We start from the raw sequence: 56,319 nt of genomic DNA, 5'->3' as shown, positions 1-56,319 counted from the left end.
CTGCTGCTGGTGGATCACCATGAGGCGTCGCTGATCGTCACCGTCGGCCAGGCCGCGTCGATCGACGAGTTCTTCGATCGCGGGCGCCGCGACACCAACCCGTCGACCTTCCTGACCCGGCTCAAGGTCGGATCCAAGATCGTCGACGCGAAAGCCGTTGCGACGCTGTACCGCAGCCGGGTGTCGGGCACCGCCATCGCGCTGCTGATCCTCGCGGCACTGGTGGCCGTCATTGTCGCCGTGCTGCTCACGAACACCGGCACCGACCTCACCGACTGGGTCACGACGCAGTGGGATCACGCCTACCGCTGGTTGCACAACGTCTGGAACAAGTAGCGGCGTGAGCTGGCTGCGACGACATACGGTCGCCATCGCGATCGTCCTGATCGCCGCTGCGCTGGGCGTCGCGGCCGGGTCAGGATTCATCGGAAACCACTTCGGCAGCTCGAACTCGGAGCGGCGTAAGAACGATCAGCTGACCGATCAGGTCAAGGACCTGAAAACCCAACTGCGCCAGCGCGACGACTTCATCGGCGTGCTCGGCGGCCGCGCGCTCGCCGGATCGTTCAAGGGCCGCTCGGTGCTGGTCATCACCACGCCGGAGGCGAGCGCCGCGGACGTGGCCGCGGTGTCCGACCGCATCGCGGAGACGGGGGCGAAGGTCACCGGACGGCTGCAGCTGACCGATGCGCTCCTCACCGACCAGCAGTCCGCCAAGCTGGACACGATCGTCGACCAGTCGATACCGCCGGGCGCCGCACTGCGCACCGAACTCACGGACTCGGGCGGCAGGCTGGGCGACCTTCTCGGTCTGCTGCTGCAGACGCCGCAGGCGCCGCAGGCGGCACGGGATGCCGCGCTGCAGACGCTGCAACAGGGCGGCTTCGTCGCGTACTCCGGGCCCACCGTGGAGCCGGCACAGTTCGCGGTGATGGTGACCGGCGGGCGCTACGCGGACGATTCGGGTGCTCGTGGGCAGGTCGCGGCTCGATTCGCGGCCGGGCTCGCCGGCCGCAGCGCCGGTACCGTGCTCGCCGGTCGGACCGGCTCGGCCGACGGCGGCTCGCCGGTCGCAGTGGCGCGCCGGGACCTGGCGGCGACCCCGCATCTGTCGACGGTTGATGACGTGGACCAGCTGCCCGGCCAGATCACGGTCCCGTTGGCGCTGGTCGCGGAGTCGACCGGGACGACGGGCGACTACGGCACCGGGACCGGAGCGAGCGCTCCGGCACCACGCTGAACGCCACGGAGAGTTCCGTCACGTGCCCGTGTGTCGATAGGAGCGCCCGCTTTCCGGTGTTATTGTGAAGTCCCGTAGGTGAGGCCGGATCTGAGCCGACGGGAGAAGCGTGCGTCCACTGCGCAAGGTGTCAACGGGCACAAAACATATCTTCGTTTCTGGGGGCGTCGCATCGTCTCTCGGAAAAGGACTGACGGCCTCGAGCCTGGGGCAGTTGCTCACAGCCCGCGGCCTTCGAGTCACCATGCAGAAGCTGGATCCGTATCTGAACGTCGATCCGGGCACCATGAACCCCTTCCAGCACGGTGAGGTCTTCGTCACCGAGGACGGCGCCGAGACCGACCTGGACGTCGGACACTACGAACGATTCCTCGACCGGAACCTCTCCGGTTCGGCGAATGTGACTACAGGACAGGTGTATTCGTCCGTCATCGCCAAGGAACGGCGCGGCGAATACCTGGGTGACACCGTTCAGGTGATCCCGCATATCACCGACGAGATCAAGTCGCGTGTGCTCGACATGGCGCTCCCGGATGCCGACGGGAACGTGCCCGACGTGGTGATCACCGAGATCGGTGGCACCGTGGGCGATATCGAGTCGCAGCCCTTCCTGGAGGCGGCCCGGCAGGTCCGGCACGACGTCGGCCGGGACAACGTCTTCTTCCTGCACGTGTCGCTGGTGCCGTATCTGGCGCCGTCCGGGGAGCTGAAGTCGAAGCCGACCCAGCATTCGGTGGCCGCGCTGCGCAGCATCGGCATTGCGCCCGATGCGCTGATCCTGCGCTGCGACCGGGACATCCCGGAGTCGGTGAAGAACAAGATCGCGCTGATGTGCGACGTCGAGATCGATGGCGTGATCTCCACGCCCGATGCGCCGTCGATCTACGACATCCCCAAGGTCCTGCATCGTGAACAGCTCGACGCCTACGTCGTGCGCAAGCTCGGGCTGCCGTTCCGCGACGTCGACTGGACCGTGTGGGGCGATCTGCTCAAGCGGGTGCACGAGCCGCGCGAGACCGTGCGAATCGCGTTGGTGGGCAAGTACGTTGAGCTGCCGGACGCCTATCTGTCGGTCACCGAGGCGATCCGTGCCGGCGGCTTCGGCCAGCGCGCCCGCGCCGAGATCAAGTGGGTGCCGTCCGACGAATGCGAGACGCCGGCCGGTGCGGCGGCGGCGCTCGCGGACGTCGACGGCGTGCTGATTCCCGGCGGCTTCGGCATCCGCGGCATCGAGGGCAAGGTCGGCGCCATCCGATACGCCCGCACCCGCGGCATCCCGCTGCTGGGCCTGTGCCTGGGCCTGCAGTGCGTGGTGATCGAAGCCGCGCGAGAGGCCGGCCTGGACGAAGCCAGCTCCACCGAATTCGACCCGGACACCCCGCATCCGGTCATCTCGACGATGGCCGAGCAGGAGGCCGCGGTCGCCGGCGACGCCGACCTGGGCGGCACGATGCGGCTCGGCGCGTACCCCGCGACCCTGCTGCGCGGCAGCCAGGTGGCGAACGCCTATGGCGAGACCGAGCTCTCCGAGCGGCACCGGCACAGGTTCGAGGTGAACAACAGCTACCGCGACAAGATCGCGGCCAGTGGGCTGGTGTTCTCCGGGACCTCGCCCGACGGTTCGCTCGTCGAGTTCGTCGAGTACCCGAAGGACGTGCACCCGTTCCTGGTCGCCACCCAGGCGCATCCGGAGCTCAAGAGCCGGCCCACGCGGCCACATCCGCTGTTCAGCGCGCTGATCTCGGCGGCGCTGCAGTACAAGGCCGCCGAACGGCTGCCCGTCGAGGTGCACAGTGAGTCGGCCGAGGAAGAGGATTGAGCGACCACCGTTTCGAGGTCCAGGCCAGCGAAACCATCTACAGCGGAGCGATTCTCGCGCTTCGTGTCGACCAGGTGCGCATGCCTGGCGGGTCCGTTGCGCGGCGCGAGGTGGTCGAGCATGACGGCGCGGTCGCGATCCTCGCGGTGGACGATGCCGATCGCATCGGCCTGATCCGGCAATACCGACACCCGGTCGGCGTTCGGATGCTGGAGCTGCCGGCCGGACTTCTCGACGGCCCGCCGGAGGAGTCCCCGGTGGCGGCCGCCGGGCGAGAGTTGTTCGAGGAGACCGGCTTTCGCGCCGACGACTGGTTGTTGCTGATCGATATCGCCGCCTCGCCGGGGATGACCGATGAAGTGATCCGGGTGTTCGTCGCCCGCGGGCTCACCGAGGTGGGGCGGCCGGTCGGGGCGGACGACGAGGAGGCCGATCTCACCGTGGAGTGGATCGATTCGGCGGAGGCGGCCCGGCTGGTCCTGGCCGGCGAGATCACCAATGCCACCAGTGCGGCGGCGATCCTGGCCTATCGGCAGGTGAGTACCGCGGGGCTGCAGTTGCGTCCGGCGGATGCGCCCTGGCCGATGCGTCCGACCGCATTCGCCGCTCGTCAGGGATAGCCATGGCGGTCGCCGAGCAGGTACAGCTCTATCTGGATCACCTTGTGGTGGAACGGGGTTCGGCGACCAACACGGTCAACTCGTACCGGCGCGACCTGGAGCGCTACTGCGGCTACCTCGACAGCCGGGGGACCGGCGAGCTGGCCGCCGTCACCGAGACTGACGTTCGCGAATTCCTGGTGGCGCTGCGTCGGGACAACCTCGCCGACAGCTCGATCGCACGGGCGTTGGTGGCGGTTCGTGGGTTCCACAAGTTCGCCGCCGCCGATGGGATCACGCCGACCGACGTCGCGCATGCGGTGCGCCCGCCACGGCCCGCACGACGGCTGCCGAAGGCGCTGCCGCTCGACGAAGTGCTGGCGATCCTCGAGGCCGCGGGCGGTGATTCGGAGGCGGATGGCCCGCGCAGCCTGCGGGACCGGGCACTGGTCGAGCTGCTCTACAGCTGCGGGGCGCGCATCTCCGAGGCGGTCGCGGTCGACCTGGACGACATCGACATCGAGGCGCGGTCGGTGCTGCTGCGCGGCAAGGGCGGCAAGGAGCGGCTGGTGCCGATCGGTCGCCCGGCGGTCGCAGCGATCGACGCGTACCTGGTGCGCGGTCGGCCGGCGCTCGCGGCGGCGGCCAGACGATCGGTGCCGCCGGCGGTTTTCTTGAACGTGCGCGGCGGCCGATTGTCCCGACAGAGCGCGTGGCAGATCCTGTCCGATTCGGCCGCCCGGGCCGGGCTGGACAAGTCGGTGTCGCCGCACACGATGCGGCACAGCTTCGCGACGCATCTGCTCGAGGGCGGCGCCGACGTTCGCGTGGTGCAGGAACTGCTCGGCCACGCGTCGGTGACAACGACCCAGGTGTACACGTTGGTGACGGTGTCGGCGCTGCGCGAGGTCTATGCCACTGCCCATCCGCGAGCCCGGTAGCAACAATTCGGGCGAGGCGTCCAGGACCACGGGCGCGTTGCCATTAGGCTGAGTCCGAACCTGTGCACAGGACCGTCGAAGGGAGCTGGCGTTGACACACTTTCAGCCGTTTCTGCCTGCACCCGAGCTGGAAGTGACGCAGTCCGGCGGCGGCCTGTCGATGTCCGTGCCGGATCGAGTCGACGACCACGACGAGCATCATCCGGAACCCAAGGACGGTGCCCTCGGGCCGACCGGTCGTCCGGTGCGACCGGTGCCGAAGCCCGAGCCGCTGGACCATCACGGCCCCGCGATGATCATCGCGATGTGCAACCAGAAGGGCGGCGTCGGCAAGACCACGTCGACCATCAACCTGGGCGCTGCGCTGGCCGAATGCGGACGACGCGTGCTGCTGGTCGACCTGGATCCGCAGGGTGCGCTGTCCGCGGGGCTCGGCGTCGCCCATCACGAGCTCGAGAAGACCGTGCACAACATGCTCGTGGCGCCGCAGGCATCCGTGGACGACGTGCTGATGCGGACCCGGGTCGACGGATTGGATCTGCTGCCGTCGAACATCGACCTGTCGGCCGCCGAGATCCAGCTGGTCAACGAGGTCGGCCGGGAACAGACGCTGGGTCGGGCTCTGCATCCGGTGCTCGACCGCTACGACTACGTGCTGATCGACTGCCAGCCGTCACTCGGCCTGCTCACCGTCAACGCGCTGGCCTGCGCGGACACCGTCATCATTCCGATGGAATGCGAGTACTTCAGCCTGCGTGGCCTGGCGCTGCTCACCGACACCATCGACAAAGTGCACGACCGGCTGAATCCGAAGCTCGCGCTCGGCGGCATCCTCGTGACCATGTTCGATGCCCGCACCCTGCATTCGCGGGAGGTGATGGCGCGGGTCGTCGAGGTGTTCGGCGACCGCGTGTACGACACCGTGATCAGCCGGACCGTGCGCTTCCCGGAGACCAGCGTGGCCGGCGAACCGATCACCTCGTGGGCGCCGAAGTCGGCGGGCGCCAAGGCATACCGCGCGTTGGCCTGGGAGGTCATCGCGCGCACCGGTCGCAGCTAGATGGAAACGGTGGAACAAGGTTTCCAGGTCAAGCTCACCAACTTCGAGGGCCCGTTCGACCTGCTGCTCGGGCTGATCAGCCAGCGCCAGCTGGACGTCACCGAGCTGGCGCTGCATCAGGTCACCGACGATTTCATCGCGTACACCAAGCAGCTCGGCGCCGACATGGAGCTCGAGCAGACCACGCAGTTCCTGGTCGTCGCGGCGACGCTGCTGGATCTGAAGGCGGCGCGGCTGCTGCCGTCGGGCGAGGTGGAGAACGCCGAGGATCTCGCGCTGCTGGAGGCTCGCGACCTGCTGTTCGCGCGGTTGCTGCAGTACCGCGCCTACAAGCAGGTGGCCGCACTCTTCGCCGAGCTGGAAGCCGCTGCGCTGCAACGCTATCCGCGGGCGGTCGGGCTCGAACCGCGATACGAGGCGCTGCTGCCGGAAGTGTCGATCGGCGTGGACGCGGCGCGATTCGCCGAGGTCGCCGTCGCCGCGATGACGCCCAAGCCGAAGCCGACTGTCGGGCTGGGCCATATCCACGCCCCGAAGGTGTCGGTGCCCGAGCAGGCCAAGCGGGTCAGCCAGCTGCTGCGGGAGGCCGGCAAGGACAACTGGCTCGACTTCGGCACGCTGGTGTCCGAATGCGAGAACGGGCTCGAAGTGGTGGCGCGCTTCTTGGCGCTGCTGGAGCTGTTCCGTGAACGTGCGGTGCTGTTCGAGCAGCCGGAGGCGCTCGGCGTGCTGCGGGTGGCGTGGAGCGGCGATCGCGATGCCGAGGCACTGACCCTGGACAAGGCGGAAGACTATGGCTGAAACTGAATTCGACGACGCCGATCCCATGGACGACGACACGCTGCGGTCCGCTTTGGAGGCGGTCCTGCTCGTCGTCGACACCCCGGCCACCGAGGAGCAGCTGGCATCGGCGCTCGATCAGCCGGAGGCCCGCGTGGCGGCGGCGTTGCGGTCGATGAGCGCCGACCTGACCGAACGCGGCAGCGGCATGGACCTAAGGATCGCCGGTGGTGCTGACGGAGTCGGGGGCTGGCGGTACTACACCCGCAACGAATTCGCGCCGTATGTGGAGCGACTGCTGCTGGACGGTGCGCGGTCGAAACTGACCCGGGCGGCGCTGGAGACTCTGGCCGTGGTGGCCTATCGCCAGCCGGTCAGCCGGGCCCGTGTGAGCGCAGTCCGCGGGGTGAATGTCGACGGTGTGATGCGCACGCTGCTGGCCCGCGGATTGATCAACGAGTCCGGTACCGACTCCGAGACGGGTGCTGTCACGTACGTCACCACGGAGCTGTTCCTGGAACGTCTGGGACTGGCCTCGCTCGGTGAACTGCCTGATCTGGCGCCGCTGCTGCCGGATGTGGACGTGATCGACGATCTCGATGACGAGCTGCTCGGCGATCCGCGATTCGCCAAACTGGGTGGTAAACCGTCAGACTCGGAAGCGACTATTTCTACCGAAGTGGATTGAGAAGAGCATGACTCCCGCTAGCCGAGATGGCAGACCGGACCGAAAACGACAGCCGAGCAAGTCGCGTGGCCAGGCCAAGAAGCCGACCCAGCTGTCGAAGAAGCCGCACCGCAAGGGCTCGCGGCCGAATGCGCAGACCGGCGCTGTCCGGCTGAACAACGCCAAGCCGTCGCGGCATGTCGCGCCGCCCGTCGAGAACGACGGCGCCGCGCATCACGTCGAGGACGGCGTCCGGTTGCAGAAGGTGCTCGCCCAGGCGGGCGTGGCATCACGGCGCGGCGCCGAAGAGCTGATCGCCGCCGGACGCGTCGACGTCAACGGCGAGATCGTCACCAGCCAGGGGCTGCGCATCGATCCGAACACCGCGATCGTCCGGGTCGACGGCGCACGCGTGACCATCGACGAGGACATGCAGTACCTGGCGCTGAACAAGCCCAAGGGCTGGCAGTCGACCATGTCGGACGAGCATGACCGGCCCTGCATCGGCGACATTATCGGCGAGCGCGTGATGGCCGGCCAGCGGCTGTTCCATGTCGGCCGGCTCGATGCCGATACCGAGGGACTGCTGCTGCTGACCAACGACGGCGAGCTGGCACATCGCCTGACGCATCCGTCGTTCGAGGTGCCCAAGACGTATCTGGTGTCGGTCCGCGGCGAGGTCAAGCGTCAGCTCGGTCGCACGCTGAAGGACGGCGTCGAGCTCGAGGACGGGCCGGTGAAGGTCGACTCGTTCAGCGTTCTTGAGGTGCACGAGGGACGCTCGGTGCTGCGAATCACGTTGCACGAGGGCCGAAATCGGATCGTGCGCCGGCTGATGGACCAGGTCGGTCACCCGGTGACCAGGCTGGTGCGCACCGATGTCGGCGCCGTGAGCCTGGGTGATCAGCGCCCCGGCAGCCTGCGCGTGCTGAACTCGAAAGAGATCGGCCAGCTGTACAAGGCGGTGGGAATGTGAGCGCGGCGATCATCGCCATCGACGGCCCGTCGGGTACCGGCAAGTCGAGCGTATCTCGCAAGGTCGCAATGGAATTGGGTGCGCGCTATATCGATACCGGCGCCACCTACCGGGTCGCGACGCTGCAGGCGTTGCGGGCCGGCGTGGACCTGACCGATCCGGCGGCGATCGATGCCGCCACCCAGGTGGTGCCGATGACCGTCGGTAACGATCCGACCGTGCCGACCGTGCTGCTGGACGGTGAAGACGTCACCGCGGAGATCCGCGGCGACGCGGTGACGCAGGCGGTGTCGGCGGTGTCGGCCGTGCCGGAGTTGCGCGTGCGCGTCGTCGAGCTGCAGCGTTCGCTCGCCGACGTCGACGGAATCGCCGTGGTCGAGGGGCGGGATATCGGGACTGCGGTCTTCCCGCAGGCCGCGGTGAAGATCTACCTGACCGCCTCGCCGGAGGCGCGCGCCACGCGGCGGCACAAACAAAACCTTTCCGCCGGAATGGATTCCGACTATGCGGCGGTATTGGCGGACGTGATCCGCCGGGATGATCTGGACTCGACCCGCGCGGCGTCGCCGCTGCGTCCGGCCGACGACGCGCAGATCGTCGATACGAGCGACATGACCTTCGAGCAGGTCGTCGCCGACCTGGTCGGCCGTGCGCAGGCTGCCGTGGAGGTGACCCGATGACCGACATCATTGACGGCGACGGGGTCTGGAGCGACGAATCCGATTGGGATGCGGTCGACTTCGATGAACTGGCCGATGACGAAGAATCGATTGCGGTCCCGACGGTGGCCATCGTCGGTCGGCCGAATGTCGGCAAATCGACTCTGGTGAACCGCATTCTCGGCCGCCGCGAGGCGGTCGTCGAGGATCTGCCGGGCGTCACCCGGGATCGGGTGTCGTACGAGGCCAATTGGGCCGGTCGACGCTTCAAGGTGCAGGACACCGGCGGCTGGGAGCCGGACGCCAAGGGACTGCAGCAGGCGGTCGCCGCGCAGGCTGAGTTCGCGATGAAGACCGCGGATGTGGTCGTGGTGGTGGTCGATGCCACCGTCGGCGCGACCGCGACCGAAGAGGCGGTCGCACGGGTGCTGCGGCGTGCCGAGACCCCGGTGGTCCTGGCGGCGAACAAGGTCGACGACGAACGCGGCGAGTCGGAGGCGGCGGCGCTGTGGTCGCTGGGGCTGGGTGAGCCGTACGCGATTTCGGCGGCGCACGGTCGGGGGACCGGTGATCTGCTGGACGCGATTCTGGCGGCACTGCCGGAGACTCCGCGCGAGGGCACCGGATCGGGTGGTCCCCGGCGCGTGGCGCTGGTCGGCAAGCCGAATGTCGGCAAGAGCTCGCTGCTGAACAAGCTGTCGGGCGGCGATCGCGCGGTCGTGGATTCCGTGGCCGGGACGACCGTCGACCCGGTCGACGAGCTGGTCGAGCTGGGCGGCAAGATCTGGAACTTTGTCGACACCGCCGGCCTGCGCAAGAAGGTGCACTTCGCCAGCGGGCACGAGTACTACGCGTCACTGCGTACCAAGGGCGCCATCGAGGCGGCGGAAGTAGTTGTGCTGCTCATCGATTCGTCGCAGCCGGTGACCGAGCAGGATCTGCGGGTGCTGTCGATGGTGATCGATGCCGGCCGGGCGCTGGTGATCGCGTTCAACAAGTGGGACCTGATGGACGAAGACCGTCGGTACCAGTTGGACAAGGAGATCGACCGCGAACTGGCGCGGGTGCCGTGGGCGCGGCGGGTGAATATCTCGGCGAAGACCGGTCGGGCGGTGCAGAAGCTGGTGCCGGCGTTGGAGTCGTCGTTGGAGTCATGGGATCAGCGCATCACGACCGGCCAGCTGAACAACTGGCTCAAGGAAGTCGTGGCCGCGACGCCGCCGCCGATGCGCGGTGGCCGGCTGCCGCGCGTGCTGTTCGCGACCCAGGCCGCGACCCGGCCGCCGACGTTCGTGCTGTTCACGACGGGCTTCCTGGAGGCCGGCTACCGGCGATTCCTGGAGCGCAAGCTGCGGGAGACGTTCGGCTTCGAGGGGTCGCCGGTGCGGATCAACGTCCGGGTCCGGGAGAAGCGGAAAAAGTAAGCGTCGGACCGGGATCGCCGGTCTTCGCGAACTGCACCCAGGCGCCATGCATGTCATCGGCGATGCTCTGCGGCGGATTCGGTCCGGTGAAGGACTCGTTGCTGCCGAGCGTGTCGAAGACGAACGCGAGCTCCATGGCGTGGCAGGCGCCGAGCCCATCGACCGGAGATTCCCAGGCGAACTCGTAGACGAACACGGGCGCATCCGCGGATCGGTGTGCATCGGCGAACCGCTCGATTGGCTTACGGAATGCCTGATCCGAGGCGACTATGTCGAAGATGTCTGCGGCGGTCGAGTCCGGCCGTTCGGCACGAAGTCTCGCGAGGGTCTCGGCGTCGGCGCCGAACCGGGCAGCGGCGATCGGCAGTACTTCGTCGGTGATGGCGTCGCGAGTGCCGGAGCTCAGGCTGAACAGAGTGAATTCGCTTGCCGTGCAGCCGATGAGCAACGGGGTGCTGCCGCCGGCACCGGACTTCGCTGCGACGTCGGGGAACTCGGGAATCAGGTCGTCGAATACCGGCATGAACGCGGTGATCCCCATACCGCCCTTGATGGTCGATACGCCCCAGCGGGCCGGGTCCGGATCATCGCGGATAGCGATGCCGAGCTTGTTCTGTGCGTCGATCAGGATGTCGGGGGGGACCTTCGAGAACGCGGCGGCGGTCGCTGGGATTCCGAGGATCTGCGCCATCTCGGCCGTCACCATCGTCGAATCTTCCTTCGTGAAGATCGCGTGGCCGTGACCGCTCTGGATGATCGCTTTACCGAATAGCCCGCGCGCGCCGGGCGAGGTCAGCAGATTGGCGATGCTCATGCCGCCGGCCGACTCGCCGAAGACGGTGACGTCGTCCGGGTTGCCGCCGAATGCCGCGGCGTTCTCGCGCACCCACTGCAGGGCGGCGATCTGATCGCGCATCCCGAGGTTCGTCGGAGCATCGTCGAAGACGCTGTAGCCGAACACGCCGAGGCGGTAATTGATCGACACCAGCACTACGCCGTCGCGCGCGAAGGCTGTCCCGTCGTAGGTGGGTGAGGCGTTGGAGCCGCGGACGAACGCACCGCCGTGGATCCACACCATGACCGGAAGGCCGTCGGCCTGCACATCCGGGGTCCAGACATTGACGTTGAGGCATTCGCCGCCGAGCTCGGTGGCCGTCACCTTTGAGAACCAGGTGCGGACGGGCTGCGGGTACGGCGACTGCCAGCACGACGGCCCCTCGCTCCGAGCATCACGACTGCCGCTCCACGGTGCCACGGGCTGCGGCGCGGCGAACGCAAATGCGCCGATGGGCGCGGCGGCGTACGGCACGCCCAGAAATGCTGTGACGCCGTCTGATTCGGTACCGACGATGTCGCCGCCGGTGACATTGACCGCGATGTCCATGCTGGTCACGCTACGCGCAGATCGGGGGAGCAGTGCTGTTATGCGCATGCCCCGTCGGTGTCACGATCTCGATCCGGTGCCGTTCACGGCGACCTCCCCGGACGACGGTCGCGGTCCAACCGTCGGCTTCCTTGGCCTGGTTGCAGCGTGCGCAACGGCCGGCGCCGTTGTCGGCGTCGGTGGGCCCGCCCGCGTGATGCGGGACCGTGTGATCGGCATGTCGGACCGGCGCGCCACAGTACGGCGTGCGGCAGACCCCGGCGTCGCGTCTGGTGAGGAAACGTCTCAGCCCGTCCGGGAAGCAGCGGGCGCGGGACTCCATCGCCACCAGGCTGCCGGTTTCCGCGTCCGCAAACAGGCGGCGTAGCGAGACGTCCGCGGCATCGTCGAGGGCGTCGGCGATGACCCGTCGAGCCGTCTCGGCCGGTACTGTGCGGCCGCCGATGTCCGCCGCAGTGTCTGCGCCGTCGACGAGCGCCGCCACCGGAACGACAACCTCCACGGCGACGGGGATGGTCGCGGCGGAGTCGCCACCCGACAGTCGTGCGCTCATCAAGTCGGCCATGATCTGGCCCTGGGTTCGCTCATCACCTTGGGTAGCAGCGGATTTCGCGTCGCGGAGGAGAGTGGCATACGCGGCGATGCCGTCTTTCAGCGGCAGCTGCGCGGACAGTTGCACCAATGCGCCGGGCAGCGGCTTGGTCCAGACTCGGCGATCGGTGAGCCGCTTCTCGTTGTGGTCGACGACGGCGCGCGGGTCGAGTCGATACACCTCGGCCTTGGCGACGCGGTCGATCTCCTTGTCGCCTTTGCCGATCAGTGCCGCTTGATCGGCGCAGAGATTGTGGTCGGCGATCGCGGCGTCGCCCGGGTCGAGGATCGCGGTTTCGCGGGCGATCGTCTCGGCCCGCGGCTCGGTCAGGACACCGGCCTGCAGCGCATCGAACGTACGTGGGAGGTCCATGGTCAGGCGTCGCGCGACAGAAAGCAGTTGTGCCGCCTTATGCGGCGATTGTTTGATCGCTAGCCCGATCTCGGCGGCGATGCCCTCGCCGATCTTGCGTTCGCGAACGCCGGCGGCACGGCGAGCGGCTTTACGTTCTTGCTCCAGGCGGACCATCAGCCGCATCTTGGTTGCCGCGGTGGCCGCCTCCAGCTCGACCAGCGTTGTCAGCGCATCGACGCAGTCCCGGTCGGTTACGTCAGTGGGCATCGTTCGCAGCCGATCGACGAGCGTTCTCAACCCACCCGCAGCGAACATGCTCGGTGGTGTTGTAGCGGTGTCCATGTTCCCCCTATGGCCATCGGCTCGAACGTATGTTCTAGTACAAATGTACGCGGCAAATCGGACATTCGCAAGGGGGGGGAATCAGCCAGTGATCTCGAATCGTTTGTGGCGAGACGTGGCGCCGCCGGTCAAGTGCACTGAACTTCGCGGGACGCCGAAATGCTTTGCCAGCAGGGCGATCGCGCCCTTGTTGGCCTTGCCGTCGATCGCGGGCTCGCGCACGAACAGTGTGAGCGAACCGTCGTCGGCGACTTCGACGAGCGGCCCCTTACGGCTGTTCGGCTTGATTACGGCATGCACGATCATCGCGTCAATTCTGGAACATGTTCCACTTCGACGTGTGACCCGGTATAGGTAATCGAGTGGGTTTCAAAACTGCCGAGATGATGCCGATTGCTCCTGACGCGTGGCGGGGGTTCTCGCGGTCACGCCGCATCCGCGAGGCGGTGACCTTCTGGGGTGAGAACGGCGGCGGCATCCCGACGATCGTGCTGCTGATGTACGTGGTCAAGATGGTCCTGTTCGCTGGCGTCGGCCTGGTTCTCATCGGGCTCATCACGCCGGCCGCCGGTGGGCTGGGCAGTTTCGACGAATGGTGGTCGTCGCCGATCTTCTTTCAGAAGGCGATCGTCTGGGCGCTGCTCTTCGAAATCCTTGGATTGGGTTGCAGCGCAGGGCCGATGACGCAGCGCACCGATCCGCTTATCGGCGGCATCCTGTACTTCCTGCGGCCGGGAATGGTGCGACTTCCACCCTGGCCGAAGATTCCGGGCACCAGAGGCGCCACTCGGACGCCGTTCGACGCCGGGCTGTACGCCGTCGTTCTGGCCTCTGGCGTCTTCGCGCTGGTGATGCAGGGCCATGAAGATCATGGCGAGCGTTCGCTGCAGTGGTGGGTGCTGCTACCGCTGGTGGCATCGCTGGCGCTCCTCGGGTTCCGCGACCAGATCGCGTTCCTCGCGGCGCGGTCCGAGCACTACTGGGTGATGCTGATCATCCTGATGTTCCCGTTCCCGGAATCGATCGCGGGGGCGCAGGTGCTGACCTGCATCGTGTGGTGGGGCGCCTCGCTGTCGAAGATGAATCTGCATTTCCCGTACGTGGTCTCGGTGATGATGTCGAACTCACCGATCCATCCCTGGAAGCCGTTTCGGCGCAGGCTGTTCCGCGACTACCCGAACGACATGCGACCGTCCAGGCTCGCCGGCGCCTTTGCGCACGGCGGCACAGTCATCGAGGCCGGTGTGCCGTTCATCCTGCTGCTGTCGCATGGCTGGGTCACGTACGTGGCGGTCACGGTGATCGTGTTGTTCCACTTCCACATCATCGGGATGTTCCCGATGGGTATCCCGGGCGAGTGGAACCTGATGATGATCGTCTCCGCGATCGTCGTGTTCGGTGGCAATGCCGATATCGGCCCCGGCGACATTCAATCGCCGTGGCTCATCGCGGTTCTGTGCATCTCCGGAGCGCTGGTGCTGTTCGGCAATCTGTTCCCGAAGTATGTGTCGTTCCTGGTATCGATGCGGTACTACGCGGGCAACTGGGCGGCCGGGATGTGGTGCTTCCGGGGCGACTCCGAAGCGAAGCTCGGCGTGATCAAGAAGCTGTCGGGCTCGGCGCACGAGCAGCTGGTGGCGCGGTATCCCGGCGTCGACCTGACGGTGATCGAGGGCAAGCAGGTCGCGTTCCGGTCGATGCATCCGCAGGGGCGGGCGTTGCACGGCTTGATCGGTCGGGCCGTGGACGATCCGGCGCAGTACACATGTGTGGACGGCGAAGTGACCGCCGGACCGATCCTCGGTTGGAACTTCGGGGACGGGCATCTGCATGACGAGCAGCTGATCGAGTACGTGCAGCAGTGTTGCCGCTACGAGCCGGGGGAGCTGCGGGTGATCCTGCTGGAGTCGCAGCCGTTGCACACCTGGACGCAGCGCTACCGCATCATCGACGCCGCGACCGGCCTGGTCGAAACGGGATACGTGAAGGATCGCGAGCTGGCCGATGCGCAGCCATGGCTGAACGAGGAGATGACTATCCCCGTCTACGACGTGGTGCGGCACGACACTGCCAGCTGATTCGCTCGTCGCGAGAGCGGCACGGTAGAGTCAACGGCGCTCGCCGAGCTATCGGCGGTCAACGGGCTGTGGCGCAGTTTGGTAGCGCACTTGACTGGGGGTCAAGTGGTCGCAGGTTCAAATCCTGTCAGCCCGACAGTTACAACGTATTGCTACAGCGTCGTCAGCACGCTCGCCACTTCGCGCAGATCATTGTTCAGCTGGTGATCGCGGCCCGGCAATCTATGCACAGTTGCTTGTGGAGTCACGTCTGCGTATCGCTCGGCATGGGCGGCCGGGACGATGTCGTCCTCAAGACCGTGGAATAGGTGAACGGCCGCGCTCGGAGGCAACCGCGTGCCAAGGTCGTTCGGCAGTTCGAACTCGTCGCCCGCCCAGCCGCCCGGCCCGATGAACGGCGCTGAGATCAGCACGATCGCGGCGAGCGGGGTGGGTTCGGGTTGCTCTGACAATGTCTGGATCAGGAGCGGCCCGCCGATCGAGTGGCCGATCGCGATTGCTCGATCGTCCAGACCCGTTAGTTCGCGTCGAATGGCCGGGTTCCAGGCGGCATAACTCGGATCGCCCTCGTCGGGCATGCGTGGATAGTAGATCTCAACGCCGCCCAGCCGCGATCGAAGGCTATCGACCAGCTTGTTGTCCCATTCGTCGTGCGTGCCCGCGCCGCCGCCCTGGATGAACACGATCTGCGAACCAACGGTCATGGTGATCGACCTCTTCGACGTGGGTTGATCTGTCGATTGTGCCGGTTTGACATCAACTCTGGTTGAGGTTGAACCATGGGGCCATGGACAAGCCAATGCAGCCACCGAACCGTCAACCACTGGGATTCTGGACCGTCCGCGCCGGCGAGGCGATCCGGGCACGCACCCGCGGCGCGCTCGAGGATATGGGGGTGCGGCAACCCGAATGGTGGGTGCTGCATCAGCTTTCGACCGCGCCTGACGGCCTGGGTACTGACTATCTCGTCGAGAAGCTTGGTCCCAACGACACGCCGGAGGCGATCGAGGACGCCCTGGGCACCGTCGTCGAACATGGTTGGGCGACCCGCGACGGCAACTCGCTTACGTTGACTGATTCGGGGGCAACGGTTTTCGCTGCCGCAGCCGACCTGCAGACGGAGTTGCAACGCGAGCGCATGCAGGGCATCACCGAGGAAGAATTCGTCACGACGATCACCGTGCTGCAGCGCACGATCGCCAATGTGGGCGGCCATGCCTGGCATTGGTAGATACAGTGAGGCGCATGCGCGGACCCCTTCTGAACCCGAAGTCCAACGATTACGCACAATTCGATCCCGAAACCCGACGTTTACTACGCGCAACCATCGACTTCTTCGAGTCCTACGGCAAACAGCGGCTGCTGCAGGCTGATCTCGACGCCGAGTGGGTGGCCGACTTCCTGGAGTTCCAGAAGAAGGAGAAGTTGTTCGCCACGTTCCTGACACCCGCCGCATACGCGGACGGCGACGAGAACCGACGCTGGGACGGCGCCCGCAACGCGGCGCTGAGCGAGATCTTCGGCTTCTACGGCCTGGCCTACTGGTACGCCGAGCAGGTCACCATCCTGGGGCTCGGACCGATCTGGATGTCGGCCAACGAGAAGGCCAAAACCAAAGCGGCACAGCAGCTCCTCGACGGCGAAGTGATGGCCTTCGGATTGTCCGAGCGTGAACACGGCGCGGACGTGTACAGCACCGACATGGTCTTGACGCCGGACGCGGACGGCCAGGGCTTCACGGCGTCGGGCACCAAGTACTACATAGGCAACGGCAACGTGGCCGGCATGGTGTCGGTATTCGGTCGGCGCTCCGATATCGACGGCCCCGAGGGCTACGTGTTCTTCACCGCGGACTCGCGCCATCCGAACTACAAGCTGATCGGCAACGTGGTGCACGGCCAGATGTACGTATCGACGTTCGAGCTCGACGGCTATCCGGTCACTGCAGATGACATCCTGCACACCGGCCCCGAAGCGTTCGCGGCCGCGCTCAACACCGTCAACGTCGGCAAGTTCAATCTCTGCCACGGTTCGATCGGCATGTGCACGCACTCGCTGTACGAGGCGATCACCCACTCCAACAACCGGATTCTCTACGGCAACCCGGTCACCGACTTCTCCCACGTCCAAGGCAATTTCGTGGACGCCTACGCCCGGTTGACCGCGATGAAGTTGTTCAGCGACCGCGCCATCGACTACTTCCGCAGCGCCAGCCGCGACGACCGTCGCTATCTGCTGTTCAATCCGGTCACCAAGTCGAAGGTCACCTCCGAGGGCGAGACTGTGATGACGCTGCTCCTCGATGTGGTGGCGGCCAAGGGCTACGAGAAGAACACCTATTTCCATCAGGCGAATCGATTCATCGGCTGGCTCCCGCGGCTCGAGGGCACTGTGCACGTGAACGTCGCGCAGATCCTGAAATTCATGCCGAACTACTTCTTCAATCCGGCCGAGTACGTCGACATCGCCACCCGGAACGACGCCACAGACGACGCGTTCTTCTTCGCCCAGGGACCGGTCGGCGGTGCCGGCAAGGTTCAGTTCGCCGACTGGAAGGCCGCATACGAATCGTTCCGCGACGTCGCCAACGTGGGGGTGTTCTTCCGGCAGGCCAAGGCGTTGCAGAGCTTGCTGGAAACCGCGCCGCCGACCGCCGAGCAGGCGAAGGATCTCGACTTCGTCCTCACGATCGGGCACCTTTTCACGCTTGTCGTGTACGGCCAGCTCATCCTGGAGCAGGCCGCGGCTACATCGCTCGACCTCGACGTGTTGAACCGGATATTCGACTTCCAGATCCGGGACTTCTCCGGTTATGCGGTGTCGCTGTACGGCAAGCCGTCGGCGACCTCGGAGCAACAGGAATGGGCGCTGGGTGCGGTGCGCCGGCCGGCGGCAGATGCCGAATCGTTCGACCGGGTCTGGCAGCAGGTGAAGGTGCTCGACGGCGCCTACGTGATGCCGGACTAACTATCCGAATTCCCTGATGTAACAGAGCATTCGGCCGTCTCCGCCGAACTCGATGTTCACGAAACCGTGTCGCTCGTAGAACCGCCGCGCACCGGTGTCGGGCTCATCGACGTTGATATGCATCTCGCCGCCGCCGCGTCGCCGCATGTCATCGATCGCGGCGGCCAACAGCTTGGTGCCGATTCCGCGGCCGCGCAGCCCCGGCCGGACATACAACTCGTCGAGGACCGCCAACGGGCCCTCGCAGTAAACGGTGGGCCGAAAGGTCACCACGGCGTACCCGTCCGGCTCCGGCGGAGAGCCGGCGAACAAGACGGTGCCCGCCGGATCGGAGATCAGCCGGCGGAACCGTGGCTCAAGAACGTCGACGGACGGTGTGGGGGAGTCGAATTCGTCCGCGAACGCGACCTGCAGCCGCGCGACGACTCCGGCATCCTCCGGAACAGCGCTCACGATTGACACACATAGACGCTATCCCGCTGAGGCGGCGGGCACTGGAGCACCGATGAGTTTGCGCGGGGCGGACAGTCTTACCTTGTGACCGAGTTGCACAAGCCAAGGGAGAAGCATATGACCGTGATTGTGGCCGGACATCTCGGCGTCGATCCAGATCAGCGTGACGACTACCTCGCGGGTTGCCGATCGGTGGTGGAACTGGCCCGCGCGACGGCAGGCTGTATCGACTTCTCGATCACCGCCGACCTCATCGATCCGGGTCGAATAATGGTGTTCGAGCACTGGGAGTCCCGCGCAGCGGTCGAGACCTTTCGCGGCGACGGGCCGCGTGCGGACCAACGCGCCATCGTCGTGTCCGCCGCGGTATCGGAGTACGACGTGGTCGACGGTCGCACGCTGACCTGATCGGACGATCAGTGCGGCGTCGTCTCAGACAGGCGTCCTGTCATGAAGACGCTGTTCCGGTCGGACACACACGGTCCGAATGGCGGGCAGTCGACGAAGCCTGCCTTCCGCTCGCGCGATGCTGGCCGGCATAGGCCTTGGCGTCGAGTTCATCGTGATAGGAAATCGATGATGTGATCGGCCAGGTGAAGGCAGGCGGCGGCATGTTCGGCCGGACGTCCGCCGAGCGCGATGCCGCCGGTGACCTGCGGACTGCTGGGGTACAGCCCAGGACGCAACAGATGCCCGGCGCCCTCGAACTGAATATGCCGATCCTCGGCATGGGAACGACGTTCCAACAGTGCGGTGGCCATTCGGGCCGACGGCCAGAGCGCGTCATCGGAACCGGTGACACACAGGATCGGGCAGTCGATCCGCTCGGCAGCGAGATAGGCGTCGCGGGGGATCTCGCGATCGAGCCCCGCGCTGTAGGCCGGACGCAGACTCAGATCGCTTGCCTGGTGGTGGGCCATGTCACGCGATAGCCGCCAGGCATTCCGAATCAATTGCGGCATCAACGCTCCGGCGGGTAGGTCGGCATAGGGGTACGGTCGTTTCGCCCACGACCACGACGAGGTATCCGGTATCTCGCCGTCCTGGCCGACCGCCTGCCAACTGACACTGCTCGGACTGAGCAGAACCAGGGATCTGACCGGCAGAGTGGCCTCGAGGGTCATCGCGGCGGCCAGCCCCTCGGCCCCGCGGGATATTCCGATCGCTTCCACCGGACGACCGGCGCGTCGCGCCGACCAGTGAATCGCGGTGGAGAACCGCTCGAGCGGAATCTCGGCGATGGGTGCGGTGTCCGGAGGTTCGTCGAGCCAGGAGTAGGCGAGAGCCGTCCAGCCGCGGGATGCCAATGTGGAGATCATGGCGCGCTGTGAATCGACGCCGCCCTCAGAACCGCCGAAACAGACTACGGTGCCGTGTGATTGCGTTGCCGGCGTAGCGAGCAGGCCCGGCCGACCATCCACGTCCACATCGGTGACGATGGCTCCGGGCGCGAGTGCCTCCCGTCGGCAGGTGATCGTCGTTCGGTGGCCCGCAGCGGTTGCCTCGACCCGGACCTGCCATGGCTCCGCCGGCGGAATGAAGAGATCGCTGCGGTCGGCAGGCTCCTCGCAGTGCATGCCCCAGATTGCCTCGTCGCCAACCTTGTGCGGTGCCGACGCGTGCGACCAGCGCCATGTCCGGCCGTAGAGGTCGGTGCCAGACAGCGTCAGGTCGACCCTGTCGGCGGCGGGGCCGGCGATTTCGACAGTGAAGGGTTCGTCGTGGCGTGAGGTGGTCGGCGCTCGCAGTAACAGCTCCGGATCGATTGTGTCGGCCGCCGAGTCCGTCTGCTGGACCGTCGGGCCCGGCGCCTGCGTGGCCTGGCGCGCATCCATCGCGGTGGACTTCTTGTCGAACCATGGGGGAAAGATGCTCGATGCGGTACCCGCGAGCCCCAGGAGGGTGAAGGGGATGACCCAATAGCAGACGATGGACAATCCCGAGGCGCCGTCATGAATGGTGGCCTGCCCCTGCATGATCGGCGGGATCAGCGAAACCACCGTCATCGCCGCAAAGACCGCTGCCCACATCCACGTCATCGCCAACGTGATCACGCGGAACCCGTCCGAGCGGGCGGTGTCGCTATCGACGGATGCGGTGGCGTACTCCCGGACGAACGGTCGACCGATCACGATGCCGGACAACGCGATCAGAAATATTCCGGCGTTGCCGATCGGCTGCAACCATCGCTCAAGAAAATGGTCGCTGACGGTGAACGCCAGGATCGCCAGGAGTCCGAAGACCACCACGGTGCCGGCCTCGAGTGAATGCCACGGTTGGCGGCGAGCACGCTGGACGAGCACTGCCGTGGCCGACAGTGCAAGGGCTACCAGGACAGCGACCCGAAAAGAGGCGTTGCCCACCAGGACCCAGTAGAGGATCCACGGAGAGAACCCGACCAGGAAGCCCATGCCGTCAGGGACTCAGCCGGCGACCCGCACGATCAGTTTGCCGACGTTGCGGCCGGTGAGCAGGCCGCGGAAGGCGTCGATGGTCTGATCGAAGCCGTCGACGATGTCCTCGCGATATCGGATGGATCCGTTCGCCACCGCGGTGCCGATGTCGGACAGGAAGGTCGCCATCTGCGTGGGCGCGAATTCGCTCTGGATGAAGCCGCGAACCAGCAGGCTGCTGGTGAGGATCCGGCCCATCAGCATGCCCATGCGGTCGGGCCCGTCGGGCAGCGCGGTGGCGTTATAGCCGGACACCAAGCCGCACACAGGGATTCGCCCATAGAGGTTCATGCGCGGCAGCACGGTGTCGAAGACCTTGCCACCCACATTCTCGAAGTAAACGTCGATTCCGTCCGGCGTGGCCGCGGCGAGTTGCTCGGCGAAGTCGTCGGCGCGATGGTCGATCGCGGCATCGAAGCCGAACTCGTCGGTCAGCATCGCCACCTTCGCCGCGCCGCCCGCGATGCCGACCGCCCGGGCGCCGGCGAGTCTGGCCAACTGGCCGACCATCGAGCCGACCGGACCCGTTGCCGCCGCGACCACAACGGTCTCACCGGCTTTCGGCTGTCCGATATTGTGCATGCCTGCGTATGCCGTGAACCCGGGCATACCGAGGACCCCGAGTGCGGTGGTGACCGGGAGGGCATCCGGGTTCAGTACCCGGAGATACGACGTCGACTCCACCGAATGCGTCTGCCAGCCGCCATAACCCAGGACGACATCGCCGACCGCGACGGTGTCGTCGGTCGATTCGAGTACCCGGGACACGGTCGCGCCGACCATGGCCTGACCGATCTCGACCGGTTTCGCGTACGACTTCGCGGCGCTCATCCGGCCGCGCATGTAGGGATCGAGCGACAGGTACAGCGTCTCCAGGAGCGCTTCGCCGGGGCCCGGCTCAGGCAGATCGACTGTCTCGACTCGGAAATCCGAGTCTTTGGGTTCGCCCACCGGGCGCTCCGCGAGCACGATCCGGGTCGTCGTCGTCATTGCACTGCCTCTCTAGAACGCGAAAACCCCGACACCACAGCGGATGTCGGGGTTCTGGAGTCTGCGATACGTCAGATGACGCTCACGTTGGTGGCCTGAAGGCCTTTGGCTCCCTGCTCTACGCCGAACTCGACGCGCTGCTGCTCCTCGAGGTTGCGGAAGCCGCTACCGGTGATCGAGGAAAAGTGAACGAAGACATCGTCACTCTGATCGTCGGGGGCGATGAAGCCGAAGCCTTTTTCGCCGTTGAACCACTTAACGGTTCCTTGCGCCATTGCTGGTACTACTTTCTGTTGCAGAGGGCCAACGTCGACCCTCGGCGACTATTGTCGCACAGTTTTAGACGCGGCGGATCTGGTCTCGGTCGTAGGCCGGCTCGCTGTCGACTGATCATCTCTGGTCGGAAGCATCAATTCGAGGCTGAATCCATCATCGGTATGACGCGCGGCCACGCTGCCGCCGTGTGCTTCGACGATGCCCCGCACGATCGCGAGCCCCAGTCCCGCGCCCGTCGGAGCGCGATTGTCATCGGCGCGCCAGCCGACGTCGAACATCCGGCCCAGATTCTCGGCCGTGACACCCGACCCCTGATCGATGACGCTCACCACGAGCTGGCCATCGTGCACAGCGTCGGCGCGGATGAGAATCGTGCTGTCGTCGGGCGCGTGGCCGAGGCTGTTGGTGAGCAGATTGCCGATGGCTCGCGTCAATTCACGCGGGTCGACCCAGATCAGATGTCCGGCGATGCCGTCCTGGGCGATCGTGATTCCTCTTGCGGCAGCGAGGGTTTGGGCGTCGGCGACGGCGTCGCTGACCAGATCGAGCAGCACCACAGGTTCGGGATGGATCTGGAGCGTGCCGGTCTGCAGTTTCGACAGCTCGAACAGGTCGCCGACCATCTGGTTGACCGTGTCGACCTTCGACCGGATCGTCCGGATATACGCATCGGGATCGGGTGCGGTCCCGGCTTCGAGTGCTTCGGCCATGGCCCGCAGGCCGGCGAGCGGTGTGCGCAGGTCGTGGGATATCCACGCGAAGAACTGTCGCCGGGCGGCGTCGAGCTCGGCCACCTGGGCGCGCGCCTCGGCCAGCCGTTGCGAGGTCTCGGCGAGTTCGGCGGAGACGGCGTCGAACTCCGGAGACCACGAGTGGGTCGGATCGATGACTGCACCGTCGCCGACGCGGCGGGCCGCCCCGACCAGATCATTGACCGCGGTGGTGATGGTCCGCCCGGTCACGATCCACGTCGCAAGCATCGACAGCAGTGCCGACGTGCCGATGACCCAGCCGAGGATCGCGAGATCGTGGTCGTCGATATACATCTCGACGGCCACCGCGATGGTCGACGCCACGACCGACAGCAGCGCGCCGGCGAGCACGATCGACGCACGCGTCGCGATCCGACCGCGGGGGAGCAGCCGCAACACCAGCAGCGTGAGCGCGGTGACGGCGCTGGTGGCGATCACCGCCGTCAGCACGATCACCAGCAGCGCATGCGCCGTCAACATGCCGAGCTCGTCACCATGCTGGGCTCGACTCGAGCGCGAACCGGTATCCCGCGCCCCACTCGGTACGCAGGTAGGTCGGAATCTGTGGATCCGGTTCGATCTTCTCCCGTAGCCGGCGCACATGAACCGTCACCGTCGAGGCATCCCCGAATCCCCATTGCCAGACCTCGCGGAGGATCTCGTCGCGGCTGATGACCCGGTCGGGATTACGTGCGAGGTACAGGAACAGCTCGTATTCGCGTGTCGTCAGGGCGATTTCGCGATCATCGAGCCAGACGCGGCGGTGGGCCGCATCGACTCGAAACGGTCCGGCCTGAAAGGTGAGCGGTGTAGTCGCGGGATTGCTGCGCCGCAGCTGGGCATTGACCCGCAACTGAAGCTCGCGCAGCGAGAACGGCTTGGCGAGGTAGTCGTCGGCGCCGTTCTCCAGCCCGTCGATGCGATGCTCCAACCCGTCGAGCGCCGTGAGCATGATGATCGGCACCGTCGATACCGAACGAATCCGGCGGCACAACTCGTCGCCGTTCATGCCGGGCAGCATCCGGTCGACGATGAGCAGGTCCGGCGCCTCCGCGGTGAATGCGTCCCACGCGGTGGTCCCGGTGGTGTGCAGGGCGACCAGGCAGCCGGCCAGCCGCAGATGGTCGGCGACCACCGTGCGCACCGCCGGATCGTCCTCGACGACCATCACCCGCGAACCTGCCTGCATGTCAACGAGCGTAGGCACGCGATCGCCCGCCGGACAGTTCCTTACAGAACTGAAATGGTCGATTACCGGCCTGAAAGCTTCGATATCGGCGCCGATGCGCGTTGCTTGACTCGATCATGCGTCGCGATCCCGCGGCCGAAATCACCAGCAGGACAGGAAGCCATCATGCACAGCACAACCATCAAGATCATCGGAGCCGGATTCGCCGTCGGGGCCGCCTTGGCGCTGAGCGCATGCAGTTCGTCGAACGATTCCGGCCACGCGGCGTCCAGCGCCCCGATGTCCACGAGCGCCATGATGTCCGGCATGCCGGCGCCCGCCGCCATGGGCGCAGGCGACTTCATGGGCCTGAACGGCAAGAAGGTCAGCGGCCACGCCGCGATCAACGGCAACACGATCACGCTGTCCGGCTACTCCTCCGACGAGGGCCCGGACCTGCATCTGTACCTCGCCAACGGCACCACCGAGAACGACGTGCGCTCCGGCGTGGAGATCAGCAAGGTCTCGTACAACACCGCATCGCAGACCTTCACGCTGCCGAGCGGCGTGAACGCGTCGTCGTATCAGGATCTGGTCGTCCACTGCGACAAGGCGTTGGCGGTATTCGGTGCGGCGAAGCTGATGCAATGAGCGCGCTCGCCGCGTTGGTCGTCCGGGTCGCGCTCGGCATCTTCTGGCTGCACGAGGGCTACGTGAAGTACCACGCCGGATTCGGCCGGGCCGACATCCTGCTGGTGGTGAACAGCACGCAGAGCAACTCGCGGGTTCCGCATTTCTATCAACTGTTCACCGAGCATGTCCTCGGCAATGCGCCGGCGTTCTTCGGTGTGCTCGTTCCGCTGATCGAGGTCGGCCTGGGCGTCGCGTTGATCCTCGGTGTCTTCACAGTCCCGGTGGCGCTGGCGTCGGTGGCGCAGCTCTGCAACTACTGGTTCGCCGATCAGCTGATCACGCAGTACCCGATCATGCTCTTCCTGAGCGCGGTCGTGATCGCGTTGGCGCCCTGGGCTTCTCGGTACTCGGTGATGTCGATCAACCGAGTATCTCTGCGATGGCGATCGATTGCCGACCGAATGCGGCCGCGACCGGGGCGCATGTGATGTTGCCGGCGTAGGTGTTGAGCCCCGACGCCAGCGACGGATCGTCGCGCAGGGCATCGCGCCACCCGTGCTCGGCGATCCGGATCGCGTACGGGAGTGTCGCGTTCGTCAACGCCCAGGTGGATGTGTGCGGCACGGCGCCGGGCATGTTGGCGACACAGTAGTAGAGCGAGTTGTGGACGCTGAAGGTCGGGTCGTCATGCGTCGTCGGACGCGAGCCCTCGAAGCAGCCGCCCTGATCGATGGCGACGTCGACGAGGACCGAGCCGGGCTTCATGTCGGCAACCATGTCGTCGGTGACCAGCTTCGGAGCCTTGGCGCCGGGGATGAGCACGGTACCGATCACCAGGTCGGCCTTGACGACCTCCTCGCGCACCGACATGGACGACGAGGCGAGTTGGCGGACTCGATTGTCGTAGCGCCAGAAGCTCATCCGCAGCTTGTCGAGATCGGTGTCGAGGAGCGTCACCTCGGCGCCCAGGCCGAGGGCGATGTTCGCGGCGTTCTGCCCGGCGACGCCGGCGCCGAGCACGACGACCTTCGAGTTGGCCACACCGCCGACGCCGCCCATCAGAATGCCGCGACCACCCTGCGGCGCCATCAGGGCGTGTGCGCCGACCTGTGGAGCCAAGCAGCCGGCCACCTCAGACATCGGATACAGCAGCGGCAGCATCCCACTCGGGAGCCGCACGGTCTCGTACGCGATCGCCGTCGTCCTCGTCTCGATCAGGCGATCGGTGAGCGCTTTGTCGGCGGCCAGATGGAGATAGGTGAACAGCAGCAGATCCGAACGAAGGTAGCCGTATTCGGCGGCGATCGGCTCCTTCACCTTCATCACCATGTCGGCTTCGGCCCAAACGTCCGCGGCGCGTTCGAGGATCTTCGCGCCCTGCGCGGTGAAGTCGGCGTCCGAGATCGAACTGCCGGCGCCCGCGCCTTGCTGGACGAACACCTCGTGGCCGCGCTGGACGAGTTCCTGGACGCCGACCGGCGTGATGCCCACGCGGTGCTCGTTGTTCTTGACCTCGGTCGGGACGCCGATCTTCATGGCCGCCCGCCCTCTAGCCCAGCCAGGTTCGGGCGGCGGCGACCAGCGCCCGCACGCCAAGGCCCAGTGTCGGATCGGGCAACGGCGCGTAGTCCGGGGAATGGTTCGCCGGAATGGTCTTGTCCATCAGCGAATCCGTCACCACGGCAGCGAATTTCGCCGGATCCTCACCGCCGAGCAGCCAGTAGACGAGCGGGACGCCCGCGGCGGTGGCGAGCGCGCCGACGTCTTCGCTGCCGGTCACCGGGCCCGGGTCGATCACCTTGTCGTCGCCGACCACCGTGCGCAGGGCTGCGACGGTCTTCTCCGTCGCCTCGGGATCGTTGACGGTGACCGCGAATCCGTTGGCCATTTCGATGTCGGGCTCGGGCGCCCCGGACGCTTGGGCTTCGGCATTGATGATGCGGCGGATCGACGAGACGATCCGTTCCCGGATGCCTTCATCGAAGGTCCGGACATTCAGGCCGAGCCGGGCCTCCGAGGGGATGATGTTGTTCTTCGACCCGGCCTGCAGCGTGCCGACCGTGACGACCGCCGCGTCGCTGCCGGGCACCTCGCGCGACACGATCGTCTGCAGGCGCATGACGGTCGCGGCGGCCATCACGACGGGATCGATCGTCGACTCCGGCCGGGAGCCGTGGCCTCCGCTGCCATGCAGCACCACGTTGATGTCGTCGGCCGCCGCCATCGCCGGCCCTCCGCGCACTCCGATCATGCCGGCCGGCAGTGGGCAGACATGCTGGCCGAGAACGATATCGGGCTTCGGGAATCGGTCATACAGACCGTCGGCGACCATCGCGTCCGCGCCGCTGCCGACCTCTTCGGCCGGCTGGAACACCAGTAGCAGGGTGCCGCTCCACTCGGAGCGGGCCGCCATCAGCTGCTCGGCCGCGCCGAGCAGGCAGGTGACATGAACGTCGTGCCCGCACGCATGCATGACGCCCGGTGTTTCACTGGCATAGGGCTTGCCGGTCGTCTCGGTGACCGGCAGCGCATCCATGTCTGCCCGGAGCAGCACGGTCGGGCCGTCGCCGTTGCTGATGACCCCGACCACGCCGGTGCGGCCGACGCCTTCGGTCGTCTCGATTCCCAACTGTCGCAGGTGGTCTGCGACGATCCCGGCGGTTCGATGCTCGGCGAAGGATAGTTCGGGGTGGCGGTGCAGGTCGGTGTAGACGGCGTCGAGATCGATGGTCATCAGTCAAAGCTAGGACTATTTGCCGCGCAGCACTACCAAACTCCAGGCAAGACATCCGAATGCGGCCGTATGGCAGACCGCACGCGCCCAGTTCCAGCGGACCCAGCTGCCGAAGAAGTCGGTCCACGCTATCGAGTTCTGATCGAGCCGGTTGTTCAGCGGGACGTTGAAGCCGGCAGTGATGAGGGTGCCGACGATGTTCAGGACGACCGCCGCCACGATCCACCACAGGACCGGCCGCGCGTCGCGACCGAACACGGTGAACAGTGCCGCCGCGGCGAGCAGCGGTGCCCCGAGGAAGGTCAGCATGAACATCGGGTTGACGATGACCACGTTGATGCGCTGCATCGCGTGAATCGCGCTCCGCGAATCGAGTTGGTTCAGCGCGGGCATCACCGAGATGGCGTACGCGTAGTAGAGGCCGGCCAGCAGTCCCGAAGTGAGCGTGGCGGCGAGGATGAATACCGTTCTCCATGTCTGCATGGACCCAGTTCATCGCGGTCCGGAGAGACGATCCATGGTCAAACGGCTCGAAATCATGTGTAATCGTCTACATGGACCTGATGAGCGGGGTGCTGCGTGGACCACGCGCCGAGGAGGCGTTCCTCCTGCGGATCGTGATGAGCGCGCCATGGTCGATCGATATCCGCGACGAGGCGCCGCTGACGGTGGCGGCGATCATGCGGGGGGAGGCATACCTGCACGGCTCCGGCGAGCCGGAGTTGCTGGTGCCGGGGGATATCGCGCTCATCCGCGGCCCCGACCACTACACGATGGCCGACACACCGAATATCGGTGCGCCGCAGGTGATCATCCGCCCGGACCAGAGCTGCACGACCGCCGACGGGGTGAGTCTGCAGGAACCGATGAGCCTCGGTATTCGCACCTGGGGCAATGATGGCGACGGCGACACCGAGATCCTGGTGGGCACCTATCCGCGCACCGGCGAGGTCAGCGCCCGCCTGCTGAACGCGTTGCCGCAGTTCGTGATCGCTCGAGGCGGGACCGGACCGGTCGTGGATCTGCTGTCGGCGGAGATGCGACGCGACGCACCGGGCCAGGATGCGATGCTCGATCGGCTGCTCGACCTGGTGCTGATCTCGACGCTGCGTGACTGGTTCGACTCGGCCGGTGCGGCGACACCCGCCTGGTATCGGGCCGAGGCCGACCCGGTGGCCGGCCGGGCGCTGCGGCTGATGCACAACAATCCCGAATTCCCCTGGACGGTGGCCGGTTTGGCCGCCGAATGCGGCGTCTCGCGTGCGGCATTCGCGCGTCGATTCGCCGAACATGTGGGGGAGCCGCCGATGACCTACCTGACGAACTGGCGGCTGGCGCTGGCGGCCGACCTGCTGGCCGATCCGGGTGTCACTCTGGAATCCGTTGCGCGCGCGGTCGGCTATTCCGACGCGTTCGCGTTCAGCTCCGCCTTCAAACGAGTTCGCGGCGTGAGCCCCACGCGGCACCGTGCCCTGCTGGCGTAGCGCGGTTGGATCTAGACGAGCAGCAGGGTCTTCCCGGTCACCGCCCGGGCTTCGATGGCGGCATGGGCCAGGGCGGCGTCGTCGAGCCGAAAGACCTGGCCGACGGTCGGGCGGATCCGGCCGGAGGCACCGAGCTCGAAGGCGCGCTCGGTGAAGTCGAACATGCCCGACACGCCAATGGCATTCAGCCCGATGACGGTGACGTCCCGTTGACGTGCGGCGGTCTCGTCGAGCGGTTTCCACCGACCACTCGCGGCCCCGTGTTGAAGGTAGCGGCCGCCGGAGCGCGTCTCGGGGTAGAGCGCCTCGGTGGTGTCGCCGCCTATCCCGTCGAACACCACGTCGACTCCGTGCGGGGCAGCTGCGCGCAGCTGCTCGACCCAGTCGGTGTCGCGATAGTTGATCGCCGCGTGCGCGCCCAGATCGGTGGCGTGCCCCAGCTTTCCCGCATTGCCGGCGAGTCCGATGACCCGAGCGCCCGCGGCGACGCACAGTTGCACCAGGATTCCGCCCACGCCGCCGGCGGCGGCAGTGACGACCACGACATCGCCGGCGCCGACCTGCGCGGCGTCGAACAGGCCGACCGCGGTGCGTCCATCGGCGAGAAGCGCTACCGCCGAGCCGAGTTCGAGACCGGCGGGGATGCGGTGCAGATCGGCGACGTCGGCCAGGGCCATGTTCGCGTAGCCGCCCCGTCCGCCGGTGGTGGTCGCCACCTCGGTCCCGAGCCAGGCCGGATCGACATCGGCACCGACCCGGTCCACCGCACCGCCCACGCCATTGCCGGGGACGAACGGAAACTGCGCCGGCGGCGCGACCGGACTGCCCGCACGAATCATCGTTTCCACAAACGTTATTGACGCGATGCTCACCGCAACACGTACCTGGCCCGGTCCGGGCTCCGGGTCGGGCAGGTCGATCGGGGTCAGGACGTCCGCGGGGCCGGGCTGTTCGGCGACTATTGCGTGCATGCGCGCCAGTCTGCAACCTCAACCATTCTTGAGGTCAACACCGAGCTAGTGACGTTCGACCGCCTGCACTCCGAGTTGGTGCACATCCGGGCTCGTGGAGGCACAGGCCGTCGTCGAATGCGCGAGATACACGGATTCGCGACTGTTGGGCGGGTAGACGCGGAGACCGGACGCGCGCATCGGGGTGCATCTGGCCGCGGGATAGTTCTCCACGTTGGCGGCCCGGAGCTGGGCGGACGCCGTATCTCCGGGGTGGAGGGAGACCGGTCCGAACGTGTCGCCGTCGCGCTGGGCCGGCGAACCGATGGGATCGCTATCCGGGCCGCTGACGTAGGAGACGCCCGGGAATCCGTCGAGCACGCAGGTGTGCGACGACCGGTTGGTGAAAACGATTGTGAAATAGGTGCTTCCGGCGGCGCCGTTGCCATCGGACAGGCTCGTGTCGAGCTGGTCCACGCGGCAGACGCCGGGACCACCGGATCCCTGGTCGGGGGAGGTGGTGGTGCCGGCGCCCGCGGTGGTGGTCGATGTCGTCGGCATCTGCGTGGTCGACTCGGTCGAGACGGCCGACGGTTGGCTACTGCCCGTGTCCGACCCGTCGTCCGAGCAGGCGGCGACGATGATCACGATCGTTGCGAGTCCGGCGGCGTATCCGAGGTGAGTGCGTGCCATCGCCTCAGTATGCGCGCCGACGCCCTCAGAGTTGGTTGATACGCAATAGATTTCCGGACGGATCGCGGAAGGCGCAGTCGCGAACGCCGTAGTCCTGGTCGGTCGGTTCCTGGATGACGTCGGCGCCTGCGGCCTCCAGCTTGGCGAACAGCGCATCGAGGTCGTCCGTGGCCAATGTCAGTGCACCGTATGAACCTTTGGCGATGAGATTGAGGATCACCTGCTTCTCGTCATCGGTGATGCCCGGATCGGCCGCGGGCGGCGTCAGGACGATCGAGGTGCTCTGTCCGGGAGGGGCGACGGTGATCCAGCGCATGTCGGCGTAGCCGACGTCGTTGCGGACCTCGAAGCCCAGCGTGTCGCGGTAGAAGGCCAGCGAGGCCTCGGGGTCGATGTGGGGGAGGAATGCGTAGTGAATGGTGATGTCCATGGCCGCAACACTATTGCGGCGGTGCGTGCGGCGCTTCTCGATTCCTGATCGGTCGGGTCACCTGTCGGGCCAGGCATGCGGGGATGCCCTCGGCGGCCCGGGAGTGATCGCGTCGGTACACGCTCGGCGCGACGCCGACCAGTTCCGTGAATCGGGTGCTGAAGGTGCCGAGCGAGGAAAACCCAACGGAGAAGCAGATATCCGTCACGCTCTGATCGCCGCGTCGCAACAGGGTCATCGCCCGTTCGATGCGCCGGGTCATCAGATACTGGTAGGGCGATTCGCCGTAGATGCGTTTGAATTCGCGGCTGAGATGCCCGGCCGACATGTAGGCGCCGCGCGCGAGGGCCTCGATGTTCAGCGGCTGCGCGTACTCGCGGTCGATGCGATCGCGGACTTTCCGCATCACGACGATGTCATCGATCTCTGCCACTGGTCGGGCTCCTAGATGCCGGAGCCGGACAGCGCCTGCGACAAGATATCGGTCGCTCGACGCAGCGCCGGGATGGCGCGTTCGGCGAAGTCGTCGTCGACCCGCGAGGTGGGTCCGGAGACGCCCAGCGCCATGGGGGTCGGCGCCCCCGGCACGGCCATCGCGTAGCAGCGCACGCCGAGTTCGAGCTCCTCGTCGTCGAGCGCGTAGCCCTGTTCACGAATCCGCTCCACCTCGGCGAACAGCGACGACAGGCTGGTCAGCGAATTGGGCGTGGGCGCCGGCATGCCGGCCTGGGTGATCAGTCGCGCGATCCGCGGGTCGTCCAGGACCGCGAGCACCGCCTTGCCGACACCGCTGTTGTGCATGTTCACCCGGCGGCCGACCTCGGTGTTGGTGCGCATCGTGTGCGGCGACGGCACCTGGCCGGTGTAGATGACCATGTCGCCGTCGAGAACCGCGAGGCTGGCCGACTCGGCCAGTTCGTCGACCAGCGAATGCAGCACCGGCGAGGCGAGCGCGCCCAACTGTCGATTGGCCACCTCGCCCAGACGAATCAGGCGGGGGCCCAGGGCATATCGGCGGTTGGTCAGCTGCCGTACATGGCCGATTCCGACCAGCGTGCGCAGCAGGCGATGAATGGTCGGCAGCGGTAGGGGCGTGCCCTCGGCGATCTCGCTGAGGGCGCACTCGCCCCCGTTGCGGGCGATCACCTCCAGGATGTCGAAGGCGCGTTCCACCGATTGGACGCCGGACGTCGTCTGCGCGGGCATGATCAAACGATACCGGTCGGCGACTGGTGAATTCCATGAACCGGAAAGCAGCATGGAATTGGACGGGTCATTTCAGTTGCGATGCGACAGAAGACACCCATATAATCCACAATGCGGAAAACAAATTCCAGGAGGGCCTTGGTGCTGAGCGATGACGACTATGCCGCGATCGACTCGCGACTCGCGGCTGCCGACGCGGCGCTGCTCAGCGGCTATCCCGGAGACGACGGACGCCGGCAGCCGGTGCAGACGGCGTATGTCTCCGCCGAGAAGTACGGGTCGACCCTCGCATCGGACTGGGGTCGGCAGGCGCTGGCCGCGGCCGACGATGCCGGTGGGGTAGCGGCGGTCGCCGAGCTCGTCGGGCTCACCGACGCCGCCTTGCCGCCATTGGTGATCGACAAGCTGCGGACCGAACCCATCGAGGACCTGCGCGTCGACTTCGAGGACGGATACGGCCATCGCGCCGACGACATCGAAGACGCGGACGTCATCCGCTGTGCCCGTGAGGTTGCCGAGTCGGTTGCCGACGGTGGAGCACCGCCGTTCATCGGGATCCGGTTCAAGTGCTTCGAGGCGCCCACGCGCGCTCGCGGGATCCGGACGCTGGACATGTTCCTCGCCGAACTCATCGCCGGCGGCGGTCTGCCGCCGGGCCTGACGCTGACGCTGCCGAAGGTGACGTCGGTCGATCAGGTGCGGGCGATGGTCGACGTCTGCGAGCGTCTGGAGCTCGCGCACGGATTGCCCACGCGGCGCCTGGGTTTCGAGGTGCAGGTGGAGACCCCGCAACTGATCCTCGGGGCCGGCGGCACGGTCCCCGCGGCCCAGCTGATCCACGTCGCCGACGGGCGGGTGTCGTCGCTGCACTACGGCACCTACGACTACTCGGCCTCGCTCGGGATCGCCGCGGAGTACCAGTCGATGGAACATCCGGCGGCCGACCACGCGAAGAACCAGATGCAGCTCGCCGTCGCCGGCACCGGTGTGCATATGTCCGACGGCTCCACCAACGTGATTCCCGTCGGCGACGCCGACACGGTCGCCGCCGCGTGGCGATTGCATGCGCGGCTGGTCCGTCGCCATCTGGAACGCGGCATCTACCAGGGATGGGACCTGCATCCGGCGCAGCTGGTCACCCGGTACCTGGCGACGTACGCCTTCTACCGCAATGGATTCGACGCCGCCGCGACCCGGCTGCGCAACTACGTGCACCAGATCGATTCATCGGTGATGGACGAGCCGGCCACCGCCCGCGCCCTGGCCGCCTACCTGGGCCGCGGACTCGTCTGCGGCGCCGTCACGGCCGACGAGCTGACCGCGGCCACCCGGATCGACGTCGCGACGCTGCAGGCGCTTGCGCTGAACAAGCCACTCCCAGAAGGAAAGTGAGTCCCGATGTCCTACTACGCTCCGCACGGTGGTCTGCCGCCGCAGTCGCAGCTGCTGACCGGCCGCGCCGTTGTCACCGAGGCCTACACAGTGATCCCGAAGGGCGTGCTCAGTGACATCGTGACCTCGGTGTTCCCGGGCTGGACCGGCACGCGGGCCTGGATCCTCAACCGGCCGGTGGCCGGCGGGGCGACGACGTTCGCGCAGTCCATCGTCGAGGTGGAGCCGGGCGGCGGCTCGGACAAGCCGGAGCCGCAGGCCGAGGTCGAAGGCTTCGTGTTCGTGCTCGAGGGCGAGCTGACGGTGTCGATCGGCGGGCAGACGCACACGTTGACCGAGGGCGGATACGTCTACGCCCCGGCCGGCGAGACGTGGAGCGTCACGAACGCCGGGTCGGTCCCGGTTCGCTTCCAGTGGATCCGCAAGCGGTACGAATGGCTCGACGGCTACACCCCGAAACCGGTGGTGGGCAACGAGAAAGACATCACGCCGAGTCCGATGCCCGATACCGACGGCAACTGGCGCACCACCCGCATGCTCGACCCGCAGGACCTCACCTACGACATGCACGTCAATGTCGTGACATTCGAACCCGGCACGGTGATCCCGTTCGCCGAGACGCATGTGATGGAGCACGGTCTGTACATGCTGCAGGGCAAGGGCGTCTATCGGCTCAACGATGACTGGGTCGAGGTGGAGGCCGGCGACTACCTGGCGCTGCGCGCGTTCTGCCCGCAGGCCTGCTACGCGGGCGGGCCGGAGCCGTTCCGCTATCTGCTCTACAAGGACGTCAACCGGCAGGTAACTCTCTAGCCGAGCCCAATCGCCGCCTGCCAGCGTTGTCGATCGGCTCGCATAGGACCGCACTATTGCGAGCCTCCTCCGCCTTGGCAGATCGGCGACTGGATCTCGACTAGTTTCCGATAGGCCAGCCGGTGACGCGCTTCTTCCGGGGAGTGGCGTAGGTGCGCACCTTGGACGTCGAAAGCCCCAGGCGCACCAGGCCTTCCGCGATGGTGACCGCCGCGCGCACGCCGTCCACGATCGGGACACCGGTCGCCGCGGCGACCTTCTCCTCGAGTTCGGCCATGCCGCCGCAGCCGAGGCAGATCACCTCGGCGTGATCGCGTTCGACGGCCTCGCGCGACTGCTCGACGATCGCGGCCACCGCCCGATCGGGATCGGATTCGAGTTCGAGCACACCGAGTCCGGAGGCGCGGACCGACGCGCAGCGTGTGTCCAGGCCGGCGAGTTTCAGCCGATCCTCGATCAGCGGGACCGTGCGATCGAGCGTGGTCACCACGGAGTACTTGTGGCCGAGGTACATCGCCGTCGACGCGGCAGCCTCGGTGATGTCGACGACCGGAACATCGAGCAGCTCCTGCAGCCCCTCCCGGCCGTGCTCGCCGTAGCCGGCCTGGATCACCGCGTCGTAGGGCTCGGGATAGCGGGTGATCGCATCCATCACGGCGATCGCGGCCAGGTACGACTCGAAATTTCCCTCGCAGGAATCGGCGCCGAATCTCGGTGTGATGCCGATGATGTCGGTCCCCGCTGACGCCACCGAGCGCGCGGACTCGGCGATGGCCGCGGTCATCGATTCGGTGGTGTTGACGTTGGCGACGAGGATGCGCATCGATGCGGGCCTTTCTTCAGTGCTTGCTCGGGACGGCGATCTCCTCGCCGGAGACGTCGTCATAGCGGCGCCAGGAGTTGCCGCCGTTGCGGTCGGCGATCAGGGTGACCAGGACGTACATCACGACACCGGCCCCGGCGCCGATGAACCAGGAGTAGTCGGCCGCGCTCTTGAGCGCATCCACCAAGGTGACGACCAGCGCGATCGCCGCGGACGGCACCAGCGCGATGATCGCCAGGGGATTGACGCCCCGGACGTAGCTGTAGGTGGAGCCCGGCCGATCCCGGTACAGGTCAGGCACATTCACGCGGGTGCGGCGCATCATCCAGTAGTCGGCCATGATGATGCCGAACAGCGGACCGAGCACGGCGCCGAGGCTGCCGAGGAAGTACGTGATCACCGTCGGCGAATCGTAGAGATTCCAGGGGAGCACGATCAGGCCGATCGTTCCGGAGATCATGCCGGCCCGGCGGAAGTTCATCTTGGCCGGGAACAGGTTGTTCAGCGCGTAGATCGGGGCGACGAAGTTGGCCATCAGGTTGACGGCGATGGTCACGATCAGCAGCGCCAGGCAGGCGAGCACGAGAAGGGTTGTGTTCGGGATGGTCTGCACGACCTGTGACGGCGAGTCGATGATGGTGCCGTTGATCTTGAACTGGCCGCCGACCAGGATCACGCCGACCGCGCCGAAGATCATCATGTTGATCGGGATGCCGAAGAAGTTGCCGCGCACGATCGATCGGCGCGACGCGGCGTTGCGGGTGAAGTCGCAGAAATTGAGTACGAAGGTGCCGTAGATCGCGACCCAGCCGCCGGCCGCGCCGATGATCTTCACCCACATGTCGAGGCCGTGCTTGGCATGCGGCGGTGTCCAGGCGATGGAGAAGTCGACCTTGGTCAGCATCCAGATGGCCAGGGCGACCATCGTGACCATGATGATCGGCCCGGCGTAGGCCTCATATTTACGGATGGTCTCCATGCCGTAGCTGACAATCACCATCTGCACTGCCCAGAGGACCAGGAAGGTGATCCAGCCAAGGGTCGACAGCCCGAGGAAGTCGTTGTGATCCCAATCGGCCGCGCTGGGCGCGATCGCCACGATGAGGACGCGGAACACCAGCGTGGCGAGGTAGGTCTGGATGCCGAACCAGGCGATCGCGACGACGCCGCGGATGATGGCCGGAATCTGCGAGCCGCGGATGCCGAAGGCGATCCGGCTCATCACCGGGAATGGCACGCCGGTCTTCTCGCCCATGAACCCGGACAGGTTCAGCAGGAGGAACAGGAAGACCGCGCCGGCGGCGAGGGCCACGAGGATCTGCCAGCCGCCGAGGCCCAGCGCGAACAGGCTCAGCACGAACCCGTAGTTGCCGAGGCTGTGCACATCGTTGGCCCACAACGCGAAGATGTTGTAGGAGCGCCAGGTTCGGCCCGCACGCTTGGTCGGTGCGAGATCCTCGTTATAGAGGCCGGGGCTCAGATCGGCGGTGGCGACGGCGCCGCCCGGGGGATCGATATCGGGGCTGGAGACCGCGGTGGGCTCGGAGGGCGCCATAGACGTCACTTTCGCTATGTGAGAATAAGCTTCCGCTCAACTGATCAAGTAACCCTCATGACACCGGTCACTGTCAAGCTGCAATACCGTATTACGGAATTTGAGTTGCGTCGTGTGAAAGTGGGTATCGTAAGCGTCATGAGTGACTTCGATCTGGTGGTCCGTGGCGAACGCATTCTGACGACTGCCGGAATTGTGGCCAGAGAGATCGGCATCCGCGACGGCCGAATCGTCGCCATCGAGCCATTCGGTAACGGATTGACGGCGCCCGAGATCATCGAGCTCGACGCCGACCAGGTGATGATTCCCGGGCTGGTCGATACCCACGTGCACGTCAACGAGCCGGGTCGCACCGAATGGGAGGGTTTCGAGTCGGCGACCAAGGCGGCCGCGGCAGGCGGGGTCACCACCCTGGTCGACATGCCGCTCAACTCGATCCCGCCGACCGTCAACGTCGAGGCGCTGCAGCTCAAGCGCGCAGCCGCAGGCCCCAAGGCCTATATCGACGTCGGGTTCTGGGGCGGGGCCATCCCGGGCAACAAGGACGATCTGCGCGAATTGCACGACGAGGGCGTCTTCGGCTTCAAGTGCTTCCTGCTGCATTCCGGGGTCGACGAGTTCCCGCATCTCACGGCCGATGAGATGGAAGCGGACATGGCCGAACTGGCCTCGTTCGACTCGTTGATGATCGTGCACGCGGAGGATTCTCGGGCGATCGACCGGGCGCCGCATGCCGAGGGCAGCCAGTACTCGCGATTCCTCGCCTCGCGTCCGCGCGGCGCCGAGAACGTGGCCATCGCCGAGGTCATCGAGCGGGCGCGTTGGACAGGTGTGCGGGCGCATGTGCTGCATCTGTCGTCGTCGGACGCGCTGCCGATGATCGCGTCGGCCCGCCGCGACGGCGTCAAACTGACGGTCGAGACCTGCCCGCACTACCTGACGCTGCTGGCCGAGGAGATCCCGAACGGTGCCACGGCGTTCAAGTGCTGCCCGCCGATCCGCGAGGCATCCAATCGGGAGCTGCTCTGGAAGGGCCTGGAGGACGGCACCATCGACTGCATCGTGTCCGACCACTCGCCGTCCACGATCGACCTCAAGGACGTCGAGAACGGCGACTTCGGGGTCGCGTGGGGCGGGGTCGCGTCGCTGCAGTTGGGGCTCTCGCTGATCTGGACCGAGGCCAAGCGCCGCGGTATCGCGCTCGAGCAGGTGATCGAGTGGATGGCGGTCAAGCCGGCGCAACTGGCGGGAATGACCCGCAAGGGCCGGATCGCGCTCGGCTGCGACGCCGACTTCGCGATCTTCGCGCCCGAGCAGGGTCAGGTGGTCGACGTGCACAAGCTGTACCACCGCAATCCGGTGTCGCCCTATGACGGCAAGGCCTTGGCCGGCGTCGTATCGGGTACGTGGTTGCGCGGCAAGCGGATCGACTTCGAGACCCCGCACGGCCGGCTGCTGCGGCGCGGCGAGGCCTGATGACCCGGACCTGGCCGATCATGCCGTGGGGCGCGACCAGTCGCGTGCTGGTCTCGATGGTCGCGGGCGTGCTGATCGGCCTGGCGGTCGGCCTGTCGACTCGGGGGCTGGTGGGCATGCTCGCCGGGATCGCAGCCGGTGCGGCGCTGTTCGTGATCTCGGGGTGGGTGGTGTTGTGGCCGCAGGATGCGGACGCGACCCGGCACCATGCCCGCCGGGAGGATCTTCGACCCGGTCTCGACGAGTTGGTCGTCGTGGCCGCTGCCGTCGGCGGCCTGGTCGCCGTTATCGCGTTGCTCGTCGTCGGGCACAGCCATGACAACAAGATCGCCGCCGCGATCGGCATCGCGGCCGTCGTGATGTCCTGGGCCGGCCTGCATCTGATGTACTCCGCGAAGTACGCCTACCTGTACTACAACGGCGATGAGACGGGCGGCATCAACTTCAACAATCCGGACGAAGCGCCCGCGTTCCGGGACTTCATGTACTTCAGCTACAACCTGGGCATGACCTACCAGGTATCGGACACCTCGGTGACCAATTCCGAGATCCGGGCGGTGACGTTGCGTCATTGCATGATGTCGTACATGTTCGGCACGGCGATCCTCGCGACGACGATCAACCTGGTCGTGGGGATCGTGTCGGGCTAACTTGGGTGCTGTGACGGACTACATCGAGATCACCACCGACGCCGGCACCTTCGACGCGATCGCGGCCGGGCCCGTCGACGGTCGACCGGTGCTGCTGCTCCATGGCTTTCCGGAGGCTGCGGTCGAATGGGAGCATCAGGTCGCGGTCTTGGGCGACAGCGGGTTTCGGGCCATTGCGCCGGATCAGCGCGGCTATTCGCCCGGTGTGCGGCCCGAGCGCGCGGCCGAGTACGACATCGATACCCTCGCCGACGACGTCGCCGCGATGGCGGACGCGTTGGGGCTCAAGCGGTTCGACGTCGTCGGCCACGACTGGGGCGGGGCGGTCGCCTGGCGGGTCGCCGATCGGCACGCCGAGCGGCTGCGCAGCCTGTCGGTGATCTCGACCCCGCATCCGGCCGCGCTCGCGGCGGCGTGGAAGTCGGACGAGGATCAGCAGCAGCGTTCGCGGTACATGATCGAATGGCGCAGCGCCGGACCGACCGAACGCGCGATGCTGGCCGACAACGCAAAAGCCTTGCGGGGGTTCTTCGATCGCCGCGTTCCACCGTCACGCATCGACGAGTACGTGACCCGCCTCTCGGAGCCGGGTGCGCTCACGGCCGCGCTGAACTGGTACCGCGCCGGCGGTCCGGGGACGAAGATCGGCCGGGTCGACGTGCCGACGCTGTACGTGTGGGGCACCGAGGATGTCGCATTCGGATCGACCGCCGCGCTCGGCACCGCCGACTGGGTGAGTGGCCCGTACCGTTTCGAGATGCTCGAAGACGTGTCCCACTGGATTCCGGAAGAGGTGCCCGAGCAGCTGACGTCGTTGCTGGTGGAGCATCTGGCGTCGACGTAGCCGGGCGATATCGATGGGCGGTGTGATGGAAGCGGTCGGCCACTACTGGTGGCTGATCTTCGTCTTCGGCGGTTCGATCGGCGGCGCCGTGAAGTCGGCCGCGGTCTGGAACGAACGGCGGGCCCAACGGCGGCAGGAACGGTATCTGGCACGGCAGCAGGCGAAGGTCGCGCAGGCGCAGCTGAAGGGCGCGGATCGCCAGGACGCGCAGGCACGGCGGCAGGAACTGCGGGCGCTGCAACGCACGCACGACGACGTCGACGAGCGCTGGTTCGGCTTCGAGACGAATCTGTCCACGCTGCTGGACTTTCCGATGATGACCGACATGCGTGAGCCGCTGACGGTCGACTTCCACAAGGCGCGGCGTCGGGCCGAGCTCACCCGCCCGGTCGATCCCGAGACCGGGGCGCCCGCCGACCACGTCGACGAGATCGCCCTCGAGGTGTACCGCGACGCGGTGCACGACTATGCGACCGCGTTCGACGTTGCCGAGGCGGAGGCCAGGCGGCGACGGCGCGGCGACTTCTCTGCGATCGAGCAGGAGCGGCTGGCCAAGGCGCAGCGATTGCTCAGCGTGGCAGCCGATTCCGGCGCGACGATGGCCGAACGTCGGGCCGCCTACGAGCGGGCGCGCAAGGAACTCGATGGGCTGCTGGACATTCCGGCGCCCGCCGCCGAGGCGCTAGAGCGTGGGATCGCCGGGGAGCTCGAGCGCTGATGTCCCCGGGGTCGACGTGACGGCGCCGTTCTCATCGAGCGCGAGAACCGTGTCGATCCCGATGTCGCGCAGGAAGCGGTAGTCGTGGCTCACGACCAATAGAGCGCCGCGATAGGCCGCGAGTGCTTCGACGAGCTGCCCGACGCTGGAGATGTCCAGGTTGTTCGTCGGCTCGTCGAGGATCACCAGCTGCGGCGGCGGTTCGCGCAGCAGCAGTGTCGCCAGTGATACCCGGAACCGTTCGCCGCCGGACAGGGTCCGGATCGGACGATCGGCCGCGTCCCCGCGAATCAGCAGTCGTGCCAATCCGTTTCGAATATCGCCCGCGACCGCGTCGGGTGCAACTGCCTGCACATTCGCGAGTGCGCTCGCGTGGTCGTCCAGTTCGTCGAACCGCTGCGGCAGGTAGGCGACCCGCTCGGTGAGCAGTCGTCCGTGCGGGCGGGCCGGATCGACGTCCGCCGCACCCATGAGCCGGCGCAGCAGCGCCGTCTTGCCGGAGCCGTTGGGCCCCACCAGCGCTACCCGCTCCGGCCCCTGCACCACGGTCGTCCGGTCGCCGGCGGTGATCTCGGCGATCCGCCGACCCCGGGACACATCCGGGTCGGGCAGCGTCAGGTTGATGTGGTCGTCGTCGCGTACTCGGGTGTCGGCCGCCCGCACCGCGGCGTGTGCGGATGCGACCTTGTCGTCCAAACGATTTCGCATCGCACCCGCGGATACCTGGGCGTTCTCGGCACGCCGGCCGGCGACGATCTTCGGAATGCCGCCGTCGCGCTGGGTCTTCTTGGCGTACTGGGCGCGCCGGGCGAGTTTGGTCTCCGCCTCGATCCGCTGCCGTTTCTCCACCTTGAGGGTCTGCTTCGCCGACGTCACCGCGGCGGCCGCGGCCGCCTGTTCCTGCTCGAGGGCCGCCTGCCATTCGCTGTACGGGCCGCCGAAGACCTCCAGCCGGCCGCCGTACAGCTCGGCGGTGTTGTCCATGCGCTCCAGCAGATCCAGATCGTGGCTGACGACGACCAGGGTTCCCGGCCAGTCATCGACCAGGTCGGATACCCGTGCGCGGGCCGCGCGATCGAGGTTGTTGGTCGGCTCGTCGAGCAGGGAGATCGGCGTGCGACGCACCCGCAGTCCGGCGATCGCGATCAGCATCGATTCGCCGCCCGACAGCTCGTCGACTCGACGATCGAGTCGCATCCCGGCGAAGCCTATCCGGGCCAGCACTTCGGCGGCCCGCGCCTCGATATCCCAGTCGTCGCCGACGATCTCGAAGAGCCGCGGCTCGGTGTCGCCCGCCTCGATGGCCTGGATCGCGGAGATGACCGCGCCGATCCCGAGTAGATCGGCCACCGACGAGTCGGCGTCGTAGCTCGCGGTCTGGGGCAGATAGCCGACGGGTCCGGCCGTCTCGATGGTTCCGGAGGTCGGCGTCAGCTCGCCGGCGATGAGCCGCAGCAGCGTCGACTTGCCGCTGCCGTTGCGGCCCACGAGCCCGGTTCGGCCGGACGCAAACGTGCCGGCGATGCCGTCGAGCACGGTGCTCCCATCCGGCCAGACGAAGGTCAGGTCGGCGAAGGTGATGGGCGCAGATGGGGTAGACACGGTGAACTCCAAGCAGGCGATTCTCGAGGCCGAAGGGGCCGGCGATCGTGGGCTGGTCAGCGAAGGGCGACGACGAAGTTCACGAAAACGACCGTAGCACCCAGAATTCGGGCACGCATTCGATTAAATGTCCGCATGCCGATCGTCATCGATAAGCGAATTCACGTCCTGGGTGCACTCGACGCGGCGACCACGCGACTACCGGCGCTGCCGCTGCCGCGCAGCCGGTGGAGCGCCGTCGACGGCATGGGGGTCACCACCCGGACCGGGTTGGCGCCGGCGGCGATCGGGGCGCTCGTGGGCGTGATCGTCGGGACCATCGGCGGCGCGATCGCGGGCTCCCCGGGTGCCGGTGCCGGGTATGGCGCTCTGGCGGGCGCGGTGATCGGCCTCGTCTGGGGCGTGTGGCGGTTCGCCCGGCGGCCGCGCCGTGTCGAGCGGCCGGCGCCCGCCGCGATCGCCCGGGGCCCGCAGACGCTGAAAGTGTTGGAGTACAACGTGCATGGTGGCATGGGCGGCCCGGGCGAATACTGGGCGACATCCAACGATCTGAATCGGCTGGCCGATGAGATCGCGAAATACGACCCGGACATCGTGCTGATGCAGGAGCTGGACCGCTTCGCATTCCGCTCGAATTTCACCGACACGCTCGCTGCGCTGCGGCGTCGGCTGAATCCGGATGGGGCCGTGATGGCGCCGTCGATCGAGAAGATCTACGGGCGTGAGGAAGGACCGGGCATCCTCACCTTCCACGGCATCACCATAGTCGACAGCCGGGGTCTGCGGATTCCGGATCCGTTCGGCAACAACACGACCCGGCGGTTCCGGGCGATCGCCGATAACTACGCGGCGACCGCCTCGAATCTGCTCAAGCGCAAGCGGCAGTGGCATCCGTTCCGGCAGCCGCCGGAATACCAGCCGCGGGGTGCCGCGGACACCCTGGTGCGACTGCCGGATGGCACCGAGATCCGGGTGATCTCCGGACATTTCAGCTCGCCCCGGCCGGGGGCCGACGAGCAGCGCCGCCAGATCGATGCCATCGCCGAGACCGTCGGCAGCTGGGACGGGCCGACGATCCTGGGGGCCGACTTCAACGTTCGCGACGGATCGCCCGAGTTCGCGCGCGAGCACGAGGTGTTCGCAGCGGTGGGGCTGCAGGAGTCGACGGCGGGGGCGCCGCCGAACAGCGACCGCGTCTACGCCTCACGGCATTTCACGGCCGCCAACCCGCAGAAGCTCGTCGCGCCCGAAGGGGTGGCGCCGGCCAGCGATCACTCGCCGGTGCTGGTGGAGCTGACGATGTCTTCCTCGTCCGCGAACGCACCCTCGAACTGAGCCATGTAGAGCCGCCAGTACGCACCGCGCGCCGCGATCAGCGCGTCGTGGTCGCCCTGCTCGACGATCCGGCCGTGCTCCATCACCACGATGGTGTCGGCATCGCGAATCGTCGAAAGTCGGTGTGCGATGACGAAACTCGTGCGGCTCTGCCGTAGGGCGTTCATGGCGTGCTGCAGCAGCACTTCGGTTCGGGTGTCGACCGAGCTGGTCGCCTCATCGAGGATGAGGATGGCCGGATCGGCCAGGAAGGCCCGGGCGATCGTCGTGAGCTGCCGTTCGCCGACGGAGAGGACACCGTCCTCGTCGAGCACGGTGTCGTAGCCGCCGGGCAGGGCATGCACGAATCGATCGACGAATGTCGCGCGCGTCGCCGCATAGAGCTCTTCGTCCGTCGCTGACTGGTTGCCGTACCTGATGTTGTCAGCGATCGTGCCGTGGAACAGCCAGGTGTCCTGCAGCACCATCCCGATCCGGGAGCGGAGCTCGCCGCGCGGCACCGTGGCGATGTCGGTGCCGTCCAACAGGATCGAGCCCGAATCGACCTCGTAGAACCGCATCAGCAGATTGACCAGCGTCGTCTTGCCGGCGCCGGTGGGCCCGACGATGGCGACGGTCTGGCCGGGCTCGGCGACCAGACTCAGGCCCTCGATGAGCGGGGCGTCGGTATAGGAGAAGTCGACGTCGCGGAACTCGACACGGCCGCGAGTCGGTGCCGGCAACTGCTCGGTGTCGTCCGGTGACTGCTCGGATGCGTCGAGCACCTCGAAGATCCGCTCGGCCGACGCGACGCCGGACTGCAGCAGATTGACCATCGACGCCAGCTGCGTCAGCGGCATCGTGAACTGCCGCGTGTACTGGATGAAGGCCGTGACCTCGCCCAGCGTCATCGAGCCGGAGGAGACGCGCAGCGCGCCGACGACGCAGACGATCACGTACTGCAGATTGCCGAGGAACATGTTGATCGGCATCACCAGGCTGGACGCGAACTGGGCCCGGAACGAGGCCTGCATCAGTTCCTCGTTCTTGCTGTCGAACTGGCCCTGCACCTCACGGCGCCGGCCGAATACGGTGACCAGCTCATGGCCGGAGAATGCCTCTTCCACCTGGGAGTTGAGCGCTCCGGTGTGCTTCCACTGGGCGACGAACTGCGTCTTGCTGCGTTTCATCACCATTGCCGCGGTCATGACCGACAGCGGGATGGTGACCAAGGCAATGACCGTCAGCAGCGGCGACGTCACCAACATCATCACGAGGACGCCGACCACGGTCAGCCCGTTGACGACGAACTGCGAGAGCGTCTGCGACAGCGATTGGCCGAGGTTGTCGATGTCGTTCGTGACCCGGGACAACAACTCGCCCCGCGGCTGAGAATCGATGTAGGTCAACGGAAGTCGATTGATCTTCGCCTCGACCCGCTCGCGTAGCGTTCCCATGACGCGTTGCACGAGACCGGCCAGGATCCAGGCCTGCAGCCACATCAGCAGCGATGAGGCCACATAGACGATCGCCGCCCAGAGCAGGATATTGCCGACCTTGTCGAAGTTGATGCCCGAGCCGTGATGCTTGTAGTGCGAGAGCGCGCCCCGGTACACCTCGTCGACCGCGAATCCGATGATCCGCGGGCCGAGCACGCTGCACACCACCGATCCGATCGACAGCGCGACGACCGCGATGAGCGATACCCGGTGGGGGAGCAGAAGGCCGAACAGCCGGCGTACGGATGCGCCGAAATCGTTCGGCTTGGTGACCGGCGGTGCCATTCCGGGCCGGGTCATGCGCTCGCCTCCACTCGTCGCTGCGATTCGGCTATCTCGCGGTAGGTCTCGCAGGTCCGCAACAGCTCGTCGTGCGGCGCCAGCCCGACGATGCGCCCCGCGTCGAGGACCAGGATCCGGTCGGCGTGCTCGATCGTGGACACCCGCTGGCCGACGATGATCACCGAGGCGGCGCGCACCCGCGGAGCCAGCGCCGCGCGCAGTGCTGCATCGGTCGCGAGGTCGAGGGCCGAGAAGCTGTCGTCGAACAGGTAGATCGGCGCCTGGGTGACGAGAGCCCGTGCGATGCAGAGCCGCTGCCGTTGGCCGCCGGACACATTGGTGCCGCCCTGCGCGATCGGCGCATCGAGCCCGCCCAGTTCCCGGACGAAGTCGGCGGCCTGCGCAATGGTCAGCGCATCCCAGAGCTCCTCGTCGGAGGCGTCTGGACGGCCGTAGCGCAGATTGGTCGCCACCGTGCCGGTGAACAGGAACGCGCGCTGCGGAACGATCCCGACGTGACCCCAGAGGGCGTCCGCCGGGAGGTCGCGCACGTTGTGGCCGTCGATCCGTACGGCGCCGCCGGTGACGTCGAAGAGCCGGGCGATGAGCGAGACGAGCGTGGACTTGCCGGAGCCGGTCGACCCGATCACGGCAAGCGTCTCGCCGGGAGACACGGTGAACGACAGGCCGGCCAGAACCGGGGAGTCGGCACCCGGATAGCTGAATTCGACGTCGTCGAATTCGATTGCGCCGCTGATCGACTCGATGTCGGACGGGGTATCGCTGGGTCGGACCGACGGCTCGGTGAGCAGCACCTCGCCGATGCGATCGCCGGAGACCGAGGCCCGCGGGATCATCATCACCACGAACGTCGCCATCATCACCGACATCAGGATCTGCATCAGGTAGTTCATGTAGGCCGTCAGCGACCCGATCTGCATCGTGCCGTCGTTGATCCGGTGCGCGCCGAACCACCAGACGGCGACGGTCGACAGGTTCATGATCATCATGACCACGGGGAACATCAACGACATCAGCCGCATCACCCGGACACCGGTGGTGGTCAGATCGTGGTTCGCGGCGCCGAACTTGGCGACCTCGGTGTCCTCGCGGACGAACGCCCGGACGGTTCGGATACCGGAGAGCTGTTCGCGCAGAATACGATTCACGACGTCCAGGAATCCCTGCAGCGCCCGGAAGCCCGGCACCAGGCGGGTGATCAGGAAACCCATCAGTACGCCGAGGATCGGCACGGCCACGGCCAGCAACCACGACATCTGCACGTCTTCGTTCAACGCGGCGACGATGCCGCCGACCGCCATGATCGGCGTCGAGATGGCCATCGTCAGCGCCATCATGATGACCAGCTGCACCTGCTGGACATCGTTGGTGGTGCGGGTGATCAGCGACGCGGCGCCGAACTTGTTGACCTCGCGCTGCGAGAAGGTGCCGACCGCGTGGAACAGCCCGGCCCGGGTATCCCGGCCGAAGGCGGCGCCGGTGCGGGCGGCGAAGTAGGTGGCGGTGATCTGCGCCGCGATCTGTACCACCGAGACGACGAGCATGAACCCGCCCTTGCTCCAGATGGCGCCCTCGTCGCCGCGGACCAGGCCGTCATCGATGATGGCGGCGTTCAGCGACGGCAGCCACAGGTTGCACAACACGCTGATGACCTGGAACACGATGATCAGGCTGATCGACTGGCGATGCGGATACAGCTTGGTTCGAACCAACCACCACAGCACTGCGCGCCATCTCCGATCCCCGGGGCTCTCGCGGCCGACTGCCGACGAGCGTCTCTACGTTACTTGCCGTGCCTAACGGCGGCGACGCATTTACTGACGTTAGGGGAGGGCCAAATATTTGGTCTCGAGGTATTCGGCGATGCCTTCGCTCCCGGCCTCGCGGCCGATGCCCGATTCCTTGACGCCGCCGAACGGCGCGCCGACATCCGAGACGACGCCGCGATTGACGCCGACCATGCCGGATTCGAGCGCTTCGCCGACTCGCATGACGCGGTCGAGGCTCCGCGAATAGAAGAACGCGGCGAGGCCGTACTCGGTGTCGTTCGCGGCGGCGATGCCGTCGGCCTCCGTGTCGAACCCGACGATCGCCGCGACCGGACCGAATACTTCTTCGCGCAGAATCCGGGCGTCGGCGGAGACGTCGGCCAGCACCGTCGGCGGGTAGAAGTGGCCCGGCCCGTCGATCGGCGTACCCCCGGTGACGATGGTCGCGCCCTTGTCGACCGCATCGGCGACCAGCTCGATCACCTTGTCGCGCTGCTTCTCGCTGATCAGCGGGCCGACCTGGATGCCGTCGTCGACCCCGTTGCCGATCGTCAGCTCTGCCATCCGGTCGGCAAGACGCTGCGTGAACACCTCGCGAACCGAGTTCTGCACGTGGAACCGGTTGGCCGCGGTGCAGGCCTCGCCGATGTTGCGCATCTTGGCGGCCATCGCGCCGTCGATCGCGGCGTCCATATCGGCGTCGTCGAAGACGAGAAACGGTGCGTTGCCGCCCAACTCCATCGATGTCCGAAGGACATGGGGCGCGGCGCCGGCCAGCAGCTGCCGGCCGACCGCGGTGGAACCGGTGAAGGTGAGCTTGCGGAGCCGGGGGTCGGCCAGGAGGGGATCGGTGAGCCCGGCCGCATCGGTGGTGGGCAGGATCGACAGCACGCCGGGCGGCAGGCCGGCGTCGGCGAAGACCTGCCCCAGCAGTTGCATGGTGATCGGGGTTTCGGCGGCCGGCTTGACGATCATGGTGCAGCCGGCGGCCAGCGCCGGGCCGATCTTGCGGGTTCCCATCGCGAGCGGAAAGTTCCACGGGGTGATCGCCAGGCAGGGACCAACCGGCGCGCGGGCCACCAGGATTCGACCGGTTCCGGTGGGCGAGGCGGTGTAGCGGCCGTTGATCCGCACCGCTTCCTCGGCGTTCCAGCGCAGGAATTCGCCGCCGTAGGTGACTTCGCCAGTCGACTCGGCCAGCGGCTTGCCCATTTCCAGCGTCATCGCGAGGGCGAAGTCGTCGGTGCGGTCGATCAGCAATTCCCATGCGCGACGGATGATCTCGGCACGCGTGCGCGGCGCGGTCGCCGCCCAGTCGGCCTGCGCGGCCGCCGCCTGCGACAGGGCGAGCAGCCCGTCGGCCTCGGACGCGTCGGCGACCGAGATCAGCTTCTCCTCGGTCGCCGGATTGAATACGTCGAACGTTCCGCCGCTGGTCGCCGGCACCTGCGTGCCACCCAGCCACAGGCCGGTCGGGACGGTGGCGAGAAAGTCTGCGATCCGGGTCATCAGGTGGCTACCTCTTTCCGTGTCAGCACGCCGACGGGGAACGAGCGGCCCGCTTGTTCTTCATATACCCGCATACCCGGATATACACGCGCGAATATCTCTTTGCATTCTGCCGCCTCGTGCGCGTCGCTGACCTCGCGGAACTCGACCGGCCACCGGTGTCCGCGAACCTCCACGTCGGCCTCGCCGGCCGCGCGCAGATTGAGAAACCACGCAGGCGTGCCCGGTGCCCCGGCGTTGCCGGCGATCACGATGACGTCGTCGCCGCGGAAGACCGACATCAGGGCGACCGACCGCGGCCGACCGGATTTGCGGCCGCGAACGGTCAGCGTGAGGACCGGCGCGGACAGCCACACCCGCGTGTACGCGCGCGCCAACAGGCTGTTCGGATGGCGCGCATGCCAGCGGGTGATCACCGCCGCCGGGCCGCCGAACCGAGTGGTCGCCAGGTGGTTCAGTCGCGCTCGTGCTCGTACCCACAGATCCTTTTCGGTCTTGCTCATGATGTGACGCTAGAACCACGAGCACGGGTCGTCGTCCGCCCAGGGCACCATTTTCGGCTCCTACCGTGGGCTAGCCTCGCTTCATGCCTGCGTCCGAGTCGGTGCTGCTGCTGCGCGACGTCGTGGCGGCGGGAGCCGCGGTGACGGCCACCCGATCCCGGTTGGCCAAGACCACGGCGCTGGCCGCGCTGCTCGACAGGGCGAGCGACGCCGAACTGCCGGTGGTGGTGGCGTGGTTGTCCGGCGACACCGGGCACGGTCGGCTCGGTGTCGGCTGGCGCTCGCTGATCGACCGCGAGCATGCTCCGGCCGAGGTCGACACCCTCACTGTCGCCGCGGTCGACGCGGCGTTCGCCGATATCGCGGCGATCTCCGGCGCCGGCTCGCAATCGCAGCGCGCCGCGGTGATCGACGGCCTGCTCGGGCAGGCCACCGCCGCCGAACAACGTTTCCTGATTCAGTTGATGCTCGGGGAGCTGCGCCAGGGCGCACTCGAGGGGGTGATGGTCGAGGCGATCGCGAGCTCGACCACGGTCCCGGCCGCGGCGGTGCGGCGGGCGCTGATGCTGAGCGGGTCGCTGGCGCATACCGCGGCGACCGCCCGCGCCGGCGGAGTCGACGCGTTGTCCGCGGTGGGACTGGAGGTCGGCCGGCCGCTGCGGCCGATGCTGGCATCCCCGGCCGGCTCGGTATCGGCCGCCCTCGAATCGCTCGGCGGCCCGATGAGCGCCGAGTTCAAGTTCGACGGCGCCCGAATTCAGGTGCACCGCAACGATGATCGGGTATGGGTATTCACCCGGACGCTGGCGGATGTGACCGCCCGGGTGCCGGAGATCGTCGAGCAGGTGCTGACGTTGCCGGTGACGTCGGTGGTGCTCGACGGCGAGACGCTGGCGCTCGACGATGCGGGCCGGCCTCGGCCGTTCCAGGAGACGATGAGCCGGTTCGGCAGCGCGAACGGATCCGATGCCGCAGAGGTGTTGCGGCCGTATTTCTTCGATTGCCTGCATCGCGACGGGGTCGACCTGATCGATCGTCCGCTGTCCGAACGCCTGGACGCGCTCGACGCCGTCGCGGCGGCGCATCGCATTCCGGCCGTGACGATTTCGGCCGCGACGGCCGACGCCGAGGCGCAGATTTCGGGGCAGTTGCGGTCGGCGCTCGCGGACGGCCACGAGGGCATCATGCTCAAGGGCCTGGACACCGCCTACGAGGCGGGCCGGCGCGGCAAGGGCTGGCAGAAGATCAAGCCGGTGCACACGCTCGATCTCGTCGTGCTGGCGGCCGAATGGGGGTCGGGCCGACGGACGGGACTGCTGTCCAATCTGCATCTCGGCGCCCGCGACCCGGACGGCGGCGACCCCATCATGGTCGGTAAGACGTTCAAGGGCCTCACGGATGCGCTGCTGCGCTGGCAGACCGACACCTTTCCCGACTACGCGCGCGACCCCAGCGAGTCGGGACATGTGGTGTGGCTGCGCCCGGAGCTGGTCGTGGAGATCGCGCTGGACGGCGTCCAGGTCAGTCGCCGGTATCCGGGTGGCGTCGCGCTGCGATTCGCCCGGGTGGTCCGGTATCGACCCGACCGGACGGCCGCGGACGCCGACACCATCGACGCGGTACGGGCGTTGCTCCCCAAGCGGGCCAACTAGATTCAGCTCATGGCTAGATTCAGCTGATGGGATTCACCCGTGAAGAACTCGCCGCGTACGCCGACGCCACGGTGCCGGACCTGCTGGGTGAGGGCGCGTGGCAGTGCCGATTGCTCATCGTCGGCATCAATCCGGGCCTGTGGACGGCGGCGACGGGCGCGCATTTCGCGCGTCCGGGCAATCGCTTCTATCCCGCGCTCGCCCGGGCCGGCATCGTCAGCCGGACGTTCGACGCCACCGCCGGGATGGACGACGCGGACCGGCACGAACTGCTCGACCGCGGGGTCGGCATCACCAATCTGGCGCCCCGCGCGACCGCCAAGGCCGACGAGCTCACCGGCGCCGAACTGCGGGCCGGCGGGGAGCGGCTGAATGCGCTGGTCGAGCGGCTGCATCCGACCGTGGTGGCGGTACTGGGGATCACCGCGTATCGGACGGCCTTCGGCATCCGCGGCGCCAAGCAGGGGCGGCAGCCGGCCGATCTGCACGGCGCCCAGCTGTGGGTGCTGCCCAATCCGAGCGGACTCAACGCGCACGAGACCGTCGACTCCCTGGCTGACGCCTATCGCGCGGCGGCCGTCGCGGCCGGGATCATCGACTGACGCATCGACCCTCCGCGTACGGTAGACGCGACGGCCCGTCGCGTGAGCGGCCAGGATGAAGAGGAGTCTTCCCCGGTGGGAAAGCTGACCAACAGCATGTGGCGGATGCTGGGTGCGCAATCGTCGCGCAACCAGAAGAAGTCGATCGCCCTCATCGACGCGGCGGCGTCCCATGAGGACTGGGCCTCGGAGCTTTCCGATGCCGACATCGCCAAGGAGGCCGAGGGGCTGGACGTCGCGACCGAGGACGGGCAGGCCCGATTCCTGGCGATGGCCCGCGAGGCCGCCGACCGTTCGCTGGACATGCGGCCGTTCGACGTGCAGTTGCAGGGCGCGCTGCGACTCCTCGAAGGCGATGTCATCGAGATGGCCACCGGTGAGGGCAAGACGCTGGCCGGCGCGATCGCGGCCGTCGGCTATGTGCTGCAGGGCCACCAGGTGCATGTCATCTCGGTGAACGACTACCTCGCCCAGCGCGACGCCGAGTGGATGAAACCGCTGTTCGACATCTTCAAGATCAGTTCGGGGTTCGTGCACGAGGATTCGACCGCCGAGCAGCGGCGCGCGGCCTACGGCTCCGACATCACCTACGGCTCGGTCAACGAGATCGGCTTCGACGTGCTGCGCGATCAGCTCGTGACGACCGCCGACGAACTGCTGTCACCGACGCCCGATGTCGCGATCATCGACGAGGCGGATTCGGTCCTCGTCGACGAGGCGCTGATCCCGTTGATCCTGGCGGGGTCGGCGCCGGGCGAGGTGACCGATTCGGCCATCCACGACGCCGTCGCCAAGCTGCAGAAGCCGCACTATGAAATCGATACGGAGGGCCGCAACGTCTTCCTCACCGACGAGGGTGCGGAATTCATCGAGGCCGAGCTCGGCGGCATCAACCTGTACGACGAGGAACATGTCGGCACCACGCTCGTCCACGTCAACATCGCGATGCATGCCCACCTGCTGGTCGAGCGGGATGTGCATTACATCGTCCGTGACGGCGGCGTGCACCTGATCAATGCCTCGCGCGGCCGGATCGCGCAGCTGCAGCGCTGGCCGGATGGCCTGCAGGCGGCGGTCGAGCTGAAAGAGGGTCTGGCACAGACCGATTCGGGTGAGGTCATCGACACGATCACCGTGCAGGCGCTGATCGGGCGCTACCCGAAGGTCTGCGGCATGACCGGTACCGCGCTGGCCGCCGGCGAACAGCTGCGCCAGTTCTATGAGCTCCGCGTCTCGGAGATCCCGCCGAACACCCCGAACATCCGCGAGGACGAGCCGGACCGGGTGTACGACAACAAGTTGCACAAGGTCGACGCGATCGTGGAGTTCGTCAAGGAGATCCATGAGACCGGTCAGCCGGTGCTGATCGGCACCCACGACGTCGCCGAGTCGGAGGAGCTGGCGCACCACCTGGGTCGCGCGGGCGTCGAATGCGTCGTGCTGAACGCGAAGAACGACGCCGAGGAAGCCGAGATCATCGCGGAGGCCGGCGCCCGCGGTGCGGTCACCGTGTCGACGCAGATGGCCGGCCGCGGTACCGACATCAAGCTCGGCGGTTCGCAGGGCGAGTCGGGCGGCTCGTCGCATCATGAATCGACCACAGCGCGGGACGACGTCGTCGAGCTCGGCGGGCTCTGCGTGGTCGGTACCGGCCGCTACGACACCGCCCGGCTGGACAATCAGTTGCGCGGGCGTGCCGGCCGCCAGGGCGATCCGGGCCGGTCGGTGTTCTTCTCCAGCATCGAGGACCCGCTGGTCACCAAGAACCTTGCGTTGAAGAAGGATCCGGAGAGCCCGAATGAGGACGGCTCGATGGGGCAGAAGGGCATCGACCTGATCGAGCAGGCGCAGCGCGTGGCCGAGGGCATCATGCTCGAGCTGCATGCCAACACCTGGCGCTACAACCAGCTGGTCAACCAGCAGCGCGACATCGTCGTGGCGCGCCGGATGGAGGTGCTGACCACCGACATCGCGATCGCCGAGCTCAAGGAGAGCGAGAGCAAGCGCTATCAGCAGTTGATCGGTGAATGGACCGAGGACGACGAAGACGAAGCGCCAGAAGCGGATTCGGCGGCGGATTCGGCCGATGCCGAGAAGGCTGACGCGGAAAAGGCCGATGACGACAAGGCCGATGCCGAAAAGCCGGCCGCAGACGAGGCTGACGCTGACAAGGCTGACGCTGACAAGGCTGACGTTGACAAGGCCGACGCTGAAAAGGCCGACGAGGACAAGCTGGCTCCGCCGCCGGACGAGCCGGTGCGGCCGGAGGTGCTCGAGCAGGCGGCTCGGGAGATCGTGCTGTACCACCTGGACCGCGCCTGGGCCGACCATCTCGCCTTCGTCTCCGATGTTCGGGCGAGCATCCACCTGCGGTCGATCGGTCGTGAGAGCCCGCTCGACGAGTTCCACAAGCTGATCCTGGACGAGTTCGCGAATCTGCCCGAAGAAGCGATCACCAAGGCGCGCAAGACCTTTCGTGAGGTGACGATCACCAACGACGGCGCCGATCTGGAGGCTGCGGATCTGCGGCGCTCGACCACCACGTGGACCTACATGGTCCACGACAACCCGTTCAGCTCGGGCGGTGCCAAGGCGCTGCAGGGGATCATCGGCATCTTCCGGTGAGGGGCATCTTCGGGTGAACGAGACGGTCCCGGTGGACGAACAGGTTCCGAGCAATCGGATTTTTACTGTGCCCAACGCGCTGAGCGCGGCCCGGTTGGCCCTGGTGCCGGTGTTCGTATGGGTGCTGCTCGGGCTCAAGTCCGATGGCTGGGCTTTTGCGATCCTGTTCTTCTCCGGCCTGTCGGATTGGGCGGACGGCAAGATCGCCCGCCTAATGGGACAGTCGTCGAAGCTCGGCGCGCTGCTCGACCCGGCCGCCGACCGGCTGTACATGATCGTGATCCCGATCGGCATGGGTATCCGGGAGATGGTGCCGTGGTGGGTGATTGGCCTGTTGATCGGTCGTGACCTGCTGCTGCTCGCATCGGCGCCGTTGCTGCGCACCCGCGGGCTGACGGCGCTGCCGGTGCTCTACATCGGCAAGGCGGCGACGTTCGCCCTGATGTCGGGCTTCCCGCTGATCCTCGCCGGACACACCGATACGACCATCGGTGACATCGTGTATCCCATCGGCTGGGCGTTTCTCATCTGGGGCGTCGGCATGTACGTGTGGTCGTTCGGGCTGTACTGGGTCCAGACCTGGCTCGTGATGCGTAGGCTGCCTGCTGTCAGGTGAATCGCGACCGCTAAAGTTTCCCTTTCAACTGAGCCGAAGGGTGCACATATGAGTGACTCCGCAGTTCCGGATGACCTGCGTTACACCGCCGAGCACGAATGGGTGCAGCGGACGGGCGATACCGTTGTGCGAGTGGGTATTACCGACTACGCGCAGGGTCAGCTGGGCGATGTGGTGTTCGTGCAGCTGCCGGCCGTCGGCGACGATGTGGTGACCGGCGAGTCGTTCGCCGAGGTGGAGTCCACCAAGAGCGTGTCCGACATCTTCGGGCCGCTGAACGGTGCCGTATCCGCCGTCAACGAGGCGCTCGAATCGGCGCCGGAGAAGGTGAATTCGGATGCCTACGGTGCCGGCTGGCTGGTCGACATCACGGTGAGCTCCGCCGACGCGCTGGATGCGGCGCTGGGCGGAATGCTGGACGCCGCCGGCTACCGCGCGATCACCGAAGACTGAAGTTAGTTTCCCGGAGTTAGTTTCCTCCGGCTGTGCGCCACCGCGCCGGCACGGGGTACGGTTTAGGAACACCTGAGCGGGCCACCCACGGGAGTTCGGCACCGGGAGCGCAGCGAGTGAACCGCAGTTCACGAGCTGGTTCGACGATGAAGGAGAAGTAGTGAGCGACAACGCGAACGACGACCAGGACCAGGACCTGGCCGCACCGGTGGAGACCACCTCGGTGTTCCGTGCCGACATCCTCAAGGAGATGGAAGCACCCAGCGGTTCGGCCGCCGAGCCGGCTGACACCGGCGTCGAGCGCCTGCAGCCGGGAACCGCGTTGCTCGTCGTCAAGCGTGGCCCGAACGCCGGTTCGCGATTCCTCCTGGATCAGGCGACCACCTCCGCGGGGCGCCACCCCGACTCGGACATCTTCCTCGACGACGTCACCGTCAGTCGTCGGCACGCGGAGTTCCGGTTGGGCGAGAACGATTTCCAGGTAGTGGATGTGGGCAGCCTGAACGGCACCTACGTCAACCGCGAGCCGGTCGATTCGGCATCGCTCGCCAATGGCGACGAGGTGCAGATCGGCAAATTCCGGTTGGTGTTCCTCACCGGCCCATCCGACAGCGACGCCGCCGGCAAGTGACGTCCCCTGGGTCCGCCCGATCAGATCGGACCGGCGCGAAGCGCGCCGGTGGCGCATCCTCGCCCAAGTCGATCGGCGCGGTGCTCGAACTGCTGCGGCCGGAGTTTCCCGAGATCACGATCTCGAAGATCCGGTTCCTCGAAACCGAGGGGCTGATCTGCCCGGAGCGCTCGCCGTCGGGCTACCGCCGATTCAGCGAGCACGACTGTGAGCGACTGCGTTTCGTGCTCACCGCACAGCGCGATCGCTATCTGCCGCTGAAGGTCATCAAGGAGCAGCTCGACGCGATCGATCGCGGCGAGCAGCCCGGATCGAACACCCGCCTGCTCTCGTCGGTGAAGTCGTGGGTGGCCCCGGCCACCGACTTCTCGGCGACCGGCGGCCGGATCAGCCGCGACACGCTGATCGAGCGGACCGGCGTCGATTCGGCGTTCATCCTCGAATTGCAGCGCGGCGGCCTGTTGACTCCGGGCCCGGGCGGATACTTCGACGAGGACGCCGCGGCATTGGTCGAAGCCGCTGCGGCACTGGCCGATTACGGTCTGGAGACCCGGCACCTGCGGGCCTTCAAGGTGTCGGCCGACCGCGAGGCCGGCCTGGTTGGGCAGATCGCGAACCCGATCGCCAAGGGCAAGGGGACCGGCTCGGGGGAGGGAGCCGAGGAACTGATTAGGGAGATTGCGGCGCTGTCGGTCACTCTGCATACGCAGTTGGTGAAGGCCGCGGTCCGCGACGTATTGGATTAGAGGCGACTCGCGAGCGAGGGAGACTGCGATGGGCGAGATGCGTGTTGTCGGAATCCGGGTCGAAGCGCCACAGAATCAGCCGGTGCTGCTGCTGCGTGAGCGCGTCGGCGACCGTTACCT

57 protein-coding genes, 1 tRNA gene and 1 pseudogene (1 of these 59 only partly in view) are annotated in these 56,319 nt (G+C 66.9%); 34 read left to right on the top strand and 25 right to left on the bottom strand.

Annotation, left to right across the window (positions count from 1 at the left end):
* The 11 genes from steA to der form a co-directional block, all read left to right on the top strand.
* Positions 1 to 336 carry the 3' portion of a putative cytokinetic ring protein SteA gene (gene steA / locus G341_RS0102395; RefSeq protein WP_026303150.1) on the top strand. It extends 852 nt beyond the left edge of the window, so only the last 336 of its 1,188 coding nucleotides appear in the window; its start codon lies off the left edge, out of view; it ends in the stop codon at positions 334 to 336.
* A gap of 4 nt (positions 337 to 340) precedes the next feature.
* Positions 341 to 1,240, top strand: a complete 900-nt coding sequence (locus tag G341_RS0102390; protein WP_018177508.1) for a copper transporter — start codon at positions 341 to 343, stop codon at positions 1,238 to 1,240.
* Positions 1,241 to 1,349: 109 nt separating this feature from the next.
* A complete protein-coding gene (locus tag G341_RS20755) occupies positions 1,350 to 3,059 on the top strand; it encodes a CTP synthase (RefSeq protein WP_081622394.1) in 1,710 nt (569 codons plus the stop codon).
* Complete coding sequence (locus G341_RS0102380; RefSeq protein WP_018177506.1) at positions 3,056 to 3,679, top strand: NUDIX domain-containing protein; 624 nt, start codon at positions 3,056 to 3,058, stop codon at positions 3,677 to 3,679. The genes G341_RS20755 and G341_RS0102380 overlap by 4 nt, the downstream gene beginning before the upstream one ends.
* 2 nt (positions 3,680 to 3,681) lie before the next feature.
* Positions 3,682 to 4,599: a site-specific tyrosine recombinase XerD gene (xerD, locus tag G341_RS0102375; RefSeq protein ID WP_018177505.1), complete on the top strand. Its 918-nt coding sequence runs from the start codon at positions 3,682 to 3,684 to the stop codon at positions 4,597 to 4,599.
* Positions 4,600 to 4,759: 160 nt separating this feature from the next.
* Positions 4,760 to 5,659 (top strand): ParA family protein, encoded by a 900-nt coding sequence (locus tag G341_RS0102370; protein ID WP_051092589.1) that lies wholly within the window; start codon positions 4,760 to 4,762, stop codon positions 5,657 to 5,659.
* Entirely contained in the window at positions 5,660 to 6,460 is an 801-nt protein-coding gene (locus G341_RS0102365; RefSeq protein WP_018177503.1) for a segregation and condensation protein A, read from the top strand.
* Positions 6,453 to 7,127 carry an SMC-Scp complex subunit ScpB gene (gene scpB, locus G341_RS20750; RefSeq protein ID WP_018177502.1) on the top strand — a complete coding sequence of 225 codons (675 nt, stop codon included), beginning with the start codon at positions 6,453 to 6,455 and terminating at the stop codon, positions 7,125 to 7,127. Before G341_RS0102365 ends, scpB begins: the two co-directional genes overlap by 8 nt.
* 7 nt (positions 7,128 to 7,134) lie before the next feature.
* Positions 7,135 to 8,082, top strand: a complete 948-nt coding sequence (locus G341_RS0102355; protein WP_018177501.1) for a pseudouridine synthase — start codon at positions 7,135 to 7,137, stop codon at positions 8,080 to 8,082.
* Between the two features lie 8 nt (positions 8,083 to 8,090).
* Positions 8,091 to 8,762 carry a (d)CMP kinase gene (gene cmk, locus G341_RS0102350; protein ID WP_026303149.1) on the top strand — a complete coding sequence of 224 codons (672 nt, stop codon included), beginning with the start codon at positions 8,091 to 8,093 and terminating at the stop codon, positions 8,760 to 8,762.
* Entirely contained in the window at positions 8,759 to 10,165 is a 1,407-nt protein-coding gene (gene der / locus G341_RS0102345) for a ribosome biogenesis GTPase Der (RefSeq protein ID WP_018177499.1), read from the top strand. Before cmk ends, der begins: the two co-directional genes overlap by 4 nt.
* Here der and G341_RS0102340 read toward each other — a convergent pair.
* From G341_RS0102340 to G341_RS0102330, 3 genes are all read right to left on the bottom strand, one after another.
* On the bottom strand, positions 10,131 to 11,549 hold the full coding sequence (locus G341_RS0102340) for a carboxylesterase/lipase family protein (protein WP_018177498.1): 1,419 nt from the start codon (positions 11,547 to 11,549) through the stop codon (positions 10,131 to 10,133). The genes der and G341_RS0102340 overlap by 35 nt on opposite strands.
* Before the next feature lie 10 nt (positions 11,550 to 11,559).
* Positions 11,560 to 12,762 (bottom strand): HNH endonuclease, encoded by a 1,203-nt coding sequence (locus tag G341_RS20745; RefSeq protein WP_018177497.1) that lies wholly within the window; start codon positions 12,760 to 12,762, stop codon positions 11,560 to 11,562.
* Positions 12,763 to 12,918: 156 nt separating this feature from the next.
* Complete coding sequence (locus G341_RS0102330) at positions 12,919 to 13,143, bottom strand: DUF167 domain-containing protein (protein ID WP_018177496.1); 225 nt, start codon at positions 13,141 to 13,143, stop codon at positions 12,919 to 12,921.
* Between the two features lie 56 nt (positions 13,144 to 13,199).
* On the opposite strand from G341_RS0102330, the gene G341_RS0102325 reads away from it, so the two are divergent.
* Positions 13,200 to 14,915, top strand: coding sequence for a DUF3556 domain-containing protein (locus tag G341_RS0102325; protein ID WP_018177495.1), 1,716 nt, complete (start codon positions 13,200 to 13,202; stop codon positions 14,913 to 14,915).
* A gap of 62 nt (positions 14,916 to 14,977) precedes the next feature.
* Positions 14,978 to 15,051 (top strand) — tRNA-Pro (locus G341_RS0102320).
* Between the two features lie 16 nt (positions 15,052 to 15,067).
* Here G341_RS0102320 and G341_RS0102315 read toward each other — a convergent pair.
* Positions 15,068 to 15,619, bottom strand: coding sequence for an alpha/beta hydrolase (locus G341_RS0102315; protein WP_018177494.1), 552 nt, complete (start codon positions 15,617 to 15,619; stop codon positions 15,068 to 15,070).
* Positions 15,620 to 15,702: 83 nt separating this feature from the next.
* Here G341_RS0102315 and G341_RS0102310 point away from each other — a divergent pair, with 83 nt between their 5' ends.
* Together G341_RS0102310 and G341_RS0102305 are read left to right on the top strand one after the other, a co-directional pair.
* A complete protein-coding gene (locus G341_RS0102310) occupies positions 15,703 to 16,146 on the top strand; it encodes a MarR family winged helix-turn-helix transcriptional regulator (protein ID WP_018177493.1) in 444 nt (147 codons plus the stop codon).
* Positions 16,147 to 16,160: 14 nt separating this feature from the next.
* Positions 16,161 to 17,882, top strand: a complete 1,722-nt coding sequence (locus G341_RS0102305; protein ID WP_018177492.1) for an acyl-CoA dehydrogenase family protein — start codon at positions 16,161 to 16,163, stop codon at positions 17,880 to 17,882.
* Here G341_RS0102305 and G341_RS0102300 read toward each other — a convergent pair whose 3' ends face one another.
* Positions 17,883 to 18,344, bottom strand: coding sequence for a GNAT family N-acetyltransferase (locus G341_RS0102300; RefSeq protein ID WP_051092582.1), 462 nt, complete (start codon positions 18,342 to 18,344; stop codon positions 17,883 to 17,885). It abuts the gene before it with no gap.
* A gap of 108 nt (positions 18,345 to 18,452) precedes the next feature.
* Here G341_RS0102300 and G341_RS0102295 point away from each other — a divergent pair, with 108 nt between their 5' ends.
* Positions 18,453 to 18,743, top strand: a complete 291-nt coding sequence (locus tag G341_RS0102295; RefSeq protein ID WP_018177490.1) for a putative quinol monooxygenase — start codon at positions 18,453 to 18,455, stop codon at positions 18,741 to 18,743.
* 149 nt (positions 18,744 to 18,892) lie between these two features.
* Here the strand turns inward: G341_RS0102295 and G341_RS0102290 are convergent, their stop codons facing one another.
* From G341_RS0102290 to G341_RS0102270, 5 genes are all read right to left on the bottom strand, one after another.
* Positions 18,893 to 20,746, bottom strand: coding sequence for an acyl-CoA thioester hydrolase/BAAT C-terminal domain-containing protein (locus G341_RS0102290; RefSeq protein WP_018177489.1), 1,854 nt, complete (start codon positions 20,744 to 20,746; stop codon positions 18,893 to 18,895).
* 12 nt (positions 20,747 to 20,758) lie between these two features.
* Positions 20,759 to 21,778: an NADP-dependent oxidoreductase gene (locus G341_RS0102285; RefSeq protein WP_018177488.1), complete on the bottom strand. Its 1,020-nt coding sequence runs from the start codon at positions 21,776 to 21,778 to the stop codon at positions 20,759 to 20,761.
* A 71-nt stretch (positions 21,779 to 21,849) separates the two neighbouring features.
* On the bottom strand, positions 21,850 to 22,053 hold the full coding sequence (locus G341_RS0102280) for a cold-shock protein (protein WP_018177487.1): 204 nt from the start codon (positions 22,051 to 22,053) through the stop codon (positions 21,850 to 21,852).
* 48 nt (positions 22,054 to 22,101) lie between these two features.
* Positions 22,102 to 23,286, bottom strand: a complete 1,185-nt coding sequence (locus tag G341_RS20740; RefSeq protein ID WP_018177486.1) for a sensor histidine kinase — start codon at positions 23,284 to 23,286, stop codon at positions 22,102 to 22,104.
* Positions 23,287 to 23,296: 10 nt separating this feature from the next.
* Entirely contained in the window at positions 23,297 to 23,995 is a 699-nt protein-coding gene (locus tag G341_RS0102270) for a response regulator transcription factor (RefSeq protein ID WP_018177485.1), read from the bottom strand.
* 165 nt (positions 23,996 to 24,160) lie between these two features.
* On the opposite strand from G341_RS0102270, the gene G341_RS0102265 reads away from it, so the two are divergent.
* A complete protein-coding gene (locus tag G341_RS0102265; protein ID WP_026303148.1) occupies positions 24,161 to 24,625 on the top strand; it encodes a DM13 domain-containing protein in 465 nt (154 codons plus the stop codon).
* The gene (locus G341_RS0102260; RefSeq protein ID WP_018177482.1) at positions 24,622 to 25,095 is read left to right on the top strand and encodes a DoxX family protein; all 474 of its coding nucleotides are present in this window, start codon (positions 24,622 to 24,624) and stop codon (positions 25,093 to 25,095) included. Before G341_RS0102265 ends, G341_RS0102260 begins: the two co-directional genes overlap by 4 nt.
* Here the strand turns inward: G341_RS0102260 and ald are convergent.
* From ald to G341_RS0102245, 3 genes are read right to left on the bottom strand one after another with little or no spacing between them, the layout of a single operon-like run.
* On the bottom strand, positions 25,028 to 26,143 hold the full coding sequence (ald, locus tag G341_RS0102255) for an alanine dehydrogenase (protein WP_018177481.1): 1,116 nt from the start codon (positions 26,141 to 26,143) through the stop codon (positions 25,028 to 25,030). The genes G341_RS0102260 and ald overlap by 68 nt on opposite strands.
* Positions 26,144 to 26,156: 13 nt before the next feature.
* Positions 26,157 to 27,341 carry an amidohydrolase gene (locus G341_RS0102250; protein ID WP_018177480.1) on the bottom strand — a complete coding sequence of 395 codons (1,185 nt, stop codon included), beginning with the start codon at positions 27,339 to 27,341 and terminating at the stop codon, positions 26,157 to 26,159.
* Between the two features lie 15 nt (positions 27,342 to 27,356).
* Positions 27,357 to 27,824, bottom strand: a complete 468-nt coding sequence (locus G341_RS0102245; RefSeq protein ID WP_018177479.1) for an anthrone oxygenase family protein — start codon at positions 27,822 to 27,824, stop codon at positions 27,357 to 27,359.
* Positions 27,825 to 27,895: 71 nt separating this feature from the next.
* On the opposite strand from G341_RS0102245, the gene G341_RS0102240 reads away from it, so the two are divergent.
* The gene (locus G341_RS0102240; RefSeq protein WP_018177478.1) at positions 27,896 to 28,825 is read left to right on the top strand and encodes an AraC family transcriptional regulator; all 930 of its coding nucleotides are present in this window, start codon (positions 27,896 to 27,898) and stop codon (positions 28,823 to 28,825) included.
* An 11-nt stretch (positions 28,826 to 28,836) separates the two neighbouring features.
* On the opposite strand, the gene G341_RS0102235 is transcribed toward G341_RS0102240, so the two are convergent.
* From G341_RS0102235 to G341_RS0102215, 5 genes are read right to left on the bottom strand one after another with little or no spacing between them, the layout of a single operon-like run.
* Positions 28,837 to 29,796, bottom strand: coding sequence for a zinc-binding dehydrogenase (locus G341_RS0102235; protein ID WP_018177477.1), 960 nt, complete (start codon positions 29,794 to 29,796; stop codon positions 28,837 to 28,839).
* Between the two features lie 45 nt (positions 29,797 to 29,841).
* On the bottom strand, positions 29,842 to 30,468 hold the full coding sequence (locus tag G341_RS0102230; RefSeq protein WP_018177476.1) for a DUF4232 domain-containing protein: 627 nt from the start codon (positions 30,466 to 30,468) through the stop codon (positions 29,842 to 29,844).
* 25 nt (positions 30,469 to 30,493) lie between these two features.
* Complete coding sequence (locus G341_RS0102225; protein ID WP_018177475.1) at positions 30,494 to 30,898, bottom strand: VOC family protein; 405 nt, start codon at positions 30,896 to 30,898, stop codon at positions 30,494 to 30,496.
* Between the two features lie 10 nt (positions 30,899 to 30,908).
* On the bottom strand, positions 30,909 to 31,304 hold the full coding sequence (locus G341_RS0102220) for a helix-turn-helix transcriptional regulator (RefSeq protein WP_051092587.1): 396 nt from the start codon (positions 31,302 to 31,304) through the stop codon (positions 30,909 to 30,911).
* 38 nt (positions 31,305 to 31,342) lie between these two features.
* Positions 31,343 to 32,104, bottom strand: a complete 762-nt coding sequence (locus G341_RS0102215; protein WP_018177473.1) for an IclR family transcriptional regulator — start codon at positions 32,102 to 32,104, stop codon at positions 31,343 to 31,345.
* Positions 32,105 to 32,245: 141 nt separating this feature from the next.
* Here G341_RS0102215 and G341_RS0102210 point away from each other — a divergent pair, with 141 nt between their 5' ends.
* Together G341_RS0102210 and G341_RS0102205 are read left to right on the top strand one after the other, a co-directional pair.
* Positions 32,246 to 33,496, top strand: coding sequence for a DUF6986 family protein (locus tag G341_RS0102210; protein ID WP_018177472.1), 1,251 nt, complete (start codon positions 32,246 to 32,248; stop codon positions 33,494 to 33,496).
* Between the two features lie 6 nt (positions 33,497 to 33,502).
* Entirely contained in the window at positions 33,503 to 34,309 is an 807-nt protein-coding gene (locus G341_RS0102205; RefSeq protein ID WP_018177471.1) for a bifunctional allantoicase/(S)-ureidoglycine aminohydrolase, read from the top strand.
* 100 nt (positions 34,310 to 34,409) lie between these two features.
* Here G341_RS0102205 and G341_RS0102200 read toward each other — a convergent pair whose 3' ends face one another.
* Entirely contained in the window at positions 34,410 to 35,132 is a 723-nt protein-coding gene (locus G341_RS0102200) for an aspartate/glutamate racemase family protein (protein ID WP_018177470.1), read from the bottom strand.
* A 16-nt stretch (positions 35,133 to 35,148) separates the two neighbouring features.
* Positions 35,149 to 36,687, bottom strand: a complete 1,539-nt coding sequence (locus G341_RS0102195; protein WP_018177469.1) for an NCS1 family nucleobase:cation symporter-1 — start codon at positions 36,685 to 36,687, stop codon at positions 35,149 to 35,151.
* A 138-nt stretch (positions 36,688 to 36,825) separates the two neighbouring features.
* Between G341_RS0102195 and allB the strand changes: the two genes are divergently transcribed.
* Genes allB through G341_RS0102175 form a run of 4 tightly spaced genes read left to right on the top strand, consistent with a single transcriptional unit; the run spans position 36,826 to position 40,375 of the window.
* On the top strand, positions 36,826 to 38,163 hold the full coding sequence (gene allB / locus G341_RS0102190; protein WP_018177468.1) for an allantoinase AllB: 1,338 nt from the start codon (positions 36,826 to 36,828) through the stop codon (positions 38,161 to 38,163).
* Positions 38,163 to 38,813 (top strand): DUF1345 domain-containing protein, encoded by a 651-nt coding sequence (locus G341_RS0102185; RefSeq protein WP_018177467.1) that lies wholly within the window; start codon positions 38,163 to 38,165, stop codon positions 38,811 to 38,813. The genes allB and G341_RS0102185 overlap by 1 nt, the downstream gene beginning before the upstream one ends.
* A gap of 10 nt (positions 38,814 to 38,823) precedes the next feature.
* The gene (locus G341_RS0102180) at positions 38,824 to 39,657 is read left to right on the top strand and encodes an alpha/beta fold hydrolase (RefSeq protein WP_018177466.1); all 834 of its coding nucleotides are present in this window, start codon (positions 38,824 to 38,826) and stop codon (positions 39,655 to 39,657) included.
* A gap of 13 nt (positions 39,658 to 39,670) precedes the next feature.
* Positions 39,671 to 40,375 (top strand): hypothetical protein, encoded by a 705-nt coding sequence (locus G341_RS0102175; protein WP_018177465.1) that lies wholly within the window; start codon positions 39,671 to 39,673, stop codon positions 40,373 to 40,375.
* On the opposite strand, the gene G341_RS0102170 is transcribed toward G341_RS0102175, so the two are convergent.
* A complete protein-coding gene (locus tag G341_RS0102170; RefSeq protein ID WP_051092585.1) occupies positions 40,340 to 41,977 on the bottom strand; it encodes an ABC-F family ATP-binding cassette domain-containing protein in 1,638 nt (545 codons plus the stop codon). The two genes, G341_RS0102175 and G341_RS0102170, sit on opposite strands and share 36 nt — an antisense overlap.
* A gap of 135 nt (positions 41,978 to 42,112) precedes the next feature.
* On the opposite strand from G341_RS0102170, the gene G341_RS0102165 reads away from it, so the two are divergent.
* Positions 42,113 to 43,312 carry an endonuclease/exonuclease/phosphatase family protein gene (locus tag G341_RS0102165; protein WP_018177463.1) on the top strand — a complete coding sequence of 400 codons (1,200 nt, stop codon included), beginning with the start codon at positions 42,113 to 42,115 and terminating at the stop codon, positions 43,310 to 43,312.
* Here the strand turns inward: G341_RS0102165 and G341_RS0102160 are convergent.
* The 4 genes from G341_RS0102160 to G341_RS20735 all read right to left on the bottom strand — a co-directional run bounded on the left by G341_RS0102160 (position 43,249) and on the right by G341_RS20735 (position 48,874).
* Entirely contained in the window at positions 43,249 to 45,090 is a 1,842-nt protein-coding gene (locus tag G341_RS0102160; protein WP_018177462.1) for an ABC transporter ATP-binding protein, read from the bottom strand. The genes G341_RS0102165 and G341_RS0102160 overlap by 64 nt on opposite strands.
* Positions 45,087 to 46,817: an ABC transporter ATP-binding protein gene (locus G341_RS0102155; RefSeq protein ID WP_018177461.1), complete on the bottom strand. Its 1,731-nt coding sequence runs from the start codon at positions 46,815 to 46,817 to the stop codon at positions 45,087 to 45,089. The genes G341_RS0102160 and G341_RS0102155 overlap by 4 nt, the downstream gene beginning before the upstream one ends.
* A 99-nt stretch (positions 46,818 to 46,916) precedes the next feature.
* Positions 46,917 to 48,371 (bottom strand): NAD-dependent succinate-semialdehyde dehydrogenase, encoded by a 1,455-nt coding sequence (locus tag G341_RS0102150; protein WP_018177460.1) that lies wholly within the window; start codon positions 48,369 to 48,371, stop codon positions 46,917 to 46,919.
* Entirely contained in the window at positions 48,371 to 48,874 is a 504-nt protein-coding gene (locus G341_RS20735) for a nitroreductase family deazaflavin-dependent oxidoreductase (protein ID WP_018177459.1), read from the bottom strand. Before G341_RS20735 ends, G341_RS0102150 begins: the two co-directional genes overlap by 1 nt.
* Positions 48,875 to 48,978: 104 nt before the next feature.
* Between G341_RS20735 and G341_RS0102140 the strand changes: the two genes are divergently transcribed.
* The 8 genes and pseudogenes from G341_RS0102140 to G341_RS23710 all read left to right on the top strand — a co-directional run.
* The gene (locus G341_RS0102140; protein ID WP_043450340.1) at positions 48,979 to 50,526 is read left to right on the top strand and encodes an ATP-dependent DNA ligase; all 1,548 of its coding nucleotides are present in this window, start codon (positions 48,979 to 48,981) and stop codon (positions 50,524 to 50,526) included.
* A gap of 26 nt (positions 50,527 to 50,552) precedes the next feature.
* Positions 50,553 to 51,128, top strand: a complete 576-nt coding sequence (locus G341_RS0102135) for a mismatch-specific DNA-glycosylase (RefSeq protein WP_018177457.1) — start codon at positions 50,553 to 50,555, stop codon at positions 51,126 to 51,128.
* A gap of 75 nt (positions 51,129 to 51,203) precedes the next feature.
* Positions 51,204 to 53,753 carry an accessory Sec system translocase SecA2 gene (gene secA2, locus G341_RS0102130; RefSeq protein WP_026303145.1) on the top strand — a complete coding sequence of 850 codons (2,550 nt, stop codon included), beginning with the start codon at positions 51,204 to 51,206 and terminating at the stop codon, positions 53,751 to 53,753.
* A gap of 13 nt (positions 53,754 to 53,766) precedes the next feature.
* Positions 53,767 to 54,369 carry a CDP-alcohol phosphatidyltransferase family protein gene (locus tag G341_RS0102125; RefSeq protein ID WP_018177455.1) on the top strand — a complete coding sequence of 201 codons (603 nt, stop codon included), beginning with the start codon at positions 53,767 to 53,769 and terminating at the stop codon, positions 54,367 to 54,369.
* A gap of 48 nt (positions 54,370 to 54,417) precedes the next feature.
* The gene (gcvH, locus tag G341_RS0102120; RefSeq protein ID WP_018177454.1) at positions 54,418 to 54,822 is read left to right on the top strand and encodes a glycine cleavage system protein GcvH; all 405 of its coding nucleotides are present in this window, start codon (positions 54,418 to 54,420) and stop codon (positions 54,820 to 54,822) included.
* 160 nt (positions 54,823 to 54,982) lie between these two features.
* A complete protein-coding gene (garA, locus tag G341_RS0102115; RefSeq protein WP_018177453.1) occupies positions 54,983 to 55,453 on the top strand; it encodes a glycogen accumulation regulator GarA in 471 nt (156 codons plus the stop codon).
* 71 nt (positions 55,454 to 55,524) lie between these two features.
* Positions 55,525 to 56,199, top strand: coding sequence for a transcriptional regulator FtsR (gene ftsR, locus G341_RS0102110; protein ID WP_026303144.1), 675 nt, complete (start codon positions 55,525 to 55,527; stop codon positions 56,197 to 56,199).
* Between the two features lie 28 nt (positions 56,200 to 56,227).
* Positions 56,228 to 56,319, top strand: a pseudogene (locus G341_RS23710) (bifunctional nuclease family protein); the annotation flags it as partial.

Source organism: Jongsikchunia kroppenstedtii DSM 45133 (assembly GCF_000380485.1).
Taxonomy (GTDB): domain Bacteria; phylum Actinomycetota; class Actinomycetes; order Mycobacteriales; family Mycobacteriaceae; genus Jongsikchunia; species Jongsikchunia kroppenstedtii.
Note: the sequence above shows the minus strand (reverse complement) of the source record. Positions and strands in the feature narration are given on the sequence as shown.

Excerpts from the sequence above, each read along its gene's own strand:
- G341_RS0102265 (WP_026303148.1), top strand. The coding sequence starts at position 24,161 with ATGCACAGCACAACCATCAAGATCATCGGAGCCGGATTCGCCGTCGGG.
- der (WP_018177499.1), top strand. The coding sequence starts at position 8,759 with ATGACCGACATCATTGACGGCGACGGGGTCTGGAGCGACGAATCCGAT.
- G341_RS0102225 (WP_018177475.1), bottom strand. The coding sequence starts at position 30,898 with ATGGACATCACCATTCACTACGCATTCCTCCCCCACATCGACCCCGAG.
- G341_RS0102185 (WP_018177467.1), top strand. The coding sequence starts at position 38,163 with ATGACCCGGACCTGGCCGATCATGCCGTGGGGCGCGACCAGTCGCGTG.
- G341_RS0102330 (WP_018177496.1), bottom strand. The coding sequence starts at position 13,143 with ATGATCGTGCATGCCGTAATCAAGCCGAACAGCCGTAAGGGGCCGCTC.
- G341_RS0102340 (WP_018177498.1), bottom strand. The coding sequence starts at position 11,549 with ATGGACATCGCGGTCAATGTCACCGGCGGCGACATCGTCGGTACCGAA.
- G341_RS0102160 (WP_018177462.1), bottom strand. The coding sequence starts at position 45,090 with ATGACCCGGCCCGGAATGGCACCGCCGGTCACCAAGCCGAACGATTTC.
- G341_RS0102270 (WP_018177485.1), bottom strand. The coding sequence starts at position 23,995 with ATGCAGGCAGGTTCGCGGGTGATGGTCGTCGAGGACGATCCGGCGGTG.
- G341_RS0102200 (WP_018177470.1), bottom strand. The coding sequence starts at position 35,132 with ATGCGCATCCTCGTCGCCAACGTCAACACCACCGAATCGATGACCGCG.
- G341_RS0102165 (WP_018177463.1), top strand. The coding sequence starts at position 42,113 with ATGCCGATCGTCATCGATAAGCGAATTCACGTCCTGGGTGCACTCGAC.
- G341_RS20740 (WP_018177486.1), bottom strand. The coding sequence starts at position 23,286 with ATGTTGACGGCGCATGCGCTGCTGGTGATCGTGCTGACGGCGGTGATC.
- allB (WP_018177468.1), top strand. The coding sequence starts at position 36,826 with ATGAGTGACTTCGATCTGGTGGTCCGTGGCGAACGCATTCTGACGACT.
- G341_RS0102355 (WP_018177501.1), top strand. The coding sequence starts at position 7,135 with ATGACTCCCGCTAGCCGAGATGGCAGACCGGACCGAAAACGACAGCCG.
- G341_RS0102305 (WP_018177492.1), top strand. The coding sequence starts at position 16,161 with ATGCGCGGACCCCTTCTGAACCCGAAGTCCAACGATTACGCACAATTC.
- G341_RS0102215 (WP_018177473.1), bottom strand. The coding sequence starts at position 32,104 with ATGCCCGCGCAGACGACGTCCGGCGTCCAATCGGTGGAACGCGCCTTC.
- G341_RS0102135 (WP_018177457.1), top strand. The coding sequence starts at position 50,553 with ATGGGATTCACCCGTGAAGAACTCGCCGCGTACGCCGACGCCACGGTG.
- G341_RS0102205 (WP_018177471.1), top strand. The coding sequence starts at position 33,503 with ATGTCCTACTACGCTCCGCACGGTGGTCTGCCGCCGCAGTCGCAGCTG.
- G341_RS0102220 (WP_051092587.1), bottom strand. The coding sequence starts at position 31,304 with ATGCGGAAAGTCCGCGATCGCATCGACCGCGAGTACGCGCAGCCGCTG.
- G341_RS0102290 (WP_018177489.1), bottom strand. The coding sequence starts at position 20,746 with ATGGGCTTCCTGGTCGGGTTCTCTCCGTGGATCCTCTACTGGGTCCTG.
- G341_RS0102150 (WP_018177460.1), bottom strand. The coding sequence starts at position 48,371 with ATGACCCGGATCGCAGACTTTCTCGCCACCGTCCCGACCGGCCTGTGG.
- G341_RS0102295 (WP_018177490.1), top strand. The coding sequence starts at position 18,453 with ATGACCGTGATTGTGGCCGGACATCTCGGCGTCGATCCAGATCAGCGT.
- scpB (WP_018177502.1), top strand. The coding sequence starts at position 6,453 with ATGGCTGAAACTGAATTCGACGACGCCGATCCCATGGACGACGACACG.
- G341_RS0102285 (WP_018177488.1), bottom strand. The coding sequence starts at position 21,778 with ATGACGACGACGACCCGGATCGTGCTCGCGGAGCGCCCGGTGGGCGAA.
- G341_RS0102240 (WP_018177478.1), top strand. The coding sequence starts at position 27,896 with ATGGACCTGATGAGCGGGGTGCTGCGTGGACCACGCGCCGAGGAGGCG.
- G341_RS0102370 (WP_051092589.1), top strand. The coding sequence starts at position 4,760 with ATGTCCGTGCCGGATCGAGTCGACGACCACGACGAGCATCATCCGGAA.
- gcvH (WP_018177454.1), top strand. The coding sequence starts at position 54,418 with ATGAGTGACTCCGCAGTTCCGGATGACCTGCGTTACACCGCCGAGCAC.
- G341_RS0102315 (WP_018177494.1), bottom strand. The coding sequence starts at position 15,619 with ATGACCGTTGGTTCGCAGATCGTGTTCATCCAGGGCGGCGGCGCGGGC.
- G341_RS0102235 (WP_018177477.1), bottom strand. The coding sequence starts at position 29,796 with ATGCACGCAATAGTCGCCGAACAGCCCGGCCCCGCGGACGTCCTGACC.
- G341_RS0102245 (WP_018177479.1), bottom strand. The coding sequence starts at position 27,824 with ATGCAGACATGGAGAACGGTATTCATCCTCGCCGCCACGCTCACTTCG.
- G341_RS0102195 (WP_018177469.1), bottom strand. The coding sequence starts at position 36,687 with ATGGCGCCCTCCGAGCCCACCGCGGTCTCCAGCCCCGATATCGATCCC.
- ald (WP_018177481.1), bottom strand. The coding sequence starts at position 26,143 with ATGAAGATCGGCGTCCCGACCGAGGTCAAGAACAACGAGCACCGCGTG.
- G341_RS0102250 (WP_018177480.1), bottom strand. The coding sequence starts at position 27,341 with ATGACCATCGATCTCGACGCCGTCTACACCGACCTGCACCGCCACCCC.
- G341_RS0102280 (WP_018177487.1), bottom strand. The coding sequence starts at position 22,053 with ATGGCGCAAGGAACCGTTAAGTGGTTCAACGGCGAAAAAGGCTTCGGC.
- G341_RS0102260 (WP_018177482.1), top strand. The coding sequence starts at position 24,622 with ATGAGCGCGCTCGCCGCGTTGGTCGTCCGGGTCGCGCTCGGCATCTTC.
- xerD (WP_018177505.1), top strand. The coding sequence starts at position 3,682 with ATGGCGGTCGCCGAGCAGGTACAGCTCTATCTGGATCACCTTGTGGTG.
- G341_RS20745 (WP_018177497.1), bottom strand. The coding sequence starts at position 12,762 with ATGCCCACTGACGTAACCGACCGGGACTGCGTCGATGCGCTGACAACG.
- G341_RS20735 (WP_018177459.1), bottom strand. The coding sequence starts at position 48,874 with ATGAGCAAGACCGAAAAGGATCTGTGGGTACGAGCACGAGCGCGACTG.
- G341_RS0102175 (WP_018177465.1), top strand. The coding sequence starts at position 39,671 with ATGGGCGGTGTGATGGAAGCGGTCGGCCACTACTGGTGGCTGATCTTC.
- G341_RS0102310 (WP_018177493.1), top strand. The coding sequence starts at position 15,703 with ATGGACAAGCCAATGCAGCCACCGAACCGTCAACCACTGGGATTCTGG.
- G341_RS0102365 (WP_018177503.1), top strand. The coding sequence starts at position 5,660 with ATGGAAACGGTGGAACAAGGTTTCCAGGTCAAGCTCACCAACTTCGAG.
- G341_RS0102230 (WP_018177476.1), bottom strand. The coding sequence starts at position 30,468 with ATGGCACGCACTCACCTCGGATACGCCGCCGGACTCGCAACGATCGTG.